The organism is Nonomuraea sp. NPDC054003 (assembly GCF_055585125.1).
In genome coordinates this window covers 113,108-167,770 of record NZ_JBVJKR010000007.1, presented here as the reverse complement: position 1 = coordinate 167,770, position 54,663 = coordinate 113,108, and the positions used below count along the sequence as shown (strand labels likewise).

The window sequence follows — 54,663 nt, the reverse complement described above, 5'->3', positions numbered from 1 at the left end:
CCGTACCCGGAGGAGGGCATCGCCGGGTCGTGGTCGGCGTACTACTACAACGGGTACGTGTACTCGGCCGACATCCAGATGGGCCTGGACGTCCTGAAGATCGACGACCCGCTGACGGATCCGGCCAAGGACGTCAAGATGGACGACTTCAACGTCCAGACCCAGAAGAGCTACTGACCTGAGCGGGGCCGCCCCGGTGGGGCGGCCCGGCGCGGGACTCAGGGGTCGAGGTCGGCGGCGGCGCGCTCGGCGAACACCCGCATGGCCTTGGCGGTGATCGGGCCGGGGGCGACGGGCAGCACGGTGTCGTCGACGCGGGCGATCGGCTGGACGTCGCGGGTGGTGGAGGTGAGGAACGCCTCCTCCGCGGAGTAGAGGGCGGACAGCGGCACGTCGGCCTCCTCGGCCCCGGACCACTCGACGACCAGCGCGCGGGTGACGCCCGCCAGGCAGCCCGCCTCCAGCGTCGGGGTGAGCAGCCGTCCGTCGCGGACGATGAAGATGTTGGAGCCGGTGCCCTCGCACAGGTTGCCGGCCAGGTTGCCGAAGATCGCCTCGCCGCCGCCGCGGGCCTTGGCGTAGGCCAGGGCCTTGGCGTTGTCGCCGTAGGAGGTGCTCTTGACGCCGGACAGGGCGCCGCGCTCGTTGCGCGGCCAGGGCACGACGGTGACGTCCGCGGCGGCGGGGAACGGCTTCTGCTCGTCGACGATCACCACGGAGGTCGCGCCCTGGTTGCCGCGGTCGGAGCCGAGCGGGCCGGGGCCGCTGGTGTAGGTGACGCGGATGCGGCCGAGCGGCCAGGCGGGGGCGGCGGCCAGGCACTGCTCGATGCCGCCGGCGATGGCATCCAGGTCGGGCTCGGGCAGGTCCATGCGCCGGGCCGAGAGCCTGAGCCGGTCGAGGTGGCGGGTGAGGGCGAAGGACCTGCCGTTGACGATCTTGATCGTCTCGAACACGCCGTCGCCGACCATGAGGCCGTGGTCGAAGACCGAGACGGTGGCCCGCGCGGGGTCGTGCAGTTCGCCGTTGACCCAGACCGGGACGTTCATCGCTTTCCTCCTGAGGATGCCAGTGTGATCAGCCTGGACGCCTTGAGCTCGGTTTCGAGCCATTCCCGCCCGGGGTCGCTGCCCCAGGTGATGCCCGCTCCGGTGCCGAAGCGGATCTGGCCGGCGCGGATCCAGAACGTGCGGATGCCGACGGCCAGCGCCGCGGTGCGCCGGTCGGCGTCGACCCAGCCCACGGCCCCACAGTAGGGCCCGCGCGGCTCGGGTTCGAGTTGATTGATGATGCGCAGGGCCGAGGATTTGGGCGCGCCGGTGACCGAGCCGGGCGGGAATGTGGCGGCGAACAGCTCGGCCCAGCCCACTCCCGGCTCCAGCCGGGCGCGGACGGTGGAGACGAGGTGGACGAGGCCCGGGTGCTCCTCGACGGCGCACAGTTCGGGCACCTCGACGCTGCCGGGGACGGCGACCCGGCCGAGGTCGTTGCGGACCAGGTCGACGATCATGACGTTCTCGGCGTGGTCCTTCTCCAGCAGGTCGCCGGCGGTGACGCCGGTGCCCTTGATGGGGCGGGACTCGACCACGTCGCCGTCGCGCGACAGGTAGAGCTCGGGCGAGGCGGAGACCACGTCGAGGCCGGGCAGGTGGATGACGGCGGCGTGCGGGGCGGGGTTGCCGGCGGCGAGCCGGGCGGCCAGCGCCAGCGGGTCGGACCCGGCGGGCAGCGGGGCGGTGAGGACGCGGCAGAGGTTGGCCTGGTAGACCTCACCCTGCTCGATGTGGTCGCGGATGGCGCGCACGCCGGCCTCGTAGGCGGCCCGGTCGAGGGAGCTGTGCCACTCGCCGGGGCGCGGGCCGTGCCAGGGGCCGCGCGGCGGGGGCAGCGCAGCCCGGCGCACCCGGTCGAAGCGGGCGCAGGTGACCTTGCCCTCGTAGTCGACCACGACGGCCCACCAGCCCTCGCCGTCGAGCGCGGCGAGGTCGGTCGTCACGTCGCGCAGCCCGGAGGCGAACCGATCTCCTAAGTGCGCGTATCCGTCGTACACGCCTTCCATTCTCCCAGCATTCCGGCGAGCTCCGTCGCCGCCGGGAGCGCCGGGTCGGGCAGGGCCGCGTACACGGTCCGCGCGGGCAGCTGCCCGCGCAGGCGGCGCAGGACGAGCGAGGCCGGCACGGCGCGGGCGGCCAGCTCCGGCACGAGCGTGACGCCGAGCCCCGCGGCGACGAAGCCGAACTTGCCCGACCACTCGGCGACCCGCAGCCCGCCGCGCGGGGTGAAGCCGGCGGCGGCGCAGGCGGCCAGGAGCAGGGTGGGCTGGCCGCGCGGGGCGGCCTCGATCCACGACTCCCCGGCCAGGTCGCGCAGGTCGACGTCGTCCTGGCCGGCCAGCGGGTGGTCGCGGGGCAGCGCGACCAGCAGGCGGTCCTCCAGCAGCGGGACCAGGCGGAGCCCGCCGGGCGGCGTGACCAGGTAGTCGCTGATCACGGCCACGTCGAGCGCCCCGGCGTGCAGGCGCTCGATCAGGCGCGGGCTGAGCGCTTCGGCGAGCCGCAGGTCGACCGCCGGCCGGCGGTCGGCGAACCGTTTGAGGGTGGCGGGCACCAGGTCGGCGTTCGCGGTGGCGAACGAGCCGACGTGCAGCGTGCCGCCGCTGCCGCGGTGCAGCGCGGCCAGCTCCTCCCCCGCTCGTTCGAGCCGGTCGAGGACCCCGGCGGCGTGGCGGTGCAGCAGGTGGCCGGCGGGGGTCAGCCGGACGCCTCTGGGCAGGCGTTCGAAGAGCGGCCCGCCGGCGGCGCGTTCGAGCGCGGCGACGCGGCGGGAGACGGCGGACTGGGTGTAGCCGAGCAGCTCGGCGGCGGCGGTGAACGATCCGCTCCTGGCGACCTCGTCGAACAGGCGGAGCGTGGCGGTGTCGAAGGCATTCGTATCAGGCATGGCTGCCATGCAATATAGTCGCTGGTGGAATACCACGCGTTCGGCTTCACTGTGGGACGTGATCGCATTTCTCGGACAGGGACGCATGGGCGTCCCCATGGCCCGGCGGCTGGAGCGCGCCGGGCACAAGGTGACCACGTGGCGGCGCGGGACCGGGGTGACGGCCGCCTCGGCCGTCGAGGGCGCCGGCCTCGTCATCACGATGCTGCGGGACCCGGCCGCGGTGCGTGAGGTGCTGGCGGCGGCGCTGCCGGGGCTGCGGCCCGGGGCGACGGTGGTGGAGATGTCCACGATCGGCCCGGAGGAGGTGCGCGGGCTGCGCTCGCTGCTGCCGCCGGAGGTGCGCCTGGTGGACGCGCCGGTGCTGGGGAGCGTCGGCCCGGCCGCCGAGGGCGCGCTGACGGTGCTGGCCGGCGGTGACGTGTCCGGCTGCCGCGAGGTGCTGGAGGTGTTCGGCACGGTGCGCGAGTGCGGCCCGCTCGGCGCGGGCGCGGCCATGAAGCTCGCCGTCATGAGCGCTCTCGTGCCCGCCCAGGTGCTGGTCGCGGAGACGCTCGCGTACGGGACCGCGCACGGGGTGGATCGTGCGGCGCTGCTGGAGGTGCTGGCGGGCACCCCGCTCGGACCGGTGGCGGAGCGGCTGCGCGAGCCCGCGCGGGAGACCCGCTACGCGCTCGGGCTGGCGGCCAAGGACCTGGGCCTGGCCGCGTGGCCGGGGGCGACGCTGGCGACCGCGGCCCACCGGCGGCTGCGGGAGGCCGAGGCGGCGGGCCTGGGCGAGCGGGACCTGACCGCCGTCGCCGGGCACGTCGAGGGCGGGCGTGACCCGGTCGGGGAAGAACGGCGGGCGGTGCCGCTCAACCCCGCGACGGTGCCGGCCACGAACGGGATGTACTCGCACGCGGTGCGCGTGGGCGACATGCTCTACGTGTCCGGCCAGGCGGCCTTCGACGAGCGTGGCCGGCTGGTCGGCGAGGGGTCGATGACCGAGCAGGCCGAGCACGTCTTCAGGTGCCTGGGCGAGATCCTCGCCGACCAGGGCGCGGGGTTCGGCGACATCGCGTTCCTGCGCACGTACCTGACCGACATGGACGACCGTGTCGAGTACGGGCAGGTGCGCAGGAAGTACATCACCGGTACTCCCCCGGCCAGCACGACCGTGGAGGTGTCGAAGCTGTTCATGCCGGGGCTGCTGCTGGAGGTGGACGCGATCGTCGCGCTGCCGTCCTAACCCAGCGGGCCGGTGACGGACTCGGCCGCCGCGACCACGCCGCCCTCGGCCACCAGCCGCACCGCCGCGTCGATCTCCGGGGCGAGGAACCGGTCGGGACCCGGCCCCGGCACGGTCTCGCGCAGCGCCCCAACCACGGCGGCGGTCGCCGGGGCGGGCGTGAGCGGGCGGCGCAGGTCGAGCGCGCGGGCGGCGGTGAGCACCTCGACGGCCAGCACCCGGGTGAGGCCGTCGACGGAGCGGCGCAGCTTGCGGGCCGCCGACCAGCCCATCGAGACGTGGTCCTCCTGCATGGCGCTGCTGGGGATGGAGTCGACGCTGGCGGGCACGGCCAGCCGCTTCAGCTCCGAGACGATGGCGGCCTGCGTGTACTGGGCGATCATGTGGCCGGAGTCGACCCCGGGGTCGTCGGCCAGGAACGCGGGCAGGCCGTGGTTGCGCGCCACGTCCAGGAAGCGGTCGGTGCGCCGCTCGGACATCGAGGCCAGGTCGGCGGCCACGATGGCGAGGAAGTCCAGCACGTACGCGAGCGGCGCGCCGTGGAAGTTGCCGTTGGACTCGACCCGGCCGTCGTCGAGCACGGCCGGGTTGTCGACGGCGCTGGCCAGCTCGCGCGCGGCGACGGCGGCGGCGTGCGCGATCGTGTCGCGGGCGGCGCCGGCGACCTGCGGGGCGCAGCGCAGCGAGTAGGCGTCCTGGACGCGGGTGCACGCCTCGGGGTCGCGGTGGCTGGCCATGATGCCGGAGCCGGCCAGGATCCTGACCATGTTGGCGGCGGCCGCGGCCTGGCCGGGGTGCGGGCGCAGGGCCTGGAGCTCGGGGGCGAACACGCGGTCGGTGCCGAGCAGCGCCTCGACGCTCATCGCGGCGCTGACGTCGGCGGTCCTGGCCAGGCGGGTCAGGTCGTCGATGGCGAGGATGAGCATGCCGAGCATGCCGTCGGTGCCGTTGATGAGGGCCAGGCCCTCCTTGGCGGCGAGCTCGACCGGCTCGATGCCGGCCTGCTTGAGCGCCTCGGCCGCCGGGGTGACATTTCCGGATTTGTCGCGTACGACGCCCTCGCCCATGAGCGTGAGGGCGACGTGCGCGAGCGGCGCGAGGTCGCCCGAGCAGCCGAGACTGCCGTACTCGTGCACCACCGGCGTGATGCCCGCGCTGAGCAGCGCGGCGAGGGTCTTGGCCGTGGTCGGGCGGATGCCGGTGTGGCCGGTGGCGAGCGTGTGCAGGCGCAGCAGCATGAGCGCGCGCACCACCTCGGTCTCCACCTCGGGGCCGTTGCCCGCGGCGTGCGAGCGCACCAGCGAGCGCTGCAGCTGCGCGCGGAGCGCCGGGTCGATGTGGCGGGTGGCCAGCGCGCCGAACCCGGTCGAGATCCCGTACGCGGGGACGGGGGCCTCGGCCAGGTCGTCCACCCGCTGACGGGCGGCGGCGACCGCGGCGACCGCGTCGTCGGTGAGCCGGACGGGGGCGCCGTGTCTGGCCACCCGGATGACGTCGTCGAAGGTGAGCGGATCGGGACCGACGTTCACGACCTCGTTGTCGCGCATGATGTGCTTCTCCCGCTTAGGTAACCGGCGAATGCGATGTTAGCTCCTTACCGGAGAACAACGCGGCCAGCCCCTCCCGTCCCTCCCCGGTGAGCACGACCGCGCGCGGCAGACTGCCCCTGCGGTACCAGCCGCGCTCCAGCAGCACCGTGGTGACGGCCGCGCCGAGCGCGCCGCCGAGGTGGGCGCGGCGCTCGGTCCAGTCGAGGCACTCGGGCGCGAATCTGCGCTTGGCCCGGCGCGCCCGCGCGACGTCCACGCCCAGTTCCGCCAGCAGCCGTTCCCCCTCCGGGGTGACCCGCTCGCCGTCCAGGCAGCCCTGCCCGCGCAGCGCGTCCAGCAGGGCCACGCCGGCCCGCCCGGCCAGGTGGTCGTAGCAGGTGCGCGCCTCCTCCAGCAGCCGGGCCTGCCGCGACTGCCGCAGCGACCGCACGGGCGGCCGCGCGCTCACCCTGGCCAGCACCTCCAGCACCTCGGCGACCTCGTGCCCGGCCAGCCGGTAGTAGCGGTGGCGGCCCTGCCGCACCACGCCGACCAGCCCGCCGTCGAGCAGCCGGGCCAGGTGGGCGCTGGCGGTGGCCGCGCTCACCCCGGCCACCCGGGCCAGCTCGCCGGCCGCCAGCGCGCGCCCGCCGAGCAGCGCCGTAAGGATCGCGGCCCTGGTCGGGTCGGCGATGAGCGCCGCGACCGGCGCGATGTCCGCATCGGATGGGTTACCCATACCGTGACCGTAGCCCAGGCACGTTTCGACGCCGGTCGAAGCGTCACCGGTGCCGGGTCCCGAGGGTGCGGCGGCCGAGCAGCCCGCCGATCACGATCATGCCGACGCCCAGCACGAAGTGCAGCCAGTCGTCCGCGGTGTTCAGCGGCACGAAGTTGGCCGCGCTCTCCTTGTCGACGAGCAGCCCGTAGACCCACAGCAGCAGGTAGATGACCCCGCCGCCGATGAGGAACGCCTTGGCCGCGGCCGCCGTGCGCGCCATGAGCAGACCGGCGACCCCGAACAGCAAGTGCACGATGTTGTGCAGGACCGACACCTGGAACAGGCCGAGCAGCCGCGCGTCGGAGTGGTGACCGGCGAACTGCATGGTGTCGTAGTTCGTGGTGACGCCCGGCACGAAGCCGAGCAGGCCGACGATCAGGAACGCCACCCCCACGAGCAGCGCCGCCTTCTGTACGGGCGAGCGCGTGGTACCGGCGTGAGACTTCGGGGTGACCATGAGACCCTTCCCCCTCGTACGGGTTTCCGGCTCACACACCGCTACCCCGCGATGCGCGCCGCATGCGCCTCGATAGGGTGGCGGACGTGCATGAGCAGGGAAGAGTCGCGCTGGTCACCGGCGCATCGCGCGGCCTGGGCGCCGCGATCGCGCGCCGGCTGGGCGCCGACGGGTGGGCCGTCGCGGTCAACTACCGTTCCGACACGGCGGGGGCCGAGGTGGTGGCCGGTGAGATCAGGGCGGCCGGCGGGCACGCGGAGGCGTTCCAGGCGGACGTGACGGACGAGGCCGCCGTCACCGGCCTGGTGGCCCGGGTCGCGCGGGCGCTCGGGCCGGTCGAGGCGCTGGTGCTGAACGCCACCGGCCCGCAGCCCGAGGTCGGCGTCGAGGAGCTCACCTGGCAGGCGCAGCTCGACCAGCTCACGTTCTTCGTCAAGAGCCCCACGCTGCTCGTCCAGGCCTGCCTGCCCGCGATGCGGGAGCGCGCCCGGGGCCGGGTGATCCAGATCGGCTCCGACATCGTGGACCGGTCGCTGCCGCGTACCTCCGCCTACACCGCCGCCAAGGCGGCGCAGCACGCGATGACCCGCTGCTGGGCGCGCGAGCTCGGCCCGTACGGGATCACCGTGAACGTGGTCGCGCCCGGCTGGATCCCGGTCGAGCGGCACGCCGGTCTGGAGGCCGGCGACTACGTCGCGGAGGTGCCGGTGGGGCGGATCGGGACGCCGAGGGACGTCGCGGCGGCGGTGGCGTTCGTGGCCTCCGACGAGGCCGCGTACCTGACCGGGCAGCGCGTCACCGTCAACGGCGGGCACACGTCGATCCCCGTCTGACGGACAATCCGGTTTGGGGAGTCGGCGACTATTCGCTATGGTTCTCTCGTCACCCGGTGTTCATCCGGGCGGGCGCGGAAGTGGCTCAGTGGTAGAGCATCACCTTGCCAAGGTGAGGGTCGCGGGTTCGAATCCCGTCTTCCGCTCGGTTTCCCCACGCGGACGATTAGCTCAGCGGGAGAGCGCTTCCCTGACACGGAAGAGGTCACTGGTTCAATCCCAGTATCGTCCACCACCAGCCCTCGGCCCTCCGCCGAGGGCTTTCAACGTTTGGCGCCATTCCAGTTCTCCCAAAGGGCTTCGCCCACCAGGCGCTCCGCGCCATGACAGCTCAGGCGTTTCCTTCCAGCCGGCCTGTCGGCCGACCCCTGGAGGCCGTCGCTCGCGCCTGGCGGCGCTCCACATGAGGTCGTTTCCGAGACACCTGCCTCGAAGCCGTCGGCCACCGCGTCCATCCTCCACCACAGGCTGGACCCCGCAGGCTGGACGAGGTCGAAGGCGTCCGGCCCGATCAGCCGGTCCATGGCGCCTGGCCGCCGGGAGCGCCGCTCTGACGACTGGCCGGCCGACGCGAGTGCGTCGCCGGGTCAGTGGCCGGGCTGGAGCAGGTCGTACGCGTCGTTCAGAGCAGGGGTCGGCGACAGGTCACGGGCGGCGCGGATCGCGGCCGGCAGAAAGGTGATCCAGATGCCGGCCAGGGTCTCGATCTGGCAAGGACGGTCGCTTCTCAGCCAGTGGAGTGCCGTCTCGTCGCAGGCCGCGGCGAACCCGCGCAGCGGCAGCCGGAGGGCGGGGTCGTCGGCGTCGAGGCCGAGCAGCCCGCAAACGGCGTGCAGCCCTTCGCAGCGCGTCCCCTCGCAGGCTCCCAGACGACGACGGCGGCCTCGGCGCGGCGCAGGACCAGGCTCAGGGCGACGTCCTCGTTCGTCCAGGAACCGCAGGTGACCGGACGAGGTGACGGCACAGCCGCTCGACCGGGGTTCCGCCGGGACCTCCTCCCGAATGATCACGACTGGAACTAAGCCGCCCGGGCGCACTAGTCGATCACAACCAGTCCTCAAGTGCCGCCGTCCACGATCTGATCATGGGGAAGAGGACGCGGGAGCGCCGTAACAGGCGGCAACGGTGGGAGGCGGCCCGAGCTTACGCCGGAGCGCGGGAGCGGCGGAAGGCCGCCGGCGCGCGGGCGCGGGAGCAGCGGCTCACCGCGGACGGCTCCTCTCCGGCGGGTGAGACCAGCGCGAAAGTGTTCGCCGGGTTGGGGGTGCTCATGCTGGTCTTCGCACTGGTGGGGATTCCGTTCCTCATCCTCGACTCGACCGTGCCCGAGGTGCAGACGGCGCTCGGGATAAGAGGGACGCCCGGGACCGCGACCGTCCTGTCCTGCAGGGCGTACCGGGTCAGACGCAGCACCCGCTACGACTGCGAGGCCCGGTTCGTGTTCGAGGACCCGGCCAGAGCGCCGATCGTCATCAAAACCGTGGCGGACGTGGAGGTGGGCGAGACGTTCCCGGCCGCGATCGGCCCGCAGGGAGACCAGGCCCTCCCCACCGGGGCCCGAGGCGTGTGGAGGGCCGTCCCGGTGATGAGTGTCGTCCTGCTCACGCCGGCCATATTGCTGTTCTGCCTCGGCCTCCTGATGAGGTCCAGGACGATGAAGATAGGAGCGGGGGTGCTGGTCGCGATCATGGCCGTGGCCGTGACCACAGGATTGACACTCGGCCGGTGAGGGGTCCGCGGGGTGTCGCCGGGGGTAGCCTGCCGGTTTTCAGATGGCGCACACCGGAGGTCCGGCGGATGCTGGTGTGCATGAATGGCGAGGAACCCAGCGATCTCATCCGTAGCGTGTCCCGCGCGCTGCGCGTGCTGGAGGAGGTCTCCCAGTCCGACCGGCCGCTGACGGTCAAGGTGATCGCGCGCCGGTGCGGGCTGAATCTGTCGACGTCCTACCATCTGGTGCGCACGCTCTGTTACGAGGGTTACCTGCATCGGCGGCCCACCGGGGACTACCTGCTCGGGCCTCAGGTGGCCGAGCGCTTCCACGACATGCTGGACGCCTTCCGCCGGCCTCCGGAGGCGTGGGCGGTGCTCACCCACCTGGCGGCGACCACCGGGCACACCGCCTATCTGGCGCGGCTGGCCGACAGCCGGCTGGTGGTCGCGGGGGTGGCGGAAGGGCCGGCGTCGCCGTACCTGGAGGATCTGCAGACAGGGCTGGAGGCGGCGCCGCACGCGACCGCGCTCGGCAAGGCGCTGATGCTGACGCTCCCCCGGGAGGCGCGGCGGGCGCTGCTCGCCGAGACCGGGATGCGGCGGTTCACGCCCGCGACGCCCGTCCGGCCGGAGGAGCTGGAGGCGGAGCTGGGCGGGATGCGCGAGGACCAGGTGGTGGAGGAGCACGGGCAGTTCCGCGAGGAGGTGGCGTGCGCCGGCGTCGCGGTGCCGGGGGCGACCGCGGACCCGCGCTGGGCCCTCGCGATCTCGACGCGAGGGCTGGACATCCCGCCGTGGGTCCGCCGCAGGCTGCGCGAGGCGGCCGCCGACCTGGGGGGTTAGGCTGCGGTCATGAGGGTCGTCGTGTTCGGCGCCACCGGCATGCTCGGGCAGGGCGTGCTGCGCGAGTGCCTGGCCGACGACCGGGTGGAGGCGGTGCTGACCGTCGGCCGCTCCCCCACCGGGCTCGCGCATCCCAAGCTGCGCGAGATCCGCCACGCCGACCTGCTCGACCTGGCGCCCGTCGCGGGCGAGCTGGCCGGGTACGACGCCTGCTTCTACTGCCTGGGGGTGTCCTCGGCGGGGATGGGCGAGCGGGAGTACCGGCGCGTCACGTACGACTTCACGCTGTCGGCGGCGGGCACGCTGGCCGGCCTCAGCCCGGGCTCGACGTTCGTGTACGTGTCGGGGATCGGCGCCGACGCCCGGAGCCGCACGATGTGGGCCAGGGTGAAGGGCGAGACGGAGAACGCGCTGCTGGCGCTGCCGCTGGAGGCCTTCGTGTTCCGCCCCGGATACATCCAGCCGCTGCACGGGGCCACGTCCAGGACCCGGCTCTACCGGCTGGCGTACGTGGTGGCGGCGCCGTTCTATCCGATCCTGCGGCGGGTGTTCCCGTCGTCGGTGACCACGACGGAGCAGATCGGGCGGGCTATGATCGCGGTGGCCGCGCACGGTGCGCCCGTCCGGGTTCTCGACGCGGCCGCGATCAACGCTCTGTGACACCCTGGAATAACGCGGTATGCCCGGACGCTTACATAGCTGTTGAAACTTCAACAGTACAGGTGGGTGACTAAAATGCAGTTTGGGATCTTCAGTGTCGGCGACGTGACCACGGATCCGACCACGGGGCGTACCCCCACCGAGGGCGAGCGCATCAAGGCGATCATGCGGATCGCGCTCAAGGCCGAGGAGGTGGGCCTGGACGTGTTCGCCACCGGGGAGCACCACAACCCGCCGTTCGTGCCGTCCTCGCCGACGACCATGCTCGGCTACATCGCCGCCAGGACCGAGCGGCTGGTGCTGTCCACCGCCACCACCCTGATCACCACGAACGACCCGGTCAAGATCGCGGAAGACTACGCGATGCTGCAGCACCTGGCCGACGGCCGGGTGGACCTGATGATGGGGCGCGGCAACACCGGGCCGGTCTACCCGTGGTTCGGGCAGGACATCCGGCAGGGCATCCCGCTGGCGGTCGAGAACTACGCGCTGCTGCACAAGCTGTGGCGCGAGGACGTGGTCGACTGGGAGGGCCGCTTCCGGACCCCGCTGCAGGGCTTCACCTCGACGCCGCGCCCGCTGGACGGGGTGCCGCCGTTCGTGTGGCACGGCTCCATCCGCACTCCGGAGATCGCCGAGCAGGCCGCCTACTACGGCGACGGGTTCTTCGCCAACAACATCTTCTGGCCGAAGGAGCACTTCATCCGGCTGATCAGCCTCTACCGGCAGCGGTACGCCCACTACGGGCACGGCACGCCGGAGCAGGCCATCGTCGGGCTCGGCGGGCAGGTGTTCATGCGCAAGAACTCCCAGGACGCGATCCGCGAGTTCCGCCCGTACTTCGACAACGCCCCGGTGTACGGCCACGGGCCGTCGCTGGAGGACTTCATGGCCGAGACGCCGCTGACGGTCGGCAGCCCGCAGCAGGTCATCGACCGTACGCTGCGGTTCCGCGAGTACTTCGGCGACTACCAGCGGCAGCTGTTCCTCATGGACCACGCCGGGCTGCCGCTGAAGACGGTGCTGGAGCAGCTCGACATCCTCGGCGAGGAGGTCGTGCCGGTGCTGCGCAAGGAGTTCGCGATCGGCCGCCCGGCCGGCGTCCCCGACGCCCCCACCCACGCCTCCCTGGTCGCCGCCCGGGAAGCCGAGAACGTCAAGGAGGTCAACGCATGAAGCTCGTCGTCGTGACGGCCGGGCTGACCCAGCCGTCCTCCACCCGCCTACTCGCCGACCGCCTCGCGCAGGCCGCCGGCGAGCGGCTCGGCGGCGCGGCCGAGACGACCGTCGTCGAGCTGCGCGACCTGGCGGTGGACATCGCCAACAACTTCGTCACCGGCTTCCCGAACACCCGGCTGCGGCAGGCGATCGACGCCGTCACCGGGGCCGACGGCCTGATCGCCGTGACCCCGGTGTTCACCGCCTCCTACAGCGGGCTGTTCAAGTCGTTCTTCGACGTGCTCGACCCGCAGGCGCTGGCGGGCAAGCCGGTCCTGATCGGCGCCACCGGCGGCACGCCCCGGCACTCGCTGGTGCTGGAGCACGCGATGCGTCCGCTCTTCGCGTACCTGCGCGCCGTGGTGACGCCGACCGCCGTGTACGCGGCCTCCGAGGACTGGGGCGGCGGCGACGACGCCTTCACCGACGGGCTGTCCGACCGGATCGCCCGCGCGGCGTCGGAGCTGGCCGACCTCATGGGCCGCCGGGCCCCGCACGCCGCGCCGACGGTGAACGGGAAGCGGGCCGGCGGCGCGGAGGCCGAGGACGTCGTCCCGTTCGAGGAGTATCTGGCCTCGATCCGGCCCCCGTCCTGACGGTCAGTGCCCGGCCTTGACGGACACCACGTCGTAGGCGGTGTCGGGGGCCGGCGGGGTGGTGAAGCGGGCGTTCGGCAGGTAGAGGCGCCCGCCGAAGGCCGCCACCGTGGTCGGCACGTCGAACCGGTCGTCGGTCAGCCGGTCGACGACCCGTCCCGACGAGCCGTCGGCGCTCATGCGGACCACGGCCACCGTGTTCAGCCGGTTCTGCACCACGTACAGGGTGCGGCCGCGCAGCAGCAGGCCGTCGCCGTTGGCGAGCGACTCGCCGCCGAGGTCGACCTCGGTGGTGACGCCGCTGCGCGGGTCGGTCCTGAACAGCTTGCCGGTGTTGGACTGCACGACGAGCAGGTTCCTGTGGTCGGGCGTGGGGGCGATGCCGTTGGCGTTGGTGCCGGTGGCGAACTGGATCGCGCCGGTGAGCGGGATGGTCACCGCCTCCCGCGGGAGCCCGCCGTGGCGGCCGAGCGGGAGCTTGTAGAGCACCGGGTTGGCCGAGTCCGTGATCCAGGCGGCGTCGCGGAAGAGCAGCACGTCGTTGACGAACGCGGTGCCGGTGGCGAGCTGGTACGACCTGATCACCGCGCCGGTGCGCAGGTCGATGACGCGTGCGTCGCCGGCGTTGCCCCCGGCGACGAACAGCCGCCCGCGGTCGTCGGACTTGAGGCCGAGCGACTGGGTGCCCGGGCCCTTGCTGATGATCTTCCCCTGGCCGGTGCGCAGGTCGGCGCGGTAGATGTCGCCGGTCGCCCGCGATCCGAAGTAGGCGTGCGGGCCGGGGCCGATCTCGATGCCCTCCGGCTGGAACCCCGCCGGCAGCGGGAAGGTGGCGGGCGGGGCGGCCGCCTGGGCGGGCGGAGCCAGGAGCGCGCCCGCGAGCGCCGCGCAGAGTGCGGTCTTGAGGATCGCTGATCTCATGCGGCCCACGATCCCCCTGCCGCGGGCCGCCGCAAAGGCCCAGGAGCGGGCTTCACAGCGACCTCTGAGGATTGCTCACTCCCCGTTGCGCAGATCGGTCAGCCGTTCGGACGCGTACCGGATGTCCTCGAAGCGGACCGTGGCGCCCTGTCCGGTGGGGCTCTGGGCGAGGAAGCCGGCCTCGGGGTCGCCGTCGAGCGCGAAGTATCTGATGAGGCTCCAGGGGCCTGCCCCTTCGGCGACGTGGAAGGCGAAGGCGGCGCCGACGCGGGAGACGCGGAGCCTGATGTCGTCGCCGGTCATGGGCACGGAGTTGCAGTCGTCGGAGACGCCCCGGGTGACCACCGAGACGACGGTGGGCGTGCCCTGCGGGGAGAGTTCGAGGCAGAGCTTGGCCCACCGGTCGCCGTCGGCGTACAGCAGCAGGACGCCCGCGTCGAAGGTGGAGCGGAGGTCGAGCTTGACCCGGGCGCTGAGGGTGAAGTCACCGTCGAGCCGTCCGACCAGGGCGGGAGCGTTGGCGTAGCGGTTCGGCTCGCCGGGATCGGAGAACAGGTCGGTGCCCGCCGCCGCGGTGATGACGAGCGTGTCGTCGCCGTCGGCGCGCCACCCTTCGGGCTCGTTCAGCCAGCGCAGCGGGGCGGGGAACGCGGGCAGGGATACGGCAGCCATCAGGCGTCTTCCTCCAGAGTCGTCACGCGACCGGTCCGCCCTCACCCTAGCCCTGATTGGGAGCGCTCCCAACAGATCTGGCGCTCTCGTCCGTGATCCCGGTGTCGGCGGCCAGCAGGAACGCCTTGGCGAGGATGAGCGCGAGCGTGCCGTCCTCCTCGAAGGGCAGGAAGATCCGCCCGCCGGGCTTGCGTGCGCCGGCGATGGACAGGGGGACGTCGCCGGGCTCCATGAGGACGCTAGCGCCGCCCAGGTGGATCTTGTAGGTGCGCAGGTCGCCGCGGACGACCAGGTGGCGGTCGGTGAGCGTGCACCGGCCGGCGATGGCGGTGCCGGGCAGGATGCGCTCCAGCGCGTCGCGGCGCACCCGCGCCGACGCCGGAAGCTCGTACGCCTCGGCGGAGCGCGCGTGGCGGTCGCCGTCCCGGGCGGGGCCGGCGACGAACAGATCGACGTCGCGCATGGCCTCGCTGAAGACCAACGGCGGCACCCCGGCCAGGGGCGTCTCCCGCCACCGGCGGCCGTCGCGCCGGTCGAAGCGGACCTGGCCGGTGGTCGCGTACGCGGCGTCGCCGGTCAGCTCGTAGCCGAACCGGACCCGCCAGGCGCCCTCGGCCAGCTCCTTCCATGCCTCGCCCGGCTCGCCGTGGTGGCGCAGCCAGGCGGGCTGCCAGCCGCGCTGCTTGGCGAGCGCGTAGAGGCGGTCGTGGCCGACGAGGCGGGCGGCGAACCTGCCGGAGGAGGCGGCGTGCTCCTCGGCCGGGGTGAGCGCGTAGACCTCGCGGTAGGCCTGCTTGAACGGCTGGCGCAGCCGCCGCTCGGCGACGGTCTCGCGCCAGGCGCGGATCTCCTCCATCGGGGCGCGGGCGGGGTGCCAGAGGGTGACCTCGCCTCCGGGCTCGCGGTCGCCGGGCAGGAACGGGGCGCCGTCATGCCAGATGAGGGCGCGGGCGACGGCGCCGGTGACGGGGTGGTCGCGGTAGAGGCGGGCCCACTCCCCCGGCGGCCAGGACCGTTCGACGCCGAACAGGGCCTCCAGCCGGTCACGCTCGGCCGACAGGGTGTGCCGCACCTCCTTGACCAGGGCCTTGATCTCGCCGGTGGCGGCGAGCCCGGAGGGCAGGCCGCGCCTGGTGCGGCCACCGGCGTCGCGGGCGGTGACGCGCACCGTCCTGGCGTCCTCGACGGTGACGGTGACGGTCCACGCGCCGTCGGCCCAGTCGCGGCTGCCGTCGGCGGACAGCCCGTGCCCGGGGACGCCGCGCTCGACGAGCTGGGCGGCGGTGACGCCGTGGCGGGCGGCGGCCGTGGCCAGGGCGGCGGCGATCTGCTTGAGCAGGGATCTGCTCCTGACGTCCTGCTGGAGGCGGCGCAGCGCGTCGACGGCGCCCTCGCACTCGGCCAGCGCGTGGACGACGCCGCTGGCCAGTTTGAGGTCGGGCTCCATGCCGCTGCCGTGGCCGCCCGCCGCGAGGACCAGCCGGGTGAGGGCGGGCGCCGCGCCGCCGACCCCGGCCAGGGCCGCGGCCCAGGCGAAGCCGCGGGCGACGTCGGTGTTGACGTCGGTCATGAGGAGGCGGGCCGGGCCCCCGTGACGGCCGCCCTCGTAGCGGGCGCCGTCGAAGGCGCGCAGACCGGCCGCGACCAGCTCGCCGGCGCCCTCGACCGCCAGCAGCTCCAGGCAGCGGGCGCGCCACGCCTTGGCCGGGCGCGGGCCGCCGGCCACGCTCAGGTGGTCGACGAGGGCGACGAGGTGCGGGGCGGGCGGCTCGCCCAGGTGGTCGCGTACGGCAGCGCCCCAGCCGTCTCTGCCCAGAGGAAGAGCGAGCGGGCTGGGATTGACCCGGGCGAGCGCGCGCTGCATGCCCTTGCGCTCGTCGGGGCTGAGCGGGCACTCCTCGATCGCGTCGAACAGCGGCTCGACCGCCTTCCACGGCTCGTGCCGCGCCTCCGCGGGGAGCGCGGCGCTCTCGCCGGCCAGATGGCTGATCCAGCCGACGTCGCCGTGGTCGAGCCGGCGCTTCCTGGCGGCGGCGAACAGCTCGGTCATCTCGGCCGGGGTCCACGCCCCGCCGCGGTGGACGGCCAGCGACAGCTCGCGGCCGTATGCGTCGGCCCGCAGCCGGGCGAGGCGGACGGCGGCCTCGCGGCAGGTGGCCCGGTCCGCCTTCGCCAGGTGGCGGTGGACCACCTCCAGCACGGTGTGCGCCTTCGCGCGGATCCGCTCCCGCTCGTCGTGGGCGGTGATATGGAGGTCGTCCATGGCGCGGTCGAGCGTCTCGAGCTTGTCAAGCCATTCCAGCATGGCGCCGATCATGCCCGACGGCACCGACAAAGACGCCGCCCCCGGCTGTCCTGCCGGGGGCGGGTTCCGGTACGGGTCAGCGCAGGAACGCGGCGGCCACCCCGGCGTCGACGGGGACGTGCAGGCCGGTGGTGCGCGACAGGTCGCCGCCGGTGAGCGCGAACACGGCCGCGGCCACGTGCTCCGGCAGCACCTCCTTCTTCAGCAGTGTCCGCTGGGCGTAGAACTCGCCGAGCTTCTCCTCCTCGACCCCGTACACGGCCGCCCGGTTGGCGCCCCAGCCGGAGGCGAAGATGCCGGAGCCGCGGACCACGCCGTCGGGGTTGACGCCGTTCACCCGGATGCCGTGGGCGCCCAGTTCGGCGGCGAGGAGCCGTACCTGGTGGGCCTGGTCGGCCTTGGCGGCGCCGTAGGCGACGTTGTTCGGCCCGGCGAAGACGCTGTTCTTGGAGGAGATGTAGACGATGTCGCCGCCCAGGTCCTGGTCGATCAGCACGCGGGCGGTCTCGCGGGAGACGAGGAACGAGCCGCGCGCCATCACGTCGTGCTGGAGGTCCCAGTCGTCGAGCGTGGTCTCCAGCAGCGACCGCGACAGCGACAGCCCGGCGTTGTTGACGACGAGGTCGACGCCGCCGAAGGCGAGCACGGCCTGCCGGATCGCCTCCTGGACCTGCTCTTCGGAGGTCACGTCCACGCCGGCCGCGATCGCCACGTCCCGCCGCAGGTGGGCGGCGGCCCCCAGCTCGGCGGCGACCTTCTCGGCGGCGGCCAGGTCGCGGTCGGCGACCACCACGCAGGCGCCCTCGGCGGCCAGCCGGCGGGCGGTGGCGGCGCCGATGCCGGACCCGCCGCCGGTCACCAGGGCGACCCGTCCGGCCAGCGGTCTGGGCTTCGGCATCCGCCGGAGCTTGGCCTCCTCCAGCTCCCAGTACTCGATGCGGAACTTCTCCGCCTCGTCGATGGGCCGGTAGCTGGACAGCGCCTCCGCGCCGCGCATCACGTTGATCGCGTTGACGTAGAACTCGCCGGCCACCCGGGCGGTCTGCTTGTCCTTGCCGAAGCTGAACATGCCGACGCCGGGCACGAGCACGATGGCCGGGTCGGCGCCGCGCATCGGCGGCGAGTCCGGGGTGGCGTGCCGCCGGTAGTAGGCGGCGTAGTCGTCGCGGTAGCGGGCGTGCAGCTCGCGCAGCCGGGTCACCGCGTCGGCCAGGGGGGCGTCCGGCGGCAGGTCCAGCACGAGCGGGGCGACCTTGGTGCGCAGGAAGTGGTCCGGGCAGGAGGTGCCGAGCGCCGCCAGCCGGGGGTGTTCGGCGCGCGACAGGAAGTCGAGCACCTCGGGGGTGGCGGTGTAGTGGCCGACCTGCCGGGCGTCCGTGCCGGCCAGGCCCCGGACGACGGGGAACAGCTCGGCGGCGCGGCGGCGCCTGGCCTCCTCCGGCAGCGGCTCGTGGACCACCGGCCCGAACGGGTCGGGACGGCCGTACGCGGCGATGTGGGCCTCGGCGGTGCGGATGATGTCGAGCGAGTTGCGCTCGCACTCCTCGCTGGTGGCGCCCCAGGCGGTGATGCCGTGGCCGCCGAGCACGCAGCCGATGGCTCGGGGGTGGTCCTTCTTGATGGCGGCGATGTCCAGGCCGAGCTGGAAACCGGGCCGCCGCCACGGCACCCACACCACGCGGTCGCCGAAGATCCGCTCGGTCAGCTCGGGGCCGTCGGCGGCGGTGGCGATCGCGATGCCGGAGTCGGGGTGCAGGTGGTCCACGTGGGCGGCGTCGACCAGGGCGTGCATGGCGGTGTCGATCGACGGGGCGGCGCCGCCCCTGCCGTGCAGGCAGTAGTCGAACGCGGCGACCATCTCGTCCTCGCGCTCGACGCCCGGGTAGACGTCCACCAGGGCGCGGACCCGGTCCAGCCGGAGCACGGCGAGGCCGGCGGCCTTGAGCGTGCCGAGGTCGCCGCCGGAGCCCTTGACCCACATGAGCTCGACGTCGCCGCCGGTGACCGGGTCGGTCGCGGAGCCCTTGGCGGAGGTGTTGCCGCCGGCGTAGTTGGTGTTGCGGGGGTCGGCGCCGAGCCGGTGGGAGCGGGCCAGGAGTTCGTCGGGCGTGGTCATCAGGCGCCCCACCCGGCCTGGGCGCCGCCCACCCGGTCGGCGGCGATTTTCTCGAAATATCCGGACTTGGCGTACGCGGCCATCGGGTCCGGCGCCAGCCCCGACTCCTCCCGCAGCTCCGCCAGCAACGGCCGCACGTCGGTGTTGTAGGCGTCCATCAGCACGGCGTTCGCGCCGAGCACGTCACCGGCCCGCTGGGCCGCGGCCAGCGCCTCCCGGTCCACGAGCAGCGCCTTGGCGGTGGCCTCCTGCACGTTCATCACCGACCGGATCTGTCCGGCGATCTTCGGCTCGATGTTGTGGCACTGGTCGAGCATGAAGGCGGTCCGCTCGGTGAACCCGCCGCCGCCGATCACCTCGTACATGATCCGGAAGAGCTGGAACGGGTCGGCGGCGCCCACCATGAGGTCGTCGTCGGCGTAGAAGCGGGAGTTGAAGTCGAAGCCGCCGAGCTTCCCCTCGCGCAGCAGGAACGCCACGATGAACTCGATGTTGGTGCCCGGCGCGTGGTGGCCGGTGTCGACCACGACCTGCGCCTTCGGGCCGAGCTTGACGCAGTGCGCGTACGCGGTGCCCCAGTCGGGCAGGTCGGTCATGTAGAAGGCGGGCTCGAACAGCTTGTACTCCAGCAGGAACCGCTGGTCGTCGCCGAGCCGCTGGTAGACGGCGGCCAGCGCCTCGGCCAGCCGGTCCTGCCTGGCCCTGATGTCGTCCTGCCCCGGATAGTTGGTGCCGTCGGAGAACCACAGCTTGAGCGTGTCGGACCCGGTGGCGTCCATGATGTCCACGCATTCGAGCAGGTGCGCCAGCGCCTTGGCCCGCACCTTCGGGTCCGGGTGGGTGACGCTGCCCAGCTTGTAGTCGTCGTCCTGGAACACGTTGGAGTTGATCGCGCCGATGCCCACCCCCAGCCCGGCGGCGTGACCTGCCAGGTCGGCGTAGTCGTCGACCTTGTCCCACGGGATGTGCAGCGCCACCGTCGGCGCCACCCCGGTGAACGCGTGCACCTGGGCGGCGTCGGCGATCTTCTCGTACGGGTCGCGCGGCACCCCCCGCTGGGCGAACACCTTGAAGCGCGTGCCGGAGTTGCCGTACGCCCACGACGGCGTCTCGATCCGCTGGGCGCGGAGCGATTCCTTGATCATTCTCATATCCCCGATTCAATCCAGATGGAAGACTTCTCCGAGCAGGACCCGGCCCTGGTCGGCCCGGCCCGACTCGAAGAACGGCGCCATGTCGGTCTCCCACCGGGTGCTCACCCCGGTGGCCGCCATCGCCCGCTGCGCCGCCTCGAAGTCGTCGGTCTCCAGGTAGCCGACGAGCAGGCCGTCGTCGCTCAGGAAGAGCGAGTAGTTGCGCCATCCGGCCCCGCGCAGCGCGTCGAGCATCTCCGGCCACACGTGCCGGTGCCGCTCGCGGTACTCGTCGAGCCGGTCCGGCCGGACCTTCAGCAGGAAGCACACCCGCTCCACAGATCTCTCCTTCCCGCGCACGCGCGCCCCGGGCCGGTCCCGGGACGCGCGCGCACTGTGTGTCGATGCGTGAGGGTCAGAAGTCGAAGTCGTCGATGTTGGACGCCTCGAAGGTGAACGGCGGGCCGAGGATGACCTCGCCCTTCGCGCCGATGGTCCGCTCGCCGAGCTTGCCCGCCTTGAACGTCTCGCCCTCGGCGCCGGTGATCTGCCCGGACACCAGCGCGGCGGCCGCGTAGGAGGCCAGGTAGCCGAGGTCCTTCGGGTTCCACAGGGCGAACTTCTCGACGGTGCCGTCCTTGACGAACTGGCGCATCTGGTTCGGCGTGCCGAGGCCGGTGAGCACGACCTCGCCCTTGTACTTGGAGCCGGAGATGTAGCGGGCCGCCGCCGCGACGCCGACGGTGGTGGGCGAGATGATGCCCTTCAGGTCGGGGTAGGCCTGCAGCAGGCCCTGCGTCTCGGTGAACGACTTCTGGTCGTCGTCGTCCCCGTAGGCGACCTTGACCAGCTCCATGTCCTTGTACTCGGCCTTGGTCAGCTCGTCCTTCATGAACTCGATCCAGGTGTTCTGGTTCGTGGCGTTGGCCGTGGCCGACAGGATCGCGATCTCGCCCTTGTGGCCGATCATCTCGGCGAGCAGCTGGACCTGGCTGCGGCCGACCTCCTCGGAGCCGGCCTGGTTGATGAACAGGTCACGGCACTCGGGCGCGGCGTCCGAGTCGTACGAGACGATCTTGATGCCCTTGTCCCTCGCCTGCTGGAGCGGGCCGCACACGGCGTTGGGGTCGTTGGCCGAGATGAGGATGGCGTCGTGGCCCTGCTGCGTGAGGGTGTTGATGTAGGAGATCTGCGAGGACGCGGACGCGTCGGACGGGCCGACCTCCTTGGCCTCGCCCTGGAACTCCCCGGCGGCCTCGGCCCCCGCCTCGGCGACGATCGTCATGTAGGGGTTGTTGATCTGCTTGGGCAGGAAGGCCAGCTTCAGGCCCTGCTTGATCGGCGCGTCCGGGTCGGCGGCGGCCGCCGCGGACGAGGCGGGCGGCTGCGCGGGCGCGGACGTGACGCTCGACTTGGTGGTGCCGCCGCAGGCCGCGACGCCGAGGGCGAGCACTGCCGTGAGTGCGGCGAGGCGCATCGGTCTCATGGGGTTCCTTTCAGTGCCGACGTGCCGGATCTGACCGGTCTGAGCAGGGAGATGAGACGGGGGGTGAGCACCGAGACGATGAGCAGGAGACCGGTGACGATCGACTGGATCTCGGTCGAGACGTCGTTGAGCATGAGCAGGTTGCGCAGCAGCCCGATGAGCAGCACGCCGGCGATGACGCCGCCGAGCGTGCCCTTGCCGCCGTCGAAGTCGACGCCGCCCAGCAGCACGGCCGCGATCACCGCCAGCTCGATGCCGAGCCCGTTGTCGGCGCGCGCGGACCCGTACCGCAGGGTGAAGACGACCCCGGCGAAGGCGGCGACCGTGCCGGAGAACACGAACAGCAGCAGCTTGATCCGCTTGACCCGGATGCCGCTGAAGAACGCGGCCTGCTCCTGCGCGCCGATCGCGAACAGCGCCCGGCCGAAGCCGGTGGCGTGCAGCACCACCGCGACGACCACGGCCAGCAGGACGAACAGCGCGACCGGGTACGGGACGAACGTGCCGGGCACGTCGTCCACGGCCAGCGCCGTGTACTGGGGCGGGAACTGGGCCACCGCCTTGTCTCCGAGCACCACGTACGCCAGCCCCCGGTAGAGGGCGAGGGTGCCGATCGTGACGGCCAGCGACGGCAGCCCGAGCCGGGTGACGAGCAGCCCGTTGACCAGCCCGCAGAGCGCGCCGGTGAGCACCACGAGCGGGATGATGGTCTCGATCGCCATGCCGCCGTCCCACAGCGCGCCGACCAGCGCGCTCGACAGGCCCAGCACGGACGCGACCGACAGGTCGACCTCGGCGGCCACCACGAGCATGGTCATGGCGAGCGCGATGAGCGCGATCTCGCCGAGGTCGCCGAGCGCGAACGACAGGTTGCCCGCGGTGGCGAACGAGGGCGAGCCGAGGGCGCCGCCCGCGAACACCGCGACCAGCAGCAGCCCGATGATCACGTCCCAGCGGAGCACTCTAGCCATGGCGGCTCCTCCTTCTGAGCAGCCGGGCGACCCGCAGGGCCAGCACCCGGTCGACGCTGATGGCGATCAGGAGCAGCGCGCCGGTGATGGCCTGCTGCCAGAACGGGTTGACCCGGAGCACGACCAGGGCGCCGCCGATCACGGTGAGCAGCAGCGCGCCGAGCGCCGCCCCGTACACGCTCCCCACGCCGCCGGTGATGGCCACGCCGCCGACCACGACCGCGCTGATCACCAGCAGTTCCCAGCCGTTGGCGGAGTCGGCGACGACGGTGCCGAAGCGGGCCAGCCAGAGCACTCCGGCGAGCCCGGCCAGGCAGCCGCTGACCAGGTAGGCGGCCAGGACGCGGCGGCGGACCGGGACGCCGGCCAGCCGGGCGGCCTCCGGGCTGGACCCGATCGCGTAGAACTCCCGCCCGCTCGGGTAGGCCCGCAGGTAGTAGCCGATCGCGAACATGATCACCACGGTGATGAGCGGCAGGTACGGCACGCCGAGCACGGCCCCGTTGCCCAGCGACAGCAGCGCGGGCGGCAGGTTGACCGCGTTGATCTGGCGACCGGCCGCGACGTAGTGGCACACGCCCTGGAAGACGTAGAGCGTGCCGAGCGTCACGACCAGGGCGGGCACCCGGCAGAAGCTGACCAGCAGCCCGTTGAGGAGGCCGCAGGCGGCGCCGATGGCGATGCCGAGCACGACGCCCGGCACGACCCCCCAGCCGCTCGCGAGCGCGTCGCCGACCACGAACGCGACCAGCCCGACCACGGAGCCGACGGACAGGTCGAGGTTGCGGGTGATGACCACCATCGACTGGCCGACGGCCAGCAGCGCCAGGATCGCGGTGTTGAGCAGGATGTCCTCGACGCCCTGCCCGGACAGGAAGTTCGGGTTGACGGCGGCGGTGCCGCCGACGAGCGCGGCCAGCGCGAGGACCAGGCTCAGCTCGCGGGCCCTGAACACCAGGTCGACCAGGTTGCGGGCGCTGCGGTCGCGGGCCGCGGGTTCGGGCCGGGTGGTGGCGGCGGTCACGCGGCTCTCCCGGTGGCGGCGGACATGACGCTCTCCTCGGTGGCCTCGGCGCGCGGGATCTCGGCGGTGATCCGGCCCTCGTGCATGACCAGCACCCGGTCGGCCATGCCGAGCACCTCCGGCAGGTCGGAGGAGATCATCAGCACCGCGATGCCCTGCCCGGCCAGCTCCGACAGCAGCCGGTGCACCTCGGCCTTGGTGCCGACGTCGATGCCGCGGGTGGGCTCGTCGACGATGAGCACCGATGGGCCGGTGGCCAGCCACTTGGCGAGCACGACCTTCTGCTGGTTGCCGCCGGACAGCACGCCGACGTTGTCGCCGAGACCGGCGAACTTCAGCCGGAGCCGGACCGCCCAGTCCCTGGCCCGGTCGCGTTCGGCGGCGCGGGAGATGGTGAGGCCGCGGCGCAGCGAGCGCAGCCCGGTCAGGCCGATGTTGCGCTCGATGGACAGCTCCATGACCAGGCCCTGCTGCCGCCGGTCCTCCGGCACCAGGGCGAGCCCGGCGGCCATGGCGGCGGTCGGGCTGGCGGCGGGCAGCGGCCGGCCGTCCACGTGCACGGCTCCGGCATCCCACCGGTCGATGCCGAAGACCGCCCTGGCCACCTCGCTGCGGCCGGCCCCGACCAGGCCGGCGAGCGCGACGATCTCGCCGCGCCGCACCTCGAACGAGACGTCGGTGAAGACGCCCTCCCTGGTCAGCCGCTCGACCCGGAGCGCCACCTCGCCCGCCTCGGTGTCCCGCTTGGGGTAGAGGGCGCCGAGCTCGCGGCCGACCATCCGGCGGATCAGGTCGTCGTGGGTGAGCCCGCCGACGGGCTCGCTGGCGATCCAGGCGCCGTCGCGCAGGGTCGTGACCCGCTGGCAGAGGGAGAAGATCTCGTCCAGCCGGTGCGAGATGAACAGGACGGCGCACCCCTGCCCGCGCAGCGCCTCCACGACCGAGAACAGCCGGGCGACCTCGTTGCCCGACAGCGCGGCCGTCGGCTCGTCCATGATCAGGACCCGGGCGTTCCTGGAGATGGCCTTGGCGATCTCGACGAGCTGCTGGTCGGCGATGGACAGGCCGCGGGCCGGCTGTTCGGGGTCGACGGTGACGCCGAGCCGGGCGAACAGCTCAGCGGACCGGGCCCGCATGGCGCGGCGGTCGATGCGGCGCAGCGAGGTGCGGGGCTGGCGGCCCATGAAGATGTTCTCGGCCACGGACAGGTCGGGGAAGAGCGTCGGCTCCTGGTAGATGACGGCCACGCCGGCCCGCTGGGCGTCGGCCGGGTTGTGGAAGACGACGGGCTCGCCGTTCAGCAGCACCTGGCCGCTGTCCGGGCGGTGGACCCCGGCGAGCGTCTTGACGAGGGTGGACTTGCCGGCGCCGTTCTCCCCCGCGAGCGCGTGCGCCTCCCCTGCGAACAGTTCCAGCGACACCTCGCGCAGGGCCCGCACGGCGCCGAACGACTTGCTGACGTTGGCGAGCGCGAGGGCGGGGGGACCACTCATGCGTCCTCCGGACGACAAACGTTTTAACTGGATGTTTCCGGAATCTAGGTGCTGCACCCGTGGCCGTCAATGCCTGCGGCCGATGTCTGGCGCAGATGGAGTTGCTACGTTTTAATCAAGGTCGTGCGATTCACAGCTGTTGATCTGGGCGCCTCCAGCGGGCGGGTGATGAGCGCCGGCGTGTCCGGCGGACGGATCGAGCTGGAGGAGGTGCACCGGTTCCCCAACCGGCCCGTACGGGTGGGGGGAACCCTGCACTGGGACATCCTCTCCCTCTACCAGGGGGTGCTCGACGGGCTGCGCAAGGCCGGCCCGGCCGAGTCCGTCGGGGTCGACTCGTGGGCGGTGGACTACGGGCTGCTCGACGGCGACGGCAGGCTGATCGGCAACCCGGTGCACTACCGCGACGCGCGCACCGCCCGCTTCACCGAGCGGGTGGACCCGTACGAGGTGACGGGGATGCAGTTCCTGCCCTTCAACACCGTCAACCAGCTGCTCTGCGAGCCGCTCGACCGGGCCGAGACCATGCTGCTGATCCCGGACCTGCTCGGCTACTGGCTGACCGGGACCATCGGGGCCGAGCGGACCAACGCCTCCACCACCGCCCTGTACGACGTGAGCGGGCGGGAGTGGGCCTGGGAGCTGATCGACAAGCTGGGGCTGCCCCGGCGGATTTTCCCGGACTTTCTGGAAAGCGCTTCCCCGTTGCGGGAGGACGTGGCGGAAGAGGTCGGCTACCGCACGGACGTGGTCAAGGTCGCCTCCCACGACACCGCCTCGGCCGTGGTGGCCGTGCCCGCCGGGACCGACCGCTTCGCCTACGTCTCCTGCGGCACCTGGTCGCTGGTCGGCGTCGAGCTGCCCGCGCCCGTGCTCACCGAGGAGAGCCGCCTGGCCAACTTCACCAACGAGGCCGGGATCGACGGCACCACCCGCTATCTGCGCAACGTCATGGGCCTGTGGATCCTCCAGGAGTGCCTGCGCGCCTGGGGCGGCCCGCCCCTGGAGCCGCTGCTGGCCGAGGCGGAGACCGCGCGCACGGACACGGTCGTCGACCCGGACGATCCGTCGTTCCTGCCGCCGGGCGACATGCCGGCCAGGATCGCCGCCTACTGCGCCCGCACGGGGCAGCCGGCGCCGGAGGGGCGCGCGCAGGTCGTACGATGCATCCTGCAGAGCCTCGCCCTCGCCTACCAGCGGGCGATCGCCGACGCCGTCCGCCTCAGCGGCCGGCCGGTCGAGGTCGTCCACCTGGTGGGCGGCGGGTCGCTGAACACGCTGCTGTGCCGGCTCACCGCCGACGCGACCGGGCTGCCGGTCGTGGCCGGTCCCGTCGAGGCGGCCGCGCTCGGCAACGCGCTGGTGCAGGCTCGCGCGCGCGGCCTGGTCGGCGGCCTGGCCGAGATGCGGGAGCTGGTCCGGCGCAGCGCGGGCGTGCGCACCTACGAACCACGGGAACGCGGATGAGTATCGACGGTTGGGACGAGGCGCCGGCCGGGGCAACCCGGCCGAGCCCGTCCATCAAGGATGTCGCGGCCCTGGCGGGGGTGTCGCCCGGCACCGTCTCCAACGTGCTCAACCGGCCCGAGAAGGTCGCCGGGGCCACCCGCGACCGGGTGGAGAGCGCGATCAGGGAGCTGGGCTTCGTCCGGCACGGCTCGGCGTCCACGCTGCGCGCCGGCCACAGCCGCACCATCGGCCTGTCCGTGATCGACATCGGCAACCCGTTCTTCACCGACGTGGCCGCCGGGGTCGAGGACCTGGCCAGCGAGCGCGGCTACGCCGTCATCCTGGGCAACTCCTCGGGCAGCCGGGTCAAGGAGGAGCGCAACCTGCTCGTCTTCGCCGAGCAGCGGGTGCGCGGGGTGCTCATCACCCCTTCCGACCAGGACCCGATCCGGCTCGACCGGCTGCGCGAGCGCGGCATCAGCGTGGTGCTCGTCGACCACCCGGCCGAGCGGCCCGACCAGTGCGCGGTCGCGGTCAACGACGTGACGGGCGGGGCGATGGCCGTCGAGCACCTGCTGGCGGGCGGCGCCGACCGGGTCGCCTACGTCACCGGGCCGGCCGCCATGCGCCAGTGCCAGGACCGGCGGCGCGGCGCCGAGCGAGCGCTGGCCGCCGCCGGGCGCGACCCGCGCGACCTGCGCGAGGTGGCCATGCCGGCGATGACCGCCGCCGCCGGGCAGCAGGCCGCCGAGAAGCTGCTGGCCCAGGACGTGCTGCCGGACGCGCTGTTCTGCGCCAACGACCTGCTGGCGCTGGGCGTGCTGCGCGGGCTGCTGCAGGCGGGGGTGCGGGTGCCGGAGGAGGTGTCGCTCATCGGGTACGACGACATCGACTTCGCCTCGGCCTCGACCGTGTCGCTCAGCTCGATCAGGCAGCCGACCTACCAGCTCGGGCGGGCGGCCACCGAGCTGCTGCTCGACGAGTGCGACAACCCCGACACGCACGCCCACCAGCAGATCATGTTCCAGCCCGACCTCGTCGTGCGGGAATCCACGCGGTAGCTTGGGGGGCCAACCGAACAACGGGGAATGTCATGACCAACGGTGTTCGTCACGTGCTCGGGTTCGTCGCCGGCCTGTTCCTCCCGTCGTTGATTCTGGTCGGCCTGCTGTACGGCACGGGCGAGATCACCCTCTCCGCCCAGCGGTTCTTCGCCGTCTCCTGGGCGGCGATCGGGGTGCTGGTGGTCACCGCGATCGGGCTGGCGTTCCTGGTGGGGTCGCGGCTGTCCCCCGTCGCGTCGCTGCTGGGCGGGCTGCAGTACACGGTGCTGGGCCTGCTGCCGATCCTGGAGCTGGGCGGCACGCGCCTGCTGCCGACGAACTGGCTGCCCCTGCCCCTGGCCAGGGGCTACATGAACGCCGGCTACCTGGGGTTCCTGCTGCTCCTCGGCGTGCTGCTGCTGGCGGCGTCGGCGTTCCCGTCGCGGTGGCGCGGGCGGCCCAGGACGGACGGCCAGCCCGCGCCCTACTACGCCCCCGGTCCGCATGCCTACTCCGGTCCCGCCGGTCCTTCCGGCCCGCCGCCCGCCGCCGAGCGCGACCCGTACGCCGGTGAGCCGTGGCGCGGGGACGACGCCACCCGCCCGATGCGCCGCGACTGACCGGCCGGGGGCACGGGGCTGGCAGAATGCCTGGCATGCGTGACACCACCATCGCCGCCTTCCTGTCCGAGCTCGCCGGCAAGGTGCCCGCGCCGGGCGGGGGCGCCACCGCGGCCCTGCACGCGGCGCAGGCCGCGGCGCTGCTGGGCATGGTGGCCCGCTACTCCACCGGCGAGAAGTACGCCGAGCACGCGGCGGTCGTCTACGCCGTGATCGGCGAGACCGACGAGCTGCGGGCGCGGGCGCTGGACCTGGCGGAGGCCGACGCGGCGGCGTTCACCGCGGTGACCGACGCCTACCGGCTGCCCAAGGGCGAGGAGCGCAGCCTCTCCATCGCCCGCGCGCTGGCCGGCGCGGCCGAGCCGCCCGCGCGGGTGGCCGAGACGGCGTACCGGCTGGTGGAGCTCTGCGAGGCGCTGCTGCCGATCGGCAACCGCAACCTGCTCACCGACGTCGCGGCGGCGGCCGAGGCGGCGCGTGCCGCGCTGACCACGGCCCGGGTGAACGTCGAGGTCAACCTGGGCGGCATCACCGACGAGGGCACCCGCGGCGCGCTGCTGTCGCGCCTGGCCGAGGTCGACTCCGCCGCCGCCCGCGCCGAGCGGGTGACGGCCGAGGTACGCACCGGTCTGAAGACGTGAGCGACCCCTTCGCGCCGTAGGACTGGCGCAGGGAAACGGACGGGAGTTGAGGACACTGGCGGGCGAGAGGGCGGGCGCGTGAGGAAGCTGACCGGCAAGGAGCTGGCGCAGGCGATCAGGGCGCAGACGGCCGCCGAGGTGGCGGCCGGGCCGCAGCCGCGGCTGGCCGTGGTGGTGGCGACCGACGACGAGGCGAGCCTGTGGTACGTGCGCTCGATCGCCAAGGCGGCGGCCGGGGTGGGCATCGCGGCCGACATCGTGGACCTCGGCCCCGCCGCGAGCCCCGGGCAGATCCGCGAGAGCCTCGTCAGGCTCAGCGGGGACGGCGGCGTGCACGGCCTGATGCTGCAGACGCCGCTGCCGCCGGGCGCCTCGGCGCAGGAGCTGGCCGGGGCCATCGACCCGCGCAAGGACGTCGACGGCGCCAACCCGCTCTCGCTGGGCAGGCTGGCCGCCGGGCTGCCCGCGTTCGCGCCCGCCACGGCGGCGGCGGTGATGGCGCTGCTCGACCATTACGGCGTCGAGCTGAAGGGCAGGCGCGCGGTGGTGGTGGGCCGCTCCACGGTGGTCGGCAAGCCGCTGGCCCACCTGCTGCTCGACCGGCACGCCACGGTGACGGTGTGCCATTCGCGCACCCGCGACCTGGCCTCCGTCACCGCCACCGCCGACGTGCTGGTCGCGGCCGTGGGCCGGGCGGGGCTGATCGGCGCCGATCACGTGGCCCCTGGCGCGGTCGTCATCGACGTCGGCACCAACCCCACCGACGACGGCGGCCTGGCCGGCGACGTCGACTTCGAGCCGGTGTCGGCCAGGGCCGGGGCCCTCACCCCGGTGCCGGGCGGCGTGGGGCCGGTGACCACGGCGCTGCTGCTGCGCCACACCGCGAGGGCGGCGAACCTTCCGTGAGCCGTCATTCCGGCGGCTTCGGGCTCGGCCGGGCCGGGGACGTGGACGAACTGATGCTCGGCTCGATGGCGGAGGCCCGCGATGCGTGACGTCCTGGTGGTGCAGAACAGCCGGAGCGGCGGCCCGGGCCGGTGGGGCGGCTGGCTGGAGGAGGCGGGGCTGCGGCTGGACGTGGTGCACGCCTACGACGGCGAGCCGGTGCCCGACCGGCTGCGGCACGACGCCATGATCATGCTGGGCGGCGGCTACCTGCCGGGCGACGACGACCGGGCGCCGTGGCTGGCGCCGACCCGCAAGCTGGTGGCCGAGGCGCTGGCGGCGGAGGTGCCGCTGTTCGGCATCTGCCTGGGCGGGCAGATGATCGCCGAGGTGGCGGGCGGCGAGGTGACCGCCGACGCGGGCGCCCCCGAGAACGGCAGCCTGCCGGTCACCATCCGGCCGGAGGCCGCCGATGACCCGCTCTTCCACGACCTGCCCGGCGTGGTGCCGGCCATCGAGCACCACGTCGACGCCATCACCGCGCTGCCGCCCGGCGCGGTGTGGCTGGCGGAGACCGCGCGCTGCCCGTACCAGGCGTTCCGGGTGGGCGGCCGGGCGTGGGGGGTGCAGTTCCACCCGGAGGTGCCGCCGGCCCGGATCAGGGAGTGGCGGGCCGACGGGTTCGACCCGGACGAGGTGTACGCGCGGGCGGTGGCGGACGAGCCGGTCTCCGCGCCGATCTGGCGGGAGGTGGCCCGCCGCTTCGCCGGGCTCGTCTGAACGGCGGTCAGCTCGTGTACGCGTCGTAGCCGAGCTTCACCGCGACCGCCAGGCCGCAGGCGGCGGCGAGGTAGCGGAGGCTCTGGCCGGGAAGACGCCGGGCGATCTTGGGGCCGAACCAGCCGCCGAGCAGGAACCCCAGGGCCAGCGGGACCGCCGCGCCCCAGTCGACCGGCCCGAACACCGCGAAGCCGGTGGCGGCGACCGCGTTGGCCATCCCGGACAGCACGTTCTTCAGCGCGTTCAGCTTGGCCGGGCTGCCCTCCAGCATCGACGACAGGACCGCCAGCATGAGGATGCCGCCCGCCGCCCCGAAGTAGCCGACGTAGATCGCGACGGCGAACAGCGCGCAGCGCATGAGCGGCCCGTGCTCGCTGTTGAGCTCTCCCCGGGGCGGGCGGATCAGCAGCAGCGAGGCCAGGCCGATCAGCCAGGGGGCGATCTGCTCGAAGGTCTCGGACGGGGTGACCAGCAGCAGGAAGGCGCCCGTCGCGCCGCCGAGCATGGTCAGCCAGCCCAGCCTGAGCACCCGCGGCCCCTGCCCGGCCAGCTCGGGCCGTGAGCCGAAGGCCGCGCCGAGGCCGGTGAACAGCAGCGCGACCGTGTTGGTGACGTTGGCGGTGAGCGGCGGCAGCCCGAACGCGAGCAGCGCCGGATAGGACACGATCGAGGCGAGGCTCACCACGGTGCTGACCACGCCGGCGAACGCGCCGACGGCGAGCAGGCCGAGCACCTCTCCCACGATCACCCGGACATGCTAGGCGGCGTCCGTCCGCTCGCGGTGGCCGGGGTTGTCAGGATCGCCTCACCTGCCGCGCGCCGTACGGGCTCGCGGTGGCCGGGGCCGTCAGGGTCGCCTCACCTGCGGCGCGCCGTACGGGTGAGTCCGGCCGCCAGGATGGCGGCGGCCAGTCCGGCGGCGGCGGCCCAGCGGCGCTGGCGGGTGACGCGCCGCTCCACCTCGGAGTACGGGGTGGTGGAGAACGACACCAGCTCGTAGCGGGACGCGTACCGGCCGGGCAGCGCCCGCTCCAGCGCGTGCTCCAGCCGCTTGCCGGCCAGGAACAGGCGGGACCCGACCTTGTCGCGCATCTCCACGAAGTTGTCCAGCGCCAGCCGGGCGATCACGTCGGTGTCGGCCTTGCGCCGCTCGAACAGCTCCAGCGCCGCGGCGAAGTCGTCGCTCGTCTCGTCGAGGCACCGGTCGAGCTCGACGCAGTCCTCGAAGCCGCAGTTGGCGCCCTGGCCGTAGAAGGGGACGATGGCGTGCGCGGCGTCGCCGATCAGCCCCGCCGTCACCTCGCCGGTGGTCACGTGCCAGGGGCTGCAGCGCATGGTGACGAGGTGGCCGACGGGATTGGCCTGGTAGTGCTCGACCAGGCCGGGCATCAGCTCGAACGCGTCCGGATACTCACCGGCGAAGCGCGCCCTGATCCGTTGCGGGGTGTCGAGGGCGGCCAGGTCGTCGTGCGGCCAGAACAGGGTGCAGGTGAACGACCGGTCGGGGTTCGGCAGGGCGATCATCATGGCGCGGCCGCGCGGCCAGATGTGCAGCGCCCCCGGCTCCATGGCGTACGCGCCGTCCCTGGGCGGGATGGTCAGCTCCTTGTAGCCGTAGTCGAGGTACTCCTGCCTGAAGTCGACGCCCGGCAGGGCCTGCAACCTGGCCCGGACCGCGCTGTGGGCGCCGTCGGCGCCGATCACCACCCGCGCGCGGGCGGTGGCGCCCGAGCCGAACTCCAGCCTGCCGGTCCGCTCGTCCAGCCCGGTCAGCCGGTGCTCGAACAGCACTTTGACCCCCGGCATGGCGGTGGCCGCGTCCAGCAGGATCCTGTTGAGCTCGGCGCGGCCGATGGAGTTGATCGCGTGCCCGCGGTCGGCGCTGTAGGGCTGGAAGGTGAGCTCGCCGTCGAGGGCGTGCATCATCCGGCCCGGCATCGGGATCGCGGCTCCGAGCACCTCCCGGTCCAGGCCCAGCCGGCGCAGCGCGTCGACGCCCCGCTCGGAGATCGCCAGGTTGATGGACCTGCCGCCGCCGGCCCCGGCCCTTCTCGGATCCGGGCGTCGCTCGTACAGGGTGACCTCGTGTCCGCGGCGGGCGAGGAAGCAGGCGAGCAGGCACCCGACGAGCCCCGCGCCGACGATCGTGACCTCCATCACTCTTTCGTACGGGCGAGGCAGCGTGATGTCCAGAGCTAGTGGAGCGCTTCGGCGATGGCGTGGGCGGTGGCTTCCCAGATGGGGGTGCGGGGGTCGATGACGGCGAAGTGGTCACCCACCATTTCCAGATAGGTCACCTCGTCTCCGGCGTTCGTTGCGGCGCGCGCGTACCGTCGGCCGAAGTCCACCAGGTCCAGGTCGTCGCCGGAGCCCTGCACGATCAGCTGCCGCACCTTGATCGGCACCCGTACCAGCGGCGACGCCCCGCCGTAGACGCGTTCGGCGGTGGAGCGTTCCCGCTCGGGGAGGTCGTCCCAGGTGGTGACGCCGAGCGCGGCGGCCACCGCGCCCGTGCCGACCCAGCGCCGGTCGCCCTCGACCAGGTCGAGCACCCCGGCCAGGGACACGGCCAGCGCCACCCCGGCGCCGTCGGCGGCGGCCCGCAGCGCGAGCTGGCCCCCGGCCGAGTGTCCCGCGACCGCCAGGCGTCCCAGGTCGAGCGGCGCGTCCAGGCGGGTGAGCGCCTCCATCCCGGCGGCCACGTCGGCGGTGGTGGCGTCCCAGCCGTGCAGGTCGGGGCGGCGGTACTCGAGGTTCCAGACGGCGAGCCCGCGGGCGGTCAGATCGGCGCAGAGCGCCTCCATGAGGTCGGCCGCCCAGACGGACCGCCAGTATCCGCCGTGCACCAGCACCACCACCGGCGACGGCCCCCCGGCCGCCTCCCCGGCACGAACCCCCGGCGCCGCGGCACGCCTGCGGGGCAGCAGGGGGACCCCATGCTCCCCCGAAGCGGCATCACCTTCCGCGACCGGGATCGCGGACCCCACGTCGCCGGCCGGCGAGGGATCCCCCGAAGGGACATCACCCTCCGGAACCGCGCGCGTGGACCCCGCACCCACCCCCGAAAGGGCGCCGTGCTCCGCAGCCGCGCTCGCGGGCCCGTCCTTGGGTGCGGCCCCCGAAGGGGCGCCGCCCTCCGGAACCGCACGCGCGGGCCCCGCGTCGCGCGCTGACGGGAGGTAGAGGTGGCCCCACTGGTCTCGATGCGGGCCGTACGGGATGCGGACGTGGGGGTGTCTGATGCGGTGGACCGCGTGGCGGACGGCCCACCGGAGGCCGGCGAGGCCGCGGCCGTGGAGGTGGGTGGCGTCCTCGGCCACCTCGACGCCGTCCGCCCGCCAGATGTCCAGCCAGGTGACGGGTCCGAGCGGCTCGGCCATCAGGGTCCGGAGCTCGCCGGGTCCCGGCAGGATGACGACCGCGTGGCCGGCCGAGTTGTGCCGCTCCCCCTGCCCGCCGCCCGAGCCCGGATGGCGGCGGCGGGTGCGGGCCCGGACGTCATCGGGGTCGCGGACGCGGGTGATGACCCCGCGCACGCCCAGGGAAACGAACTCGCGTTCGGCGATCTCGCCCAGGAGGGCCTCGTCCGCGGCCAGTCCAGGGCCGATCAGCACCAGGACATCGCTCATGACTTCCGACACTACAGAAGTTTCACCATCTGGGCCTTTGCTTAATCTTGTATCGGTATAGAAGTGGCCCGGCGTAGGTTGACCGGGTGCGTGTCGATCTTCTTCATCCCTGGCCGGAGAGCGTCGCCGAGGCGGAGGCCGTCCAGGAGCTGCTCCGCCCGCGCGTCGAGCTGACCGGCCCGGACCGGTTCGCCACGGTCGCGGGCCTGGACGTGCACTACCACGGCGACGACGACCTGTCCGCCGCCGTGGTGGTGCTGGACGCGGCCACGCTGTCCGTGGTGGAGCAGGTGGTGGTGAACGGCAAGGCGGCCTTCCCTTACGTGCCGGGCCTGTTCGCCTTCCGCGAGCTGCCCGCGCTGGTGGAGGCGTTGGAGCGGCTCACCGTCACGCCGGACCTGCTGGTGTGCGACGGGTACGGGCTGGCGCATCCGCGCGGCTTCGGCCTGGCCTGCCACGTGGGCGTGCTGACGGGCCTGCCGGCGCTGGGCGTCGGCAAGACCCCCTTCGTGGGCGCGCACGAGCCGCCGCCCCCGGAGCGCGGCGCGTGGTCGCCCATCGAGCTGGACGGCGTCGTGGTCGGACGTGCCCTGCGCACCCGTGACGGCGTCAAGCCGGTGTACGTGTCGCAGGGGCACCGCATCTCGCTGGAGACGGCGACCGGCCAGGTGCTGGCCCTGACGCCGCGCTACCGGCTGCCCGAGCCGATCCGCAGGGCCGACCACCTGGCCAGGCATCGGGACCCGGCCGCTAGGGCCGCCACGACCAGGTCACGAGCCACACGCTGACCCCGAACAGCGCCGCCCCGAGCGGGACGTGGACCAGCACCTGGCCGGAACCGCCCAGCATCGTCTGCACGAACCCCAGCAGCAGCGCCACCAGGCTGACCAGAGCCGGCCAGCCCGCGCCGCGCCCCGGCCGCCACAACAGGACAGCCGTGACCAGCAGGACCAGGCCGAGCACGTGGACGGCCCCCGAGCCCGCCCCGTGCATGCCCGGCCCCGCGCCGCCGAGCATCTGGCCGGCCGTGACGGCCTGGAAGAGCACCGCCGCCGCGTTGAGCAGCGCCGCCGCCCGGAACGCCGTCAGATATCCGCTGCGCTGCACGACCTGGGTGACCACTGGTTTCTCCTTCGACCTCGTACGAGATCACCAGGATCGCGGCCCCCGCCCTCGCGGGCATCCGCCGCCGGTCGTCATCGCGTGTACACCAGGAGTCGTACCCGGGGCCCGTCAGGCGGGCGGGTGGGCGCCGGAGTGTTCCAAGGGCGGCAGCACCGCCTGGGCGTCGGCGCCGCCGGACCAGAGGCCGATCATGAACGCGGCCGTCGCCTCCAGCAGCTCGGCCCGGCCGAGCCCGCCGCCGTCGACCGGTGCGCACCCCAGGTCCTCGGCCAGCCCGCGGGCGAGCGCGAGCGCGTCCGGGTCGTCGCCGCAGAGCGGCACGGCGAGCGGGCGCCCGCCGAAGACGGGCGGCGTCATCCGCCACACGTCCACGTGACACAGGTTGAAGGCCTTGACCACGTGCCCGCCGCTCAGCCGGGCGATCTCGCGGGCGACGGGCCGGAAACCGTGCGGTCCCACGTCGTTGGTGACGTCGATCACCGGCTTCCCCCGCGCCGCGTCCCCGGCCTCGGCGAGCACCGCGGGCACCGCCTCGGCCAGGACCGCCACCACGGCGACGTCCCCGAACCCGGCCGCCTCCCGGAACGTCCCCGCCCGGGCGCCCGTCGTCGCGGCCAGGACCGCCGCCCTGGCCGGGTCGCGCCCGCTCACCATGATCTCGTGCCCGGCCCTCGTCCACTGGGCGCCGAGGGCGCCGGCCATGTTCCCCGCTCCCAGGATCCCGATCCGCATGTCACTCCTCCACGTGCTGGTACATGTAGGAGAGACCCTAGAAAGCCCGATACGCACCATCCGGTGCCTTACGGAGGCCGCGTTGTTCCTCGCCGACTGCCAGGCCAGGCTCGCGTTCGACCTGCTGGCCAACACCTGGAACGCGGTCGTCCTGTGGTCGCTGCGCCACGGCCCCCGCCGCCCGGCCGACCTGCGCGTCCAGATCGGCGGCATCAGCCAGAAGATGCTCACCGAGACGCTGCGCCGCCTGGAGTTCAACGGCCTGGTCCACCGCCGGGCCTACGCCGAGGCGCCGCCCCGCGTCGAGTACGAGCTGACGGACCTGGGCCAAAGCCTCGTGGAGCCGATCGGCGCGCTCGGCGCGTGGGCGTTCGAGCACGCCGAGGAGGTGATGGCGGCGCAGGACAGGGCGGGCGCATGACGTGGTCAGCCTTTCAGCCCGGTGTGCGCCAGCCCTTCGATGAACTGGCGCTGCGCCAGCACGAACACCACCAGGACGGGCAGCGCCGTCATGCTGGCCGCGGCGAGCTGCACGTTCCACATGGGCCCGCCGTAGGCGTCGACGAACTGGGTGAGCGCCTGCGGGAGCGTGAAGTTGGCGGGCGTGGACAGGTAGACGATGGGTTCGAGGTAGAGGTTCCACGAGTGCAGGAAGGTGAAGATGGCGACGGCGCCGAGCGCGGGCCGGGCCAGCGGCAGCGCGACCCTGGCGAAGGTGCCGAACCGGCCGAGCCCGTCGACGCGGGCCGCCTCCTCCAGCTCGCCCGGCAGCGCGATGAAGAACTGCCGCATGATGAACGTGGCCAGCACGCTCGGCGCGCCCAGGATGGGCACCAGGATCAGCGGCCAGTGCGTGTCGGTCAGACCGGCGGTGTGGAACATCTGGAACAACGGGACGATCGTCACCTCGCTCGGGATGAGCAGCCCGACGAGCACGACCACGAACAGCGCGTTCTGCCCGGGGAAGCGGATGCGGGCGAAGGCGTAGCCGGCCATGGCGGCGACCGCCATCGTGCCCACGGTGACGACGGCCGCGATGTAGAGGCTGTTCCAGTACTGCTGGGCGAACGGCTGCAGCTCGAACACCCGCCCGTACGAGGAGAAGTCCCACCGGCCGGGCAGAAGCGACGGCGGGAAGGAGAAGATGTCGCTGATCGGCTTGACCGACGAGGTGACCATCCACCAGGTCGGGAAAACGAACGGCACGCACAGCGCGCACAGCGCCCCGTACAACGCGAGCTTGACCCTACGACTCATGGAAGACCCACTTCCGGCGCATCCGCCACTGCACCAGCGTCAGCACGGCGACGATCAGGAACAGCAGGACCGACAGCGTCGCCCCGTACCCGAAGTGCCGGAACTGGAAGGCCTGCTGGTAGAGGTAGTAGACGAGGACCGTGGTCGACATGCCGGGCCCGCCCTGGGTGAGCACCGCGATCTGGGCGAACACCTGCAGCGACCCGACCACGGTGATGATCGAGGTGAGCAGGATGGTCGGGCTGATCAGCGGCACCGTGACGCGGCGGAAGCGGGTCCACGCGCCGGCTCCGTCGAGGTGCGCGGCCTCATAGAGCTGCCTGGGCACGCCCTGCAGCGCGGCCAGGAAGAGCACCATGTTGAGGCCGACGTTCTTGATCACCTGGACGACGACGACCGACAGCAGCGCGGTGCCCTCGCCGCGCAGCCAGTTGGGCCCGTCGACCCCGGCGACGGCGAGCAGCCCGTTGACGCCGCCCTCGCCCTGGAGCAGGAACTGCCAGACGATGGTCCAGGCGACCAGCGACACCAGCACCGGCGAGAAGAACAGGGTGCGGAAGAACGTGGTGCCGGCGAGCTTCTGGTTGAGCAGGATGGCCAGGGTGAGCGCGAGGGCGAGGTTGAGCACGACCAGGCCGGCCGAGAACAGCGCGGTGCTGGTCAGGACCGCGCCCATGTTGGGGTCGGCGAGCAGCTTCTCGTAGTTCCGGCCGCCGACGAACTCGAACGTCCCGGCCAGCACGTTCCACTCCTGGAGGCTGTACCAGACGACGAGGCCGAGCGGCAGCAGCACGAACAGGACACTGCCGGCGAGCTGCGGCGAGACGAGCAGGTAGCCGACGAGGGCGTCGCGGCGCGGGATGGTCCAGAAGGGGCGGCGCCGGGCGGCGGCGCGACCCGCCACCCGGTCGCCGATGTCCGTCGCGGTCATGTCACGCGCCGAGCATGGGCTGGATCTTCGCGCACACGCCGTCCAGCACGGTCTTGACGTCGGCGTCAGCCACCCACAGCGCGTCGAGCGAGGCCCGGACGGTCTGCGCCAGCTCGGCCTGGCCGGTGTGGCTCGGCTTGACGACGCCGGTCTCGATGCCGTCGATCACGACCTCCTGGAGCTGCTCGGGCTTGAGCAGCGGGCTGGTCTTGGCCATGGTCTCGGCGGTGAGCAGGGAGTCGCGGGCGGGCGGGAAGTAGGCGGCGAGCTTGGCGGAGTTCGCCTCGTCGGTGAAGAAGGCGAGGAAGTCGGCGGCCGCTTCGGCGTTGGGCGACTTCTTCAGCACGCCGATCCCGGCCTGCCCGATGACCGCGTACTCACCCTTGGGCCCCGCGGGCAGCGGCACCAGGTCCCAGCCGAACTCGCCGTCCTCCAGCATGGCGGCGCGCGAGATCTGCGCGACGACCATGGCGGCGTCGCCGGCGAAGAAGTCGGCGACGGTGCCGGGGGCGGGCATGGCCTTGTCCTTGAAGATCATCGTGTGCAGGAACGTCATCGCCTCGACCATCTCGGGGCTGTTGAACCGGCAGGCGGTGCCGTCCTCGCTGTAGGCGGTGGCGCCCCAGCCGCGCCAGATGGTGGCCAGGTTGTCCCAGCCCTTGTAGTCGAAGTCCCAGATGGTCAGGCCGTGCTTGCCCTTGGCGGCCACCGCCTTGTTGATCTCGTTGGCGTGCTCCCAGTCCCACTGGCCCGCCTTGATCAGCTCCTGGGGCGTCTTCTGGCCCGCGGCCTTGACCAGGTCGGTGTTGACGAACACGCCGAACGGCGAGGTGGAGAACGGGTAGGCGAACAGCTCGCCGTCCTTCTCCCACAGCTTGGTCGCGGCGGGGACCAGCTCGCCCGGGTTCTGGATCTTGCTCTTGAGCGGGACGAGCGCGCCGGAGCCGACGAAGTCGGGGGCCGAGTTCTCCAGGATCCAGGCCAGGTCGGGCGGGTTGCCGCCGGCGATCTGGGTGGTGAGCGTGGTCGTGTAGTTCTCGAACGGCAGCGGGTCGAAGGTGATCTCGCCGGTCTCCGGGCGGGTCTTGCGGTAGTCGTCGGCGATCTCCTTGAACAGCTTGAGATGGGCCTCGTTCGAGGTCCAGATCGTCATCCTGAGCGGCTGCGGGCCCTGCGCGGCCGGCGCGTCGCCGCCTCCGCCGCCGCAGGCGGTGACCGTGAGCAGGACGCTCAGCGTGAGGGCGGCCAGCTTCGTCTTCATAGGGGGGTTCTCCTTCGTCAATATCCGGTGACGTCGGGCCAGCGCAGCTCCACCCCGTCGCGGGTGAGGCGGTGCTGGTAGTCGGCCAGGAGCCGCTCGTCCTCCCGCACGGCGTGCGGGGTGGTGGCGTGGTCCAGGCAGAACGCGGCGAGCGCGCCGGCGGCCTCGCCGACGTTCCACTCCACCGGGTGCAGGCGGTAGGCGCCGTTGGTGATGTGCGTGGTGCCGATGTTCTTGCAGGCGGGCAGCAGGTTGACCGTCCGCCGCGGGATGAGCGCGCCGAGGGGGATCTCGAACGGGGAGCAGGCGACGTCGATGTAGTTGTCGCCGCCGGTCGAGGGGTGCAGGTCGATGCGGTACATGCCGACGCCCACCGAGTCGGGGTAGGAGACGGCGCCCTTGTCGCCGCGCACCGCCGCGGACAGGTCCTGCTCGGTGACGGTGGTGAGGGCCCGGATGCGCCGGGACTCGCGGATGTAGGGGGCCATGGCCAGCCCGTCGGCGCCGCCGGTCACGTCGCCGCGCGGGCGCAGGCCGGGGTAGCCGGTGCCGCCGTCGTGGCGGGGCGCCTCCGTCTGCAGCCAGTAGAGCACCGACAGGGACAGCTCGCGGGCCGCCGCCAGGTGCCGGCCGGCGTCCGGCACGTCGATGACGGGGCCTTCGAGATAGTCGATCATCGGCCAGTTGACCAGCGTGATGTCGCTCTCGTACGCGCCGGGCAGGAAGTTGTCGCGGGCGGCGATCCTGCGGAAGGTCCACAGGTTGGCGTCGCCGGGGTTGACCCGCTGGTCGGCCTCCACCAGCCGGGGGTCGTCGCCGGGGTTGGGGGTGAAGGAACGCTCCACGATCTCCAGCGTGCGCGGGCTGGGGCAGCGCCACGACAGCAGCTTGTCGCCCCAGAACGACGGCTGGTAGGACCGCCAGAAGTCGTACGAGGCCGGCCTGTCGACGGTGTGGTCGCCGTCCACGTGGTCCATCGCGAAGCACACGGACACGGCCTGCATGTTGAGCGGCTGGGCCTCCTGCGGCGCGCTCGGCTCGCCCGTCTCGGCCTGCGACTCGAACCCGGTGACGTACTCGACCCCGGCCAGCGGCAGCAGTTCCCCGGTCTCGGTGGCGTCCAGCACGTACGCGGCGGTCGCGGTGATCTCGCCGCCGCCGTCGCGGTGCGCGAGCCGCACCGCCGTCACGCGGTCGCCGTCGGTCTCGGCCGCCACCGGGCGGTACGGCTGCAGCACGCGCAGCCTGCCCGACCCGCGGTACGGGGCGAGCATGGCCTCGATGACCGCGACCGCGACCCTGGGCTCGTGGCAGAGCCTGCTGACGTGGCCGGCGCCGGGGTTCAGCTCGCCCCACGCCCGCGCCCGCTCGGTCAGCGGGTAGTGGTCGCGGTAGTAGCGGCGGATGCCGTCGCGCAGCGCCCGGTAGCTGGCGGTGACGCCGAACCGCTCCACCCAGGTGTGCTCGTCCGGCGGCACCGCCTGGCTGGTGAGCTGGCCGCCCAGCCAGTCGTACTCCTCGGTGAGCACCACCGAGCGGCCCGCCCGCAGCAGGGCGAGGGCGGCGGCCACGCCGCCCAGCCCGCCGCCCACGACGAGCGCGTCTGCCGATATCTCAACCACGTGGGGGATCACCTTTCGTCGGGGACGGGCGCCAGCGTCGATCCGTCGACGAGCTCGCACGCCAGCAGTTCCTGCGGGTTTCCGCCGCGTTCCAGCACCCGGGTGAGCAGCTCGACGGCCCTGCGGCCCATCTCGCGCCGGGGGATGCGGAACCCGGTGAAGTCGATGTCGGTGGAGACCGGCCTGGTGGGCGCGCCGAGCGCGACGATCGACAGGTCGCGCGGCACGTCCAGGCCCCGGGCCAGGGCCGCTTCGGCGATGGCCGCGCCGTCGGCCAGTTCCTCGGCGAACACCACGGTCGCGCCGGACTCGAACAGCCCGGCGGTGGTGGTCAGGTGCAGGCCCTCCGCGCCGGTCTCCGCGACGCCCGCGGTGAAGCCGCGCAGCCGGTCGGCGTACGACTCCGCGCCGCGGCCCACGCCGACGTAGGCCATCCGCCGGTGCCCGAGCGCGGCGGCGCGCGCGACCAGCGCGCGCACCGCCGGCGGATAGTCGGCGCCCACGTACGGCACGGGCCCGCCCGCGTCGTCGCGGCGGCCGACCGAGACGAACGGGATGCGCTCGGCCAGCAGCCTGGCCAGGTCGTCGCGGTCGACGGTGCGGCCGAGCAGCACGCAGCCGTCGGCCAGCCGGATCCGGCTCTCCGCGCTGAAGATCCGCCGCCGCTCCCCCTGCGCCGCCTTGGCGCTGGTGAACAGCAGCAGGTCGCAGCCCGCCTCCTCGGCGCACTCCTCGATGCCGACCAGGAACGGGTGGTAGAAGTCGGCGCTCTCGGCGGGGAAGACCGCCTCGTAGGTGAACACGCCGTAGATGCGGTTGCGCCGCTCGGCCAGCCGGCGCGCCGCCGGGTCGGCCACGTAGCCGGTGTCGCGGATCACCTGGAGCACCCGGTCGCGGGTCTCGGGCGAGATCCGCACCTCGCTCTCGGCCTTTCCGTTGAGCACCAGGGACACCGTGGTCTGGCTCACCCCGGCCATCCGCGCGATGTCCTGCTGCGTCAGACGCCGCCCCGAACTCGTCACAGTCGGTCACCCGTTCCGTTGCTAATGCGCATTAGTGCGACATTGTGCGACCGCACGCACTGCGCGGTCAAGAACTAATTCGTATTAGCACAGCGGATCGGTCGAGCGGTGGCCTACAGCCGCATCTGCGCCGGCATCAGGGTCTCGGCGTCGGACAGCTCCACGCCCAGCAGCTCGCCGCCGCCGCCGAAGTCGAGCACCACGCCGTCGGCGACCACCTGCCGCGCCGCCTCGCCCGCCACGATCTCATGCTTCATCGATATATAGGCGATGTTGTGGTAGCGGTCCCAGCTGGTGTAGACGGTGCACGGACGTCTGCCGCCCGGCTCCTCCTCCGAGGCGAGCAGGCCCTCCCTGGATTCGTGCGAGCCCGCCAGCGCCGCCCGCACCATCGCCATCGCCAGCTCCACTGCCTGCAGGGATTCGGCTCCCGTGGCCTTCCGCTCGTGCTCCCAGCCGGCCAGCCCGTCGATCCGGTACGGGCAGGACCAGTCTCCCCCGGCCTCCGCGTACGGCATGCCGATGGCGGCGACCACCTCCCGAGGGGGCTCGGTGCGCAACGTCAGCGTGCGGCGAGCGATCTCGTACATGTTCGTCGCTTTACCCGGAGCGCCCGCTCGGGAAGACTGCCCATGCGACTTCACGAAGGGGGCGTGTGATGACCGAGTCGTTCGGAACACGGTTACGAGCCAGGATCGACAAGTACGGACCGCTCTGCGTGGGGCTGGACCCCAGTCCCGAGCTGCTGCACGCGTGGGGGCTGGACGACTCCCCCGCCGGTCTCGAACACTTCAGCCGGGGTGTGGTCGACGCGGTGAGCGACCTGGCCGCCGTGGTCAAGCCGCAGTCGGCCTTCTACGAGCGCTGGGGCAGCCGGGGCGTCGCGGTGCTGGAGCGCACCGTCGCCGACCTGCGCGACGCCGGCCCGCTGGTGCTGCTCGACGTCAAGCGCGGCGACGTCGGCGCCACCATGGCCGCCTACGCGGAGGCCTACCTCGACCGGGGCAGCCCGCTGGCGGCCGACGCGGTCACGCTCAGCCCCTATCTGGGGTTCGGCAGCCTGGCGGGCGCGATCACCTCGGCGCTGGCCGCCGACGCGGGCGTGTTCGTCCTCGCCCGCACCTCCAACCCCGAGGGCGCGCGCCTGCAGGAGGCGGTGGCCGGGGAGATCTACGAGGGGGTACGGGCCGCGAACGCCGGTCGCGACCCGCTCGGCTCGGTGGGCGTGGTGGTGGGCGCGACGGTGACCGACCCCGGCTACCCGCTCGACCGCCTCAACGGCCCGATCCTGGCGCCGGGGCTGGGCGCCCAGGGAGCGACTCCGGCCGACGTCGGACGCTTGTTCGCGTCCGTACGGCACGCGGTGCTGCCGTCGGCCTCCCGGTCCCTGCTGGCGGACCAGACCGGACTACGGGCCCGTACGGAACGCTACCGCGACGAGTGCGCCCACCACCTGAGCCCCTGACACCACCCGTCGCTTTCCCACACGCCCGCCCCTTGCCCCCGTCAGCCCACCCGTCCCTGCCGCTGCTCCACAGCTCCGAGGCGTGGAAGGCGAACCGATCGAACAGGCCGTCGTCCTGATGACGCCTCAGGTGCAGCATGGGCGAGTCGTGTCCGACCAGCTTGGCCAGGTGAGGCGTCACAAGCATCTCGGAGTCGAACCGGAACACGCTCATGGCGATGTGCTCGTCGCCGTACCTGGCCTCGATCCCAGGGACGTCGCGTAGCCGCTCGATCTCCGACAGCGTGATCCGGATGCGTGTGGACACGGTCAAGGGGACGTTCTCCGCTTCCTCACGGCTCCGTGTGACGTCACTCTCCGGGTCGCCGACGAGGAACCGGATCTTGCAGCCCTGTTGAGCCTTCCGCTTGAGCGCCTTCGCCAGATTGGGATGTTCCAGCCACAGGAAGTAATTCGTGTAACCGGCGAACACGATCTCGTTGCGCGCCGCGTTGATGAGATTGCGCCAAATCGATTTCGGGCATGCAGAGCGATACGGATAAACTGACAAGACTTCTTTGCCCGGCCCCGTTTTCACTGTGTTGCGGATTGCGTCTGGCCATAGCACGGCTGCCTCAACTCCTAGTGCCTCTGCGGCGGCCCGCCGGTGCCGCAGGTGCGGGATACGAGCTTCGTCCTGCAACCAGCGTTCGACCGTCTTGACGTCAACTCCACACCGGTCGGCCAAGCTCTGGTTCGCGACCTGGGCGTTCAGCATGGCGGCGCGTAGAGAGACGTTGGTCACGATACACCTCGGACTGGAGGACGCCAGGGACGTTCTGAGCGTAACTCCATCACATCCCGGACGTCTGAATAACGTGGTGGATTCGTCACTCTTGAGTAAGCAGTCTTACCGCATGTCCACACCGGTAATTCTCGAAGACCTCCAGGTGACTTTTCCTGATTGGTGCATGTGGCGCAGTTCCGCAGGACGCCTGTGGGCGACCCGGAACGGCCGACGCCTGTCGCAGCACGAGATCCGACACGGTCTCTGCCAGACGATCGACGCTGACGACGTCGCCCAGCTCGCCGAGCTGTTGCGGCAGCAGGAGGCGGCGGAGCGGGCATTGTGAGCACGCCCGGCGCGTTCCCGCCCCGCTGCGCGTGACCGGCTGTCCCGCGTACGTCTCTCCGAAGGGCTGCCGCACGGACTGTGCCCCCCTGACAGGGACGGCGTCGCGACTGCCCGGTGGCTGTTACAGCTTGCCGAGGGCCTTGGCCAGGGCGGTCGCGGCGGAGGCGATCACCTTGTCGTCGTGCGGAGTGTCGTCGTCGTTGCGGTTGGTGAAGACCGAAAGGATGATCGGCGCGCTCGATCCGGGGGTCCAGACGATCGCGACGTCGTTGGCCGTGCCGTGGTTGCTCGCGCCGCCGGTGCCGGTCTTGTCGCCGACCGTCCAGTCCTTGGGAAGTCCCGCCTTGATCCGGTTGGCCCCGGTGAGACTGGCCTTCAGCCAGCCGACCAGCCGCGCCCGGTCCTGCGCGTGGAGGGTCTTGCCGGTGGTCAGCTCGGCGAAGGTCCGGGCGGCCGCCGCGGGGGTGGTGGTGTCGCGCCTCTCGCCGGGCGCCCAGTGGGTGAGCGTGGGCTCCGTACGGTCCAGGCGGCTGGTCCGGTCACCGGTGGCGCGGAAGAACCGGGTGAGGCCGGGCGGCCCGCCGATCTGCTTCAGCAGGGTGTTGCCCGCGAAGCCGTCCGATTTGGTGATGCCGGCGCGGCACAGCTGGGCGGGTGTCATCCCGGTGTCGGTGTATTCGGTGGTCTCCGGGGAGTTCCCGGTCAGCTCGGCCATGTCGGCGGGCTTCCAGCGGATCACCTTGTCCATCAGCCCGGGGGCGCTGGTGCGCGCCTTGTGCAGCACGGCCGCGCACGCGAACACCTTGAAGCCGGAGTTGAACGGGAAGCGCTCGCCGGCCCGGTAGCCGACTGTCCTGCCGGTCGCCAGGTCGATGCCGACCGCGCCGATACGCCCGTCGTAGGTCTTCTCCAGTTCCCGCAGCGTCTTGTCCAGTTCGGAGCCGGTGGCGGCGCCCGCCCCGGGCGCGAGACCGCCCAGCAGCACGGCGACGGCCGATGCCAGAACCCCTAGTCGCAGTCGTGTCATGCCGAAAAGAAGATCAGAAACCGGCCGGGTCCGTCCAATAGTGATATTCGACCGGCTTTCATACCGGTGTGGATATCGTCGCCTGTACAGGGCGGGCTGGCGGGCGAAATCAGACCGTTCGCGACACATGAGACGTGGACGGAGGCTGCCCTCTGTCACCGTTCCCCCATGACACGCATCGAGTTGGTGGAGCGGATGCGCGGCTCCGGGGTGCTGTGGCGGGGCTCTCTGGACGGGGTACGGCGGCTGGTGCCGCTCGCGGTGCCCGGCGCGCTCGTGCATGCGCCTCTGTCCGGGTTCGTCCTGCTGCTGATGGTGGTGTGGGCGGGCGGGTCGGCGGCGGTGGTCGACGGGCGGCTGGACCTGATCGGGGCGTCCGGCGGGGAACTGCTGGCCTGGACGGTGACACTGGCCGCGCTGGTGGTGCTCGCCCAGGCGGTGGTGTTCCCGGCGACGGTGGTGCTCGCGGCCGGGTGGCTGGTGGGCCGCCGGGTTCCGCCGGTGGTGGCGCTGCGGATGGCCGCGCGGCGGTTCCCGGCCATGTTTCTCCTGGTCGTGCTGGCCTCGGTGGCGTACGTGGCGATCACGGCCGCCGGGTTCGGCGTGCTGGTGGTGACCGGCCGGGAATGGCCGGCCACGGTGGTCATGGTGGTGCTGGGGCTGGTGGCGATGCCCGGCCTGCTGGCCGTGCCGTCGGTCATGCTGCACGGGTGCACGGCGCCGGGCGCGGTCGTCCGCGCCTACCGGTTGGTCCGCTACCGGGAACTGCCGACGGCCTGCACGCTGGCTCTCGGGGTGGTCGTGGTGCCCGTGGCGGTGGCGCGGGCGGCGGAACACGGCCTGGAGCCGCTGCCGGGGCCGCTGTCCACGGCGGGGTGGGCGGTGGCCGGGACGGTCCTGGCGCTGGCCGTGACGCCGGTCCAGGCGGCCGTGGTGGCGCGGCAGTTCCTGCACTGCGTGGCCTGGCGTACCGAGACGCATGACGAGGACCTGGAGCACGGCGTGCCGGCCGGGACGGCGCGGCCGGTCAGGGCGGCGCTGTGGCCGGTGGTGCTGGCGCCGGGGCTGCTGTTCGGCGGGATCGTGCTGGTCAACCCGTTCGGGTGGACGGAGGTCACCGAGACGGTGGTGTCCGGAGGCGAGGATTCCGAGGCCCGGGGATCGGGAGCCGGGACGCTGTCGTTCCGGCCGTGGGAGCTGCGGAGCGCGCACGCCGGTCACGACGGCGAGGTGAAGGTGGTGGTGGACGGCTTGTACACCGCCGCGGGCGTGCTGACGTGCGGCGATCCCTCCTGCGAGCGGGCCGGCCTCGCCTGGGCGGACGACGTGGCGGCTCTCTCCGACAAGGCGAGGAACGGGTACGCCGCCGCGCGGCTGCCGGACGGCAGGATGGCGGTGACCACCTGGTCGGGGCCGCGGCTCAGGGTGTCACACTGCGGGACCTTCGCCTGCGCGGCGGCCCCGGGCGGGGCGGTCGTCGCAGAGGCGCGCGACCGGCCGTTCCACGCGGGGGTGGCGATGGCGGTACGACGGGACGGCGGGCTGGTCGTGGCCTTCGCCGACAGGGAGCGGGCGGACGACGGCGACGACCTCGTCACCCTCATCTCCTGTGCGGACGCGGCCTGTTCCCGGCCGGAGCCGAGCGAGGCCGCGCGGCTGGCCCCGGCCGCGTATCTGAACGGCCCGCCCGTCCTGGCGGTCGCGGCGGGGCCCGGTGACCGGCCGGTGGCCGCCCGGTTCGACGTCGTCACCGGCCAGATCCACGTCATCTCGTGCGCGGACGCGGGCTGCCGGCAGCCGCGCGTGACCAGGCCGGTGCCGCCGTATCCGGCGCGGGACGACGCCGGGCTGCGCCAGGAGACCGGGCTCACGCTGGCGGTGCGGGCGGACGGCCGTCCGATGATCGCGTACCGGGACGTACGCGACCGTGCGGCCAAGCTGCTGGACTGCCGCACCCCTGACTGCGCGCGGGCGGACGTCGTCACCCTGGACGCCGGCGACACGGACCTGGCCACCCCGGCGCTAATCCTGGACCGGGCGGGCCGACTCCTGGTCGCCTTCCAGAACGCCGAGGGGACCCGGATCATGCTGGCGACGTGCACCGGGGGCCGTTGCACGAGCACTCCGGTGGCCAGGATCCGCGGCGGCGCCGGCGAAACCCTCGCGATGACCCTGGACAACGAGGGCAGGCCGGTGATCGTGTGGCTGGACTACGACGCCGCCCCGGAACCCGGCTGGGAGCTGGTCATCACCACACCACTCAACCTCACCGACTGACCGGCATCAGCCGACGAGGCCGATACGGGGGAGATCTACGAGGGGGTACGGGCCGCGAACGCCGGGCGCGACCCGCTCGGCCTCAACGGCCCGATCCTGGCGCCGGGGCTGGGCGCCCAGGGAACGACGCCGGCCGACGTGGGGCGGGTGTTCGCCGCCGCGCGGCACGCGGTGCTGCCCTCGGTGTCCCGGTCCTTGCTGGCGGACCAGTCGGGGTTGCGGGCGCGCGCGGAGCGTTACCGCGACGAGTGCCTCCTGCACCTGTCGCGCTGACCCTGGTTACCTGCTCACCATCGGCCAGGCCATGCCGTACGGACGCTCGCCGGCAATTGCGGCGAACTGGCCGCTTTTCAGAGATCCTCTTCTATAGAGTTCCCCGATGACTGACACCCCTGTGGCCCATGATGTCCGTGGGAAGTCACGTCCGCTGAGACTCAGCGCCGCCGCGTGCGCCCTGGCCGTGTTGACGTCCTGCGGTGTGCTGCCCCAGCCGGATCGCGCCGCCTCTCCGGCCGCGGACGCGTCGGCGCCCGCTCCGGCTGAGCCCGACACGCCCCAGCCCTCGCAAGGCACAGCCACCCCTTCCGCTTCCACGAGCCCCTCCTACAGCGATCCGCACGCCGACGCCCGCCGGCCCCTCGCCGGCGCCCTCGCCACCCACGCGGACCACGGCAAGCGCACCGTCCGGGCCGACCTCGTCGGACTCAACCGGATCGGCGACCATGTCGCGGTCCAGGTACGTCTCACCGAAACGGGCGAACGCTCCATGTACGTGTGGCACCACGTCGAGGACCGCATGGCAAGCGGGCGCGACAAGGACGACATGGCATCCGGCCTCGGCATCGTCGACGCCGCCGCCGGCCGCCTGCTCATGCCGTCGACCACGCCTGACGGCGGCTGCGCCTGCACCGTGGAGGACGACTTCGAGAGGCCGTGGCTCGAACCGGGCAAGCCACGCACCTTCTTCGCGCTGGTGCCCGCGCCCTCTGGGGGCGCCACCTCGGCGACCGTGTACACCCCGTTCGCCCCGCCCTTCGTCAACGTCCCCATCAGCGACGAACCACCGCAGCCGCCGCCCAACCAGCAGATCCCGGACCCGGCAACAGCCCAGCTCACGCCGCTCTCCTATCCGGTGGAACTGCCCTCGGCCAGCCTGGACAACAGCATGGAGACGACCACGGACGATCGGCGGGCACGCATCAACCTCTCCTCCGACGTGCTCTTCAAGGTGAACAAGGCGGACCTGTCCGCGGGCGCGCGCCACGTGCTCGAACGCACCGCGGGCCAGATCGACGAGTCGGACGCCGCCGAGGTCGCGATCGACGGCCACGCGGACTCGACCGGCACCGACGCCATCAACCAGCCGCTCTCCGAACGCAGGGCCGACACCGTGCGCAAGGATCTCGCATCGCTGGTCACCCGGGAAGGGGTGACGTTCCGTGCGCGGGGCCACGGTTCCGCCCAGCCGCTGTACTCCAACGCCGACGCGGACGGCCGGCGCAAGAACCGCCGGGTAACGGTCAGTTTCGACCGGCCGGGAACACTGCCCGCGCCTTCCCCGAGCAGCACGCCGAGCCCTGTCGAGTCGGGGCGTCCCGGCGGTAGCAGCAGCACGAACGTCAAGGGACAACCCTTCACGGTCGAGGTCGACCCCATCCGCGTCATCAGCGAGGGGATCGGCCTCATGGTTTTCAGGACCACCAACAACGGCATCAAGGAGACCTGGCTGCACGACCTCAGCGATCGCCCGACGGCCCTGCCGGGCAGGGGCGGCATCGGCGGCGCCACGAACGTCGACGTGGTGGACCCCCGGGGCAAGACCCTCCACGGGGCCGCGGTCGTCTACGGCCGGCAAGGCTCCCGGCTCTACTGCCTGTGCACCCCCACCAAGTACAAGAGCGACCACCTAGCGCAGGAGACCAAGGAGCACTGGGCCGTCATCAGCCTGCCGCGGGACCCGTCGAGCGTGCGGGTCCGAGTAGCGGAGTTCCCGCCTCTGGCCGATGTGCCGGTCATCTAGACCGCCGGCTGCCGCGGCGCGTTATGCGACGAGTGCCTCCTGCAACTGTCGCGTTGACTCCGGGTGGCGACCAAGGAGGTGCGGCTGTTCGGCCTCGGGCCCTTCCCGCGCGGCCGGATGAACGCCGCCCGCCGCGCGATGGACCGCAGGAAACTGGCTGCTCGCCCTGCTGGCCACGGCCATCTCCGGCGGCGGGCTGGTCTGGCTGCTGGCCGGCACCGCCGAGGGACGGTTCACCGTCGGGGACGTGTCCATCTTCATCTCCGCGGTCGCGGGCGTGCAGGGCTCGCTCGGCGGCTCGGTCACCGCCGCCGCCTCGGCGCACCGGCTGCTGCTGTTCGGTCACTACACCGCGATCGTCAGGAGCGGCTCCGACCTGCCGGAGCCGGCCGCGCCCCGCGCCCTGCCGCCGCTTCGGAGCGGCATCGAACTGCGCGACGTCTGGTTCCGCTACAGCGACGAGCACCCGTGGGTGCTGCGTGGCCTCAGCCTGCGCATCCCGCACGGCTGTTCGACGGCGCTCGTCGGGCGCAACGGAGCCGGCACGAGCATGCTGGTCAAGCCGCTGCGCGCGAGGCGCGATCCTGTGGGACGGAGCGGACATCCGGGACGTCCCGGCCGCCGAACTGCGCGCCCGCATCGGCGCCGCCTTCCAGGACTTCGTCGCGTACGACTTCAGCGCCGCCGACAACCTGGCCGTCGGCGACCTGTCGGCGGCGAACTCCCCCGCCAGGATCGAGGAGGCGACCCGCCGCGCCGGGGTGCACGACGTGCTGGTGAGCCTGCCGCACGGCTACGACACGCTGCTGACCCGTATCTTCGCCGGCACGTTTCCCGAAGAGGACCCGCAGGTGGGGGCCATGCTGTAGGGCGGGCAGTGGCAGCGGGTCGCGCTCGCCCGGGCCTTCCTGCGCCGCGACCGCGACCTGATGATCCTCGACGAGCCGAGCGCCGGGCTGGACGCCGAGGCCGAGCACGACATCCACACGCGGCTGCGGCGGCTCCGGCGGGGCGGCACCACCCTGCTCATCACGCACCGGCTCGGCGCCGACCTCATCGTCGGCCTCGACGACGGACGGATCGCGGAGCAGGGTGACCATGACTCCCTGATGAGGGCGGACGGCCCCTACGCCCGCATGTTCGCCCTCCAGGCCGCCGGGTACGTCTCGCCCGCGGAGCTGCCATGATCGCGGCGGGGCTCGCGGCCGTGGCCGCCGCCGTGCTGTGGCTGCGCCGCCGCCAGGAGGATACATGCCCCCGGGGCGGCTCCTGGGCGCCACTTCCTGACCCGTTCACGGTCGAGGTCGGGCCCATCCGCGTCCACCGGCGACGGCATCAGAAAGACGTGCTCGGCGATCAGCCCGTGGGGCCGATGTCGGGGCGTTCCTCCTCGCCCTCGGCGTGGTCTCGTTCCTCGGGGCGGTCCTCGTCGGGCCGCTCCGGCTCGTCGCGGGCCTCGGGAGGGTCCGCGGGGATGGGGCGGCGGGACTTCTCGGTGCTCGCGCCGGAGCGCTCCGCGACCACGTCGCTCTCCGCGCCGAGGCCGTCCGCCGCAGGGGGCGTGTCGCCGGGGTTCTCGCTCATACCTTCCCCGTGCCCTCACCTCATGGTTCGATGCGGGCGGGCCCGGATCCGATGGGGCCGGCGTCAGCCGGGCGCGGCGGCGAGCTCGGCGTCGATCTCGGCGCGGAGCGGCATCGAGGTGGACGCCCCCTCGCGCCGCACGGAAAGCGCCGCCGCCGCCGCGGCGAAGCGGAGAGCCTCCGCCGCAGGACGCCCTTCGGCGCGGGCCACCGCGAGCGCCCCGGCGAACGTGTCGCCCGCCGCCGTGGTGTCGACCGCCTTGACCGGTACGGCGGGCACGTGGAGCCGCTCCCCCGCGCGCGAGCCGTACAGCGCGCCCTGGGAGCCGAGCGTGATGACCGCCTCCTCGACCCGTTCGAGCAGCTTGTCCAGGGCGGCGCCGGGGTCGGCGGCGCCGGTGATGCCGGCGGCCTCGTGCTCGTTGGGCAGCAGCAGGGTGACCGCGTCCAGCAGGGCCTCGGGCAGCGGCTGCGCGGGGGCGGGGGTGAGGATGACGGGCACGCCGGCCTCGCGGGCGGCGCGGGCGGCGGCGGTGACGGCCGGCATCGGCAGCTCCAGCTGGAGCAGCAGCGCCCGCGAGGCGGCGATGACGGCGCGCTCGGCCGCGGTGGGGCCGGTGACGGTGCCGTTCGCGCCGGGGACGACGATGATCGAGTTGCCGCCCTCGTCGTCGACCACGATGTGCGCGATGCCGCTCACGCCGGGCGCCCGGCGCAGCAGCCCGACGTCGACGCCCGCCCCGGCGAGGGTGTCGCGCATCTCGGCGCCGAAGGCGTCCTCGCCGACCGCGCCCAGGAACGTCACCGGAGCGCCCGCGCGGGCGGCGGCGATGGCCTGGTTGGCGCCCTTGCCGCCGGGCACGGTGCGGAAGTCGCGCCCGGTCACGGTCTCGCCCAGCTTGGGCGCGCGGCCGACGTAGGCGACCAGGTCCATGTTGGCGCTGCCGAAGACGGTGATCACGGGTGCATCAACTCCTGGGTGCGGCGGGCCAGCTGTTCCAGGCCGACGCCGTCGAAGCCGGTCAGGCTGCTGGCCAGGCTGTCGCGCAGCGCCCACTCGCTGGGGACGCCGCCGTTCAGCGCGCCGGCGATGGAGCCCGCGGTGGCGCCGGCGGAGTCGGTGTCCCAGCCTCCGGCGACGGCTCCGGCGACGGTGGCGGTGAAGTCGCCGCTGCCGTGCACGAGGGCGGCGGCGATGAGGGCGGCGTTGTTGATCGTGTGCACCCAGTGCAGGTCGCCGTGCCGCTCGTGCAGCAGGTCGACGACGCGCTCGAAGTCGTCCTCGCGGGCGGCGTCCTCGGCAGCCTGCCGGACCGCCCGGTGCAGCCGGGATCGGGGCGGCACCACCGACAGCCCTGCCTCGACGACCTCCTCGGCGGAGCCGGCGACCATCGAGGAGGCGCACATGGCGGCCGCGAACATGGCGCCGTAGAGTCCGTTGGCGGTGTGCGTGAGCCGGGCGTCCCGCCAGGCGTACTCGGCGGCGGTGCCGGGATCGCCCGGGTTGACCCACCCGTACACGTCCGCCCTGATCAGCGCGCCGATCCACTCCCTGAACGGGTTGCGGCGGGTGGCGGTCCGCGGAGGCTCGACGCCGTCGAGGAGGTTGCGGTACGCGACGCGCTCGGCGGTGAACGTGCGCCCGGCGGGCAGCTCGTCGAGCCAGAGCCTGGCCACGTCGTCGGTGGAGAACCCGCGGCCGTGCCGTTCGAGCACGGACAGGGCGAGCAGCGGGTAGTTGAGGTCGTCGTCCTCGGGGATGCCGTCGATGTTCTCGGCCAGGGAGTTGACGGCGCTGCGCCGGTTCCACGGCCACCGCGCGGCCACCTCGTCCGGCAGGCCCTCGGCGGTGAACCAGCCGCGGATCGGCCAGTTGTCGGTGGCCTCGGCGATCTCCCTGATGCCCGTACGCGGGATCTTCTCGACCGGCTTGCCGAGCACGCACCCGGCGGCGCGGCCCTGCCAGGCGCCCAGCACCCGGTCGTGGGCCGCGACGACGCCGCGCGCGGGCCGCGGCCAGCCGGGGCAGGCGGCGATGATCGCGAGCAGGTCGCCGGGCTCGTCGAGCGGCGACGGGAGGGCGGCCAGCTCGTCCAGAAGCTCCTCGGCGAGCGGGCGCAGCGCCCGCGCGCCGGGCTCGGACGCGCCGGCGCGGGGCGGGGCGTCGTGCCCGCCGGCGGCGTGCCAGCGCTTGGCGACCAGCGTGGCGTCCCTGCCGTCCTCGGCGGCCTGCCTCAGCTCGTGGCCGACCAGGTCCTCGGGCTGGACCCAGGTGAGCCGGATCATCGATCCTCCAGGAGCGCGGCGAACGCGGCCTCATGGGCGCGGCGCCGGGCCACGTCGCCGGCGTGCACGCGGCGGGCGACGGCGGCGAGGGCGCGGCCGGGCGCCACCAGGTCGGTGCGGCTGGCGATGCCCACCCGCTCGATCCACTCCTGCGGGACCGCGCCGAGGCCACCGAGCGCGCCGGCGATGGCGCCGCCCATGGAGGCGATGGAGTCGGCGTCGCGGCCGTAGTTGACGCCGCCCAGCACCGTCTCCCGGTAGTCGCCCTTGGCGATCACCAGGAAGGCCAGGGCCAGCGGCAGCTCTTCGATGCTGTGCACGCGGCTCGGCCTGCGGGCGCCGAGGCCCTGGTCGCGGTAGGTGTCGGCGACCGTGTCGTAGGGCCGCACGGCGGTGCGCAGCGCCTCGAACGAACCGTCCCAGTGGCCGAGCCCGCGAGCCGTCTCGCACACGGCCTCGATGGCGGCGCGGGTGCCGTCCTTGGCCAGCCGGATACAGGAGGCGACGACCGAGTCGGCGGTGGCGCCCGGCCGCATCGCCTCGGCCACCGCCGCCGCCATCACCCCGGCGGCCTCGCGGCCGTAGCTGGACTGGTGCGCGCCGGTCAGGTCGACGGCCTCGGCGTAGGCGGCGTCGGGGTCGCCCGCGTTGACGACGCCGACGGGGGCCACGTACATGGCGGCGCCGCAGTTGACGATGTTGCCGGTGCCGGCCTCGCGCGGGTCGGCGTGGCCGTAGTGGAGGCGGGCGACGATCCACTTCTCGGCCAGGAAGATCCGCTGCAGCGGCAGCGCCTCGGCCTCCAGCTCGGGGATCCACTGACGCTCGGCCATCAGCTCGGGCACCATGTGCTCGGCCATCGCGTACGCGTCGAGGTGGCCGCGCGCCTTCTCGTACACGCGGATGAGCGCGTGCGTCATGAGCGTGTCGTCGGTGATGTGGCCGTCGCCCTTGTGGTACGGGGCGATGGGG

General features: G+C 73.0%; 57 protein-coding genes and 2 tRNA genes (2 of these 59 only partly in view). 25 read left to right on the top strand and 34 right to left on the bottom strand.

The features are described from left to right. Positions 1-177, top strand: the final stretch of a protein-coding gene (locus ACZ6YG_RS19985; RefSeq protein WP_466018828.1) for an LVIVD repeat-containing protein. Its footprint begins 1,191 nt before the window's first position; the window shows 177 of its 1,368 coding nt (coding positions 1,192-1,368); its start codon lies off the left edge, out of view; it ends in the stop codon at positions 175-177. Positions 178-218: 41 nt separating this feature from the next. Here the strand turns inward: ACZ6YG_RS19985 and ACZ6YG_RS19980 are convergent, their stop codons facing one another. From ACZ6YG_RS19980 to ACZ6YG_RS19970, 3 genes are read right to left on the bottom strand one after another with little or no spacing between them, the layout of a single operon-like run. Then, positions 219-1,049: an aminotransferase class IV gene (locus tag ACZ6YG_RS19980; RefSeq protein WP_148030776.1), complete on the bottom strand. Its 831-nt coding sequence runs from the start codon at positions 1,047-1,049 to the stop codon at positions 219-221. Next, positions 1,046-2,050, bottom strand: coding sequence for a chorismate-binding protein (locus tag ACZ6YG_RS19975; protein WP_466018827.1), 1,005 nt, complete (start codon positions 2,048-2,050; stop codon positions 1,046-1,048). Before ACZ6YG_RS19975 ends, ACZ6YG_RS19980 begins: the two co-directional genes overlap by 4 nt. Next, positions 2,026-2,940, bottom strand: a complete 915-nt coding sequence (locus tag ACZ6YG_RS19970) for a LysR family transcriptional regulator (RefSeq protein WP_466018826.1) — start codon at positions 2,938-2,940, stop codon at positions 2,026-2,028. The genes ACZ6YG_RS19975 and ACZ6YG_RS19970 overlap by 25 nt, the downstream gene beginning before the upstream one ends. 58 nt (positions 2,941-2,998) lie before the next feature. On the opposite strand from ACZ6YG_RS19970, the gene ACZ6YG_RS19965 reads away from it, so the two are divergent. Further along, on the top strand, positions 2,999-4,171 hold the full coding sequence (locus ACZ6YG_RS19965; protein WP_466018825.1) for a Rid family hydrolase: 1,173 nt from the start codon (positions 2,999-3,001) through the stop codon (positions 4,169-4,171). On the opposite strand, the gene hutH is transcribed toward ACZ6YG_RS19965, so the two are convergent. From hutH to ACZ6YG_RS19950, 3 genes are read right to left on the bottom strand one after another with little or no spacing between them, the layout of a single operon-like run. Continuing rightward, complete coding sequence (gene hutH / locus ACZ6YG_RS19960; protein ID WP_466018824.1) at positions 4,168-5,718, bottom strand: histidine ammonia-lyase; 1,551 nt, start codon at positions 5,716-5,718, stop codon at positions 4,168-4,170. The two genes, ACZ6YG_RS19965 and hutH, sit on opposite strands and share 4 nt — an antisense overlap. Before the next feature lie 16 nt (positions 5,719-5,734). After that, positions 5,735-6,439 carry an ArsR/SmtB family transcription factor gene (locus ACZ6YG_RS19955; RefSeq protein WP_397197373.1) on the bottom strand — a complete coding sequence of 235 codons (705 nt, stop codon included), beginning with the start codon at positions 6,437-6,439 and terminating at the stop codon, positions 5,735-5,737. 43 nt (positions 6,440-6,482) lie between these two features. Then, entirely contained in the window at positions 6,483-6,938 is a 456-nt protein-coding gene (locus ACZ6YG_RS19950) for a DUF4383 domain-containing protein (RefSeq protein ID WP_148030770.1), read from the bottom strand. Positions 6,939-7,024: 86 nt separating this feature from the next. Here ACZ6YG_RS19950 and ACZ6YG_RS19945 point away from each other — a divergent pair, with 86 nt between their 5' ends. The 3 genes from ACZ6YG_RS19945 (at position 7,025) to ACZ6YG_RS19935 (ending at position 8,006) form a co-directional block, all read left to right on the top strand. Continuing rightward, positions 7,025-7,771: an SDR family oxidoreductase gene (locus tag ACZ6YG_RS19945; protein ID WP_271278681.1), complete on the top strand. Its 747-nt coding sequence runs from the start codon at positions 7,025-7,027 to the stop codon at positions 7,769-7,771. Between the two features lie 74 nt (positions 7,772-7,845). After that, positions 7,846-7,917 (top strand) — tRNA-Gly (locus tag ACZ6YG_RS19940). A 14-nt stretch (positions 7,918-7,931) separates the two neighbouring features. Next, positions 7,932-8,006, top strand: a tRNA-Val gene (locus ACZ6YG_RS19935). Between the two features lie 28 nt (positions 8,007-8,034). Here ACZ6YG_RS19935 and ACZ6YG_RS19930 read toward each other — a convergent pair. Together ACZ6YG_RS19930 and ACZ6YG_RS19925 are read right to left on the bottom strand one after the other, a co-directional pair. Then, a complete protein-coding gene (locus ACZ6YG_RS19930) occupies positions 8,035-8,295 on the bottom strand; it encodes a hypothetical protein (protein WP_466018823.1) in 261 nt (86 codons plus the stop codon). 63 nt (positions 8,296-8,358) lie between these two features. Continuing rightward, positions 8,359-8,781, bottom strand: coding sequence for a hypothetical protein (locus tag ACZ6YG_RS19925; RefSeq protein WP_466018822.1), 423 nt, complete (start codon positions 8,779-8,781; stop codon positions 8,359-8,361). A gap of 74 nt (positions 8,782-8,855) precedes the next feature. Here ACZ6YG_RS19925 and ACZ6YG_RS19920 point away from each other — a divergent pair, with 74 nt between their 5' ends. From ACZ6YG_RS19920 to ACZ6YG_RS19900, 5 genes are all read left to right on the top strand, one after another. Further along, positions 8,856-9,500 (top strand): hypothetical protein, encoded by a 645-nt coding sequence (locus ACZ6YG_RS19920; protein ID WP_466018821.1) that lies wholly within the window; start codon positions 8,856-8,858, stop codon positions 9,498-9,500. Positions 9,501-9,616: 116 nt separating this feature from the next. Next, entirely contained in the window at positions 9,617-10,327 is a 711-nt protein-coding gene (locus ACZ6YG_RS19915; protein WP_187281077.1) for an IclR family transcriptional regulator, read from the top strand. Positions 10,328-10,336: 9 nt separating this feature from the next. Continuing rightward, positions 10,337-10,987, top strand: coding sequence for a Rossmann-fold NAD(P)-binding domain-containing protein (locus tag ACZ6YG_RS19910; protein WP_219548189.1), 651 nt, complete (start codon positions 10,337-10,339; stop codon positions 10,985-10,987). 75 nt (positions 10,988-11,062) lie between these two features. Beyond that, the gene (locus ACZ6YG_RS19905) at positions 11,063-12,163 is read left to right on the top strand and encodes an LLM class flavin-dependent oxidoreductase (protein ID WP_466018820.1); all 1,101 of its coding nucleotides are present in this window, start codon (positions 11,063-11,065) and stop codon (positions 12,161-12,163) included. After that, positions 12,160-12,801 carry an FMN reductase gene (locus ACZ6YG_RS19900; RefSeq protein WP_466018819.1) on the top strand — a complete coding sequence of 214 codons (642 nt, stop codon included), beginning with the start codon at positions 12,160-12,162 and terminating at the stop codon, positions 12,799-12,801. The genes ACZ6YG_RS19905 and ACZ6YG_RS19900 overlap by 4 nt, the downstream gene beginning before the upstream one ends. Before the next feature lie 3 nt (positions 12,802-12,804). Here the strand turns inward: ACZ6YG_RS19900 and ACZ6YG_RS19895 are convergent, their stop codons facing one another. The 10 genes from ACZ6YG_RS19895 to ACZ6YG_RS19850 all read right to left on the bottom strand — a co-directional run bounded on the left by ACZ6YG_RS19895 (position 12,805) and on the right by ACZ6YG_RS19850 (position 24,922). After that, positions 12,805-13,722 (bottom strand): NHL repeat-containing protein, encoded by a 918-nt coding sequence (locus ACZ6YG_RS19895; protein ID WP_466018818.1) that lies wholly within the window; start codon positions 13,720-13,722, stop codon positions 12,805-12,807. A 75-nt stretch (positions 13,723-13,797) separates the two neighbouring features. After that, positions 13,798-14,394 carry a DUF1349 domain-containing protein gene (locus ACZ6YG_RS19890; protein ID WP_466018817.1) on the bottom strand — a complete coding sequence of 199 codons (597 nt, stop codon included), beginning with the start codon at positions 14,392-14,394 and terminating at the stop codon, positions 13,798-13,800. A 46-nt stretch (positions 14,395-14,440) separates the two neighbouring features. Next, positions 14,441-16,699, bottom strand: a complete 2,259-nt coding sequence (locus tag ACZ6YG_RS19885; protein WP_466018816.1) for a DUF4132 domain-containing protein — start codon at positions 16,697-16,699, stop codon at positions 14,441-14,443. A 76-nt stretch (positions 16,700-16,775) separates the two neighbouring features. Next, positions 16,776-18,815 (bottom strand): bifunctional aldolase/short-chain dehydrogenase, encoded by a 2,040-nt coding sequence (locus tag ACZ6YG_RS19880; protein ID WP_466018815.1) that lies wholly within the window; start codon positions 18,813-18,815, stop codon positions 16,776-16,778. Next, entirely contained in the window at positions 18,815-19,966 is a 1,152-nt protein-coding gene (gene rhaI / locus ACZ6YG_RS19875) for an L-rhamnose isomerase (RefSeq protein WP_466018814.1), read from the bottom strand. Before rhaI ends, ACZ6YG_RS19880 begins: the two co-directional genes overlap by 1 nt. 9 nt (positions 19,967-19,975) lie before the next feature. After that, on the bottom strand, positions 19,976-20,287 hold the full coding sequence (locus ACZ6YG_RS19870; protein WP_148030755.1) for an L-rhamnose mutarotase: 312 nt from the start codon (positions 20,285-20,287) through the stop codon (positions 19,976-19,978). A gap of 76 nt (positions 20,288-20,363) precedes the next feature. Further along, a complete protein-coding gene (rhaS, locus tag ACZ6YG_RS19865; protein WP_466018813.1) occupies positions 20,364-21,434 on the bottom strand; it encodes a rhamnose ABC transporter substrate-binding protein in 1,071 nt (356 codons plus the stop codon). After that, positions 21,431-22,405: an ABC transporter permease gene (locus ACZ6YG_RS19860; protein ID WP_148030753.1), complete on the bottom strand. Its 975-nt coding sequence runs from the start codon at positions 22,403-22,405 to the stop codon at positions 21,431-21,433. Before ACZ6YG_RS19860 ends, rhaS begins: the two co-directional genes overlap by 4 nt. Next, positions 22,398-23,429: an ABC transporter permease gene (locus tag ACZ6YG_RS19855; protein ID WP_466018812.1), complete on the bottom strand. Its 1,032-nt coding sequence runs from the start codon at positions 23,427-23,429 to the stop codon at positions 22,398-22,400. Before ACZ6YG_RS19855 ends, ACZ6YG_RS19860 begins: the two co-directional genes overlap by 8 nt. Further along, positions 23,426-24,922 (bottom strand): sugar ABC transporter ATP-binding protein, encoded by a 1,497-nt coding sequence (locus ACZ6YG_RS19850; RefSeq protein ID WP_466018811.1) that lies wholly within the window; start codon positions 24,920-24,922, stop codon positions 23,426-23,428. The genes ACZ6YG_RS19855 and ACZ6YG_RS19850 overlap by 4 nt, the downstream gene beginning before the upstream one ends. A 168-nt stretch (positions 24,923-25,090) precedes the next feature. Here ACZ6YG_RS19850 and ACZ6YG_RS19845 point away from each other — a divergent pair, with 168 nt between their 5' ends. From ACZ6YG_RS19845 to ACZ6YG_RS19820, 6 genes are all read left to right on the top strand, one after another. After that, entirely contained in the window at positions 25,091-26,389 is a 1,299-nt protein-coding gene (locus tag ACZ6YG_RS19845; protein WP_466019000.1) for a rhamnulokinase, read from the top strand. Beyond that, positions 26,386-27,432, top strand: a complete 1,047-nt coding sequence (locus ACZ6YG_RS19840) for a LacI family DNA-binding transcriptional regulator (protein WP_219548214.1) — start codon at positions 26,386-26,388, stop codon at positions 27,430-27,432. The genes ACZ6YG_RS19845 and ACZ6YG_RS19840 overlap by 4 nt, the downstream gene beginning before the upstream one ends. Positions 27,433-27,464: 32 nt before the next feature. After that, positions 27,465-28,034, top strand: coding sequence for a hypothetical protein (locus tag ACZ6YG_RS19835; protein ID WP_148030749.1), 570 nt, complete (start codon positions 27,465-27,467; stop codon positions 28,032-28,034). Between the two features lie 35 nt (positions 28,035-28,069). After that, positions 28,070-28,675 carry a cyclodeaminase/cyclohydrolase family protein gene (locus tag ACZ6YG_RS19830; RefSeq protein ID WP_364232235.1) on the top strand — a complete coding sequence of 202 codons (606 nt, stop codon included), beginning with the start codon at positions 28,070-28,072 and terminating at the stop codon, positions 28,673-28,675. Between the two features lie 78 nt (positions 28,676-28,753). Further along, positions 28,754-29,581: a bifunctional 5,10-methylenetetrahydrofolate dehydrogenase/5,10-methenyltetrahydrofolate cyclohydrolase gene (locus ACZ6YG_RS19825; protein ID WP_271279362.1), complete on the top strand. Its 828-nt coding sequence runs from the start codon at positions 28,754-28,756 to the stop codon at positions 29,579-29,581. Positions 29,582-29,662: 81 nt separating this feature from the next. Continuing rightward, positions 29,663-30,340, top strand: a complete 678-nt coding sequence (locus tag ACZ6YG_RS19820) for a type 1 glutamine amidotransferase (RefSeq protein WP_148030746.1) — start codon at positions 29,663-29,665, stop codon at positions 30,338-30,340. Positions 30,341-30,347: 7 nt separating this feature from the next. Here the strand turns inward: ACZ6YG_RS19820 and ACZ6YG_RS19815 are convergent, their stop codons facing one another. The 3 genes from ACZ6YG_RS19815 to ACZ6YG_RS19805 all read right to left on the bottom strand — a co-directional run bounded on the left by ACZ6YG_RS19815 (position 30,348) and on the right by ACZ6YG_RS19805 (position 33,969). Then, positions 30,348-31,088, bottom strand: a complete 741-nt coding sequence (locus ACZ6YG_RS19815) for a sulfite exporter TauE/SafE family protein (RefSeq protein WP_271279364.1) — start codon at positions 31,086-31,088, stop codon at positions 30,348-30,350. A gap of 110 nt (positions 31,089-31,198) precedes the next feature. After that, positions 31,199-32,497: an FAD-dependent oxidoreductase gene (locus ACZ6YG_RS19810; RefSeq protein WP_466018810.1), complete on the bottom strand. Its 1,299-nt coding sequence runs from the start codon at positions 32,495-32,497 to the stop codon at positions 31,199-31,201. Positions 32,498-32,535: 38 nt separating this feature from the next. Continuing rightward, positions 32,536-33,969 carry an alpha/beta hydrolase gene (locus tag ACZ6YG_RS19805; RefSeq protein ID WP_466018809.1) on the bottom strand — a complete coding sequence of 478 codons (1,434 nt, stop codon included), beginning with the start codon at positions 33,967-33,969 and terminating at the stop codon, positions 32,536-32,538. Between the two features lie 86 nt (positions 33,970-34,055). On the opposite strand from ACZ6YG_RS19805, the gene ACZ6YG_RS19800 reads away from it, so the two are divergent. Next, positions 34,056-34,757: an endonuclease V gene (locus tag ACZ6YG_RS19800; RefSeq protein WP_148030744.1), complete on the top strand. Its 702-nt coding sequence runs from the start codon at positions 34,056-34,058 to the stop codon at positions 34,755-34,757. Here the strand turns inward: ACZ6YG_RS19800 and ACZ6YG_RS19795 are convergent. Beyond that, the gene (locus ACZ6YG_RS19795; protein ID WP_148030743.1) at positions 34,720-35,091 is read right to left on the bottom strand and encodes a hypothetical protein; all 372 of its coding nucleotides are present in this window, start codon (positions 35,089-35,091) and stop codon (positions 34,720-34,722) included. The two genes, ACZ6YG_RS19800 and ACZ6YG_RS19795, sit on opposite strands and share 38 nt — an antisense overlap. Before the next feature lie 111 nt (positions 35,092-35,202). Beyond that, positions 35,203-35,826 (bottom strand): NADPH-dependent F420 reductase, encoded by a 624-nt coding sequence (locus ACZ6YG_RS19790; protein WP_466018808.1) that lies wholly within the window; start codon positions 35,824-35,826, stop codon positions 35,203-35,205. Between the two features lie 82 nt (positions 35,827-35,908). On the opposite strand from ACZ6YG_RS19790, the gene ACZ6YG_RS19785 reads away from it, so the two are divergent. Then, positions 35,909-36,247, top strand: a complete 339-nt coding sequence (locus tag ACZ6YG_RS19785) for a winged helix-turn-helix transcriptional regulator (protein ID WP_466018807.1) — start codon at positions 35,909-35,911, stop codon at positions 36,245-36,247. Between the two features lie 5 nt (positions 36,248-36,252). On the opposite strand, the gene ACZ6YG_RS19780 is transcribed toward ACZ6YG_RS19785, so the two are convergent. The 6 genes from ACZ6YG_RS19780 to ACZ6YG_RS19755 all read right to left on the bottom strand — a co-directional run bounded on the left by ACZ6YG_RS19780 (position 36,253) and on the right by ACZ6YG_RS19755 (position 42,509). Then, positions 36,253-37,083, bottom strand: a complete 831-nt coding sequence (locus ACZ6YG_RS19780) for a carbohydrate ABC transporter permease (RefSeq protein WP_148030740.1) — start codon at positions 37,081-37,083, stop codon at positions 36,253-36,255. Further along, positions 37,073-38,014, bottom strand: coding sequence for a carbohydrate ABC transporter permease (locus ACZ6YG_RS19775; protein WP_466018806.1), 942 nt, complete (start codon positions 38,012-38,014; stop codon positions 37,073-37,075). The genes ACZ6YG_RS19780 and ACZ6YG_RS19775 overlap by 11 nt, the downstream gene beginning before the upstream one ends. Position 38,015: 1 nt before the next feature. After that, a complete protein-coding gene (locus tag ACZ6YG_RS19770; protein WP_466018805.1) occupies positions 38,016-39,275 on the bottom strand; it encodes an ABC transporter substrate-binding protein in 1,260 nt (419 codons plus the stop codon). 17 nt (positions 39,276-39,292) lie between these two features. After that, positions 39,293-40,897 (bottom strand): FAD-dependent oxidoreductase, encoded by a 1,605-nt coding sequence (locus tag ACZ6YG_RS19765; protein ID WP_271279794.1) that lies wholly within the window; start codon positions 40,895-40,897, stop codon positions 39,293-39,295. Between the two features lie 8 nt (positions 40,898-40,905). Next, on the bottom strand, positions 40,906-41,919 hold the full coding sequence (locus ACZ6YG_RS19760) for a LacI family DNA-binding transcriptional regulator (protein WP_364232247.1): 1,014 nt from the start codon (positions 41,917-41,919) through the stop codon (positions 40,906-40,908). Between the two features lie 113 nt (positions 41,920-42,032). Then, positions 42,033-42,509, bottom strand: coding sequence for a DUF6968 family protein (locus tag ACZ6YG_RS19755; RefSeq protein ID WP_148030736.1), 477 nt, complete (start codon positions 42,507-42,509; stop codon positions 42,033-42,035). Positions 42,510-42,577: 68 nt separating this feature from the next. On the opposite strand from ACZ6YG_RS19755, the gene pyrF reads away from it, so the two are divergent. Both pyrF and ACZ6YG_RS19745 read left to right on the top strand, forming a co-directional pair. Then, positions 42,578-43,384, top strand: a complete 807-nt coding sequence (gene pyrF, locus ACZ6YG_RS19750) for an orotidine-5'-phosphate decarboxylase (protein WP_364232251.1) — start codon at positions 42,578-42,580, stop codon at positions 43,382-43,384. Positions 43,385-44,280: 896 nt separating this feature from the next. After that, the gene (locus tag ACZ6YG_RS19745; RefSeq protein WP_148030734.1) at positions 44,281-44,496 is read left to right on the top strand and encodes a hypothetical protein; all 216 of its coding nucleotides are present in this window, start codon (positions 44,281-44,283) and stop codon (positions 44,494-44,496) included. A gap of 123 nt (positions 44,497-44,619) precedes the next feature. Here ACZ6YG_RS19745 and bla read toward each other — a convergent pair whose 3' ends face one another. Beyond that, positions 44,620-45,525, bottom strand: a complete 906-nt coding sequence (gene bla, locus ACZ6YG_RS19740) for a class A beta-lactamase (protein ID WP_466018804.1) — start codon at positions 45,523-45,525, stop codon at positions 44,620-44,622. 168 nt (positions 45,526-45,693) lie between these two features. Here bla and ACZ6YG_RS19735 point away from each other — a divergent pair, with 168 nt between their 5' ends. The 5 genes from ACZ6YG_RS19735 (at position 45,694) to ACZ6YG_RS19715 (ending at position 51,009) form a co-directional block, all read left to right on the top strand. Then, complete coding sequence (locus ACZ6YG_RS19735) at positions 45,694-47,802, top strand: hypothetical protein (RefSeq protein WP_466018803.1); 2,109 nt, start codon at positions 45,694-45,696, stop codon at positions 47,800-47,802. 138 nt (positions 47,803-47,940) lie between these two features. Continuing rightward, entirely contained in the window at positions 47,941-48,075 is a 135-nt protein-coding gene (locus tag ACZ6YG_RS19730) for a hypothetical protein (RefSeq protein ID WP_261808460.1), read from the top strand. 106 nt (positions 48,076-48,181) lie between these two features. Further along, positions 48,182-49,822, top strand: a complete 1,641-nt coding sequence (locus ACZ6YG_RS19725) for an OmpA family protein (protein WP_466018802.1) — start codon at positions 48,182-48,184, stop codon at positions 49,820-49,822. A gap of 479 nt (positions 49,823-50,301) precedes the next feature. Then, entirely contained in the window at positions 50,302-50,691 is a 390-nt protein-coding gene (locus tag ACZ6YG_RS19720) for a hypothetical protein (protein WP_466018801.1), read from the top strand. Positions 50,692-50,751: 60 nt separating this feature from the next. Then, on the top strand, positions 50,752-51,009 hold the full coding sequence (locus ACZ6YG_RS19715) for a hypothetical protein (RefSeq protein ID WP_261808458.1): 258 nt from the start codon (positions 50,752-50,754) through the stop codon (positions 51,007-51,009). A gap of 169 nt (positions 51,010-51,178) precedes the next feature. Here the strand turns inward: ACZ6YG_RS19715 and ACZ6YG_RS19710 are convergent, their stop codons facing one another. The 4 genes from ACZ6YG_RS19710 to ACZ6YG_RS19695 form a co-directional block, all read right to left on the bottom strand. After that, positions 51,179-51,406, bottom strand: coding sequence for a hypothetical protein (locus ACZ6YG_RS19710; RefSeq protein ID WP_148030730.1), 228 nt, complete (start codon positions 51,404-51,406; stop codon positions 51,179-51,181). A 63-nt stretch (positions 51,407-51,469) separates the two neighbouring features. After that, positions 51,470-52,366: a ribokinase gene (gene rbsK / locus ACZ6YG_RS19705; protein WP_364232264.1), complete on the bottom strand. Its 897-nt coding sequence runs from the start codon at positions 52,364-52,366 to the stop codon at positions 51,470-51,472. Continuing rightward, positions 52,363-53,691 carry an ADP-ribosylglycohydrolase family protein gene (locus ACZ6YG_RS19700; protein WP_466018800.1) on the bottom strand — a complete coding sequence of 443 codons (1,329 nt, stop codon included), beginning with the start codon at positions 53,689-53,691 and terminating at the stop codon, positions 52,363-52,365. Before ACZ6YG_RS19700 ends, rbsK begins: the two co-directional genes overlap by 4 nt. Beyond that, a protein-coding gene (locus ACZ6YG_RS19695; protein WP_466018799.1) for an ADP-ribosylglycohydrolase family protein crosses the window boundary here: on the bottom strand, positions 53,688-54,663 show its 3' portion. Its footprint extends 167 nt past the window's final position; 976 of the gene's 1,143 nt are visible here — the last part of the coding sequence; the start codon falls outside the window, past its right edge; the stop codon is at positions 53,688-53,690. The genes ACZ6YG_RS19700 and ACZ6YG_RS19695 overlap by 4 nt, the downstream gene beginning before the upstream one ends.

Coding starts and splice junctions, on each gene's coding strand:
- ACZ6YG_RS19710 (WP_148030730.1), bottom strand. CDS start 51,406: ATGAGCGAGAACCCCGGCGACACGCCCCCTGCGGCGGACGGCCTCGGC.
- ACZ6YG_RS19775 (WP_466018806.1), bottom strand. CDS start 38,014: ATGACCGCGACGGACATCGGCGACCGGGTGGCGGGTCGCGCCGCCGCC.
- ACZ6YG_RS19890 (WP_466018817.1), bottom strand. CDS start 14,394: ATGGCTGCCGTATCCCTGCCCGCGTTCCCCGCCCCGCTGCGCTGGCTG.
- ACZ6YG_RS19745 (WP_148030734.1), top strand. CDS start 44,281: ATGTCCACACCGGTAATTCTCGAAGACCTCCAGGTGACTTTTCCTGAT.
- rhaI (WP_466018814.1), bottom strand. CDS start 19,966: ATGAGAATGATCAAGGAATCGCTCCGCGCCCAGCGGATCGAGACGCCG.
- ACZ6YG_RS19830 (WP_364232235.1), top strand. CDS start 28,070: ATGCGTGACACCACCATCGCCGCCTTCCTGTCCGAGCTCGCCGGCAAG.
- ACZ6YG_RS19835 (WP_148030749.1), top strand. CDS start 27,465: ATGACCAACGGTGTTCGTCACGTGCTCGGGTTCGTCGCCGGCCTGTTC.
- ACZ6YG_RS19805 (WP_466018809.1), bottom strand. CDS start 33,969: ATGAGCGATGTCCTGGTGCTGATCGGCCCTGGACTGGCCGCGGACGAG.
- hutH (WP_466018824.1), bottom strand. CDS start 5,718: ATGCGCGACAACGAGGTCGTGAACGTCGGTCCCGATCCGCTCACCTTC.
- ACZ6YG_RS19715 (WP_261808458.1), top strand. CDS start 50,752: ATGATCCTCGACGAGCCGAGCGCCGGGCTGGACGCCGAGGCCGAGCAC.
- ACZ6YG_RS19850 (WP_466018811.1), bottom strand. CDS start 24,922: ATGAGTGGTCCCCCCGCCCTCGCGCTCGCCAACGTCAGCAAGTCGTTC.
- ACZ6YG_RS19950 (WP_148030770.1), bottom strand. CDS start 6,938: ATGGTCACCCCGAAGTCTCACGCCGGTACCACGCGCTCGCCCGTACAG.
- ACZ6YG_RS19735 (WP_466018803.1), top strand. CDS start 45,694: ATGACACGCATCGAGTTGGTGGAGCGGATGCGCGGCTCCGGGGTGCTG.
- ACZ6YG_RS19880 (WP_466018815.1), bottom strand. CDS start 18,815: ATGACCACGCCCGACGAACTCCTGGCCCGCTCCCACCGGCTCGGCGCC.
- ACZ6YG_RS19845 (WP_466019000.1), top strand. CDS start 25,091: ATGAGCGCCGGCGTGTCCGGCGGACGGATCGAGCTGGAGGAGGTGCAC.
- ACZ6YG_RS19885 (WP_466018816.1), bottom strand. CDS start 16,699: ATGCTGGAATGGCTTGACAAGCTCGAGACGCTCGACCGCGCCATGGAC.
- ACZ6YG_RS19980 (WP_148030776.1), bottom strand. CDS start 1,049: ATGAACGTCCCGGTCTGGGTCAACGGCGAACTGCACGACCCCGCGCGG.
- ACZ6YG_RS19895 (WP_466018818.1), bottom strand. CDS start 13,722: ATGAGATCAGCGATCCTCAAGACCGCACTCTGCGCGGCGCTCGCGGGC.
- ACZ6YG_RS19955 (WP_397197373.1), bottom strand. CDS start 6,439: ATGGGTAACCCATCCGATGCGGACATCGCGCCGGTCGCGGCGCTCATC.
- ACZ6YG_RS19755 (WP_148030736.1), bottom strand. CDS start 42,509: ATGTACGAGATCGCTCGCCGCACGCTGACGTTGCGCACCGAGCCCCCT.
- ACZ6YG_RS19970 (WP_466018826.1), bottom strand. CDS start 2,940: ATGCCTGATACGAATGCCTTCGACACCGCCACGCTCCGCCTGTTCGAC.
- ACZ6YG_RS19790 (WP_466018808.1), bottom strand. CDS start 35,826: ATGCGGATCGGGATCCTGGGAGCGGGGAACATGGCCGGCGCCCTCGGC.
- ACZ6YG_RS19810 (WP_466018810.1), bottom strand. CDS start 32,497: ATGGAGGTCACGATCGTCGGCGCGGGGCTCGTCGGGTGCCTGCTCGCC.
- ACZ6YG_RS19860 (WP_148030753.1), bottom strand. CDS start 22,405: ATGGCTAGAGTGCTCCGCTGGGACGTGATCATCGGGCTGCTGCTGGTC.
- ACZ6YG_RS19920 (WP_466018821.1), top strand. CDS start 8,856: ATGGGGAAGAGGACGCGGGAGCGCCGTAACAGGCGGCAACGGTGGGAG.
- rhaS (WP_466018813.1), bottom strand. CDS start 21,434: ATGAGACCGATGCGCCTCGCCGCACTCACGGCAGTGCTCGCCCTCGGC.
- ACZ6YG_RS19930 (WP_466018823.1), bottom strand. CDS start 8,295: ATGGACCGGCTGATCGGGCCGGACGCCTTCGACCTCGTCCAGCCTGCG.
- bla (WP_466018804.1), bottom strand. CDS start 45,525: ATGACACGACTGCGACTAGGGGTTCTGGCATCGGCCGTCGCCGTGCTG.
- ACZ6YG_RS19905 (WP_466018820.1), top strand. CDS start 11,063: ATGCAGTTTGGGATCTTCAGTGTCGGCGACGTGACCACGGATCCGACC.
- ACZ6YG_RS19900 (WP_466018819.1), top strand. CDS start 12,160: ATGAAGCTCGTCGTCGTGACGGCCGGGCTGACCCAGCCGTCCTCCACC.
- ACZ6YG_RS19910 (WP_219548189.1), top strand. CDS start 10,337: ATGAGGGTCGTCGTGTTCGGCGCCACCGGCATGCTCGGGCAGGGCGTG.
- ACZ6YG_RS19840 (WP_219548214.1), top strand. CDS start 26,386: ATGAGTATCGACGGTTGGGACGAGGCGCCGGCCGGGGCAACCCGGCCG.
- ACZ6YG_RS19700 (WP_466018800.1), bottom strand. CDS start 53,691: ATGATCCGGCTCACCTGGGTCCAGCCCGAGGACCTGGTCGGCCACGAG.
- ACZ6YG_RS19725 (WP_466018802.1), top strand. CDS start 48,182: ATGACTGACACCCCTGTGGCCCATGATGTCCGTGGGAAGTCACGTCCG.
- ACZ6YG_RS19770 (WP_466018805.1), bottom strand. CDS start 39,275: ATGAAGACGAAGCTGGCCGCCCTCACGCTGAGCGTCCTGCTCACGGTC.
- ACZ6YG_RS19820 (WP_148030746.1), top strand. CDS start 29,663: ATGCGTGACGTCCTGGTGGTGCAGAACAGCCGGAGCGGCGGCCCGGGC.
- pyrF (WP_364232251.1), top strand. CDS start 42,578: ATGACCGAGTCGTTCGGAACACGGTTACGAGCCAGGATCGACAAGTAC.
- ACZ6YG_RS19780 (WP_148030740.1), bottom strand. CDS start 37,083: ATGAGTCGTAGGGTCAAGCTCGCGTTGTACGGGGCGCTGTGCGCGCTG.